The organism is Microbispora catharanthi, assembly GCF_006334915.2.
In the GTDB taxonomy this organism is placed as follows: domain Bacteria; phylum Actinomycetota; class Actinomycetes; order Streptosporangiales; family Streptosporangiaceae; genus Microbispora; species Microbispora catharanthi.
Genome location: NZ_VDMA02000028.1, coordinates 1 through 57671 on the forward strand (window position 1 = coordinate 1; position 57671 = coordinate 57671).

Genomic DNA, 57671 nt, shown 5'->3' on the forward strand with positions numbered 1-57671 from the left:
CTCTGCCCACGACGGTGCCGCGGGGATGAGTGCGACCGCCGTCACGCAGGCGGCCACTGCCGATGTGCGAAATCTTCTCCGCATGAGTGTCTTCTCTTTCTTGCCGCTATACGGGCGGGTTCGCTAGGTGCCGATGCCCGTGCCGACAAACTCGGGTTCGTCGGCACGGGCGGGTTCGCTAGCTGCCGATGCCTGTGCCGACGAACTCGGCCCAGTTGAGGTTGAACAGGTTGCCGCCCGTGGCGCCACCCGTGACCGAGCGGAACACCAGGAACAGCTCATGCGTCCCGGACATCGAGACTGGGAACGTCTGGCTTGTCCAGGTTCCCGTCCCGCCGGTGGACACGAGGTTGGCCGTCGTCAGGATCGGCCCGGTGATCGAGTCCTGACGGACCTCGATTGCCGCCAGCGGCGACCCGGGCGTGCGGCCGGTCGCCGCGTCCGCCACGCGGAACGTGATCGAATCGATGTTGGTCAGGTTGAATGGGCCGTTGAGCTGGAGCCAGTCGCCCGAGCCCAGGCTGCCGCGGTGCACGCCGGTGCCGCCGTCGGTGTTGGTCGCCGTGTTGGTGCCGGACTGGTTGACGACGAACTCCACCTCCTGGTGCTTCTGGCGGATCTGGTGCTGGCCGGTCGTGGTCAGCGGTGGGACGCCGCCCGGACCGCCGTGGTCGGTGTAGCGCGCCTGGACCACGCCGGAGACGGTGCCGCCGTGTGAGGCGTCGTCGGTCTCCGTGTGGAGCACGCCCGAGCAGCCGTTGACGGACTCCTCGGCGTGGCCGTGCGCGTCGTGGCCGAGCACGAACGTCACCTGCACCTCGGAGCAATTCACCGTCCCGTCCTCGGGGTCGGTGACCGTGACCGAGAACGGGATGGTGTCGCCGAACGCGAACGTCCCGCCCTCCACCGGCGTATTGACGACCACCGTCGGGCTCGTGTTGCCCACGGTGATCAGGGTGCTGGTCGAGGTTTTCTTGCCGGACGAGTCGAGCACGGTCAGCACGGCCGTGTAGCGGCCGGACTGCGTGTAGGTGTGTGTCGGGTTCGGGTCGGTCTCGATCGCCGAGCCGTCGCCGAAGTTCCACTCGTAGCGGATCGAGTCGCCGGGATCCTCATCCAGCGAGCCAGCGCTGGAGAAGTTCACGGTCAGCGGCGTTGAGCCGTCGGTGCGGTCCGTGGTGAGCACGGCCTTCGGCGCGCGCTTGCCCTTGACGTACTCCCACTTGTACATGCCCGCGTCGGGGCTGATGACGTTGAACCCGTTGCCGTAGGTCAGCAGGTAGAACGCGCCGTCAGAACCGAACTGCAAGTCCATCGGGTTGTCGCACTCGAACCGGAACCTGCCTGCCCCGGCGTTCGCACGGCTGCCGCAATCCAGGAAGTTGTTGATCTTCTGGATGTGGTTGTTCTGCTTGTCGAGCTTGACCTCGCGCAGCGTGTCCTGCGTCCACTCGCTGATGATCACCGAGTCGTCGTAGTACGGCGGGAACTTGTTAGGGTTCGGGTTCTCCGGGTCGTAGTGGTACTTCGTGACCCCGTGCGGACCGACGCCGCCGGTGTAGAGCTCGGGGAACAGCCGCGGGCATTCGGTCGTCGAGCCGGGCGCGATCGGGCCCGGGGTCGGCGCGTAGTAGGCCTCGCACGGGGTGCCGAGCGGCGCGTTCGGGTTGTTGTCGCGGTAGGAGTACCAGATGTCCGGGTCGGTGACCGGCGGGACGTCCCTCAGGCCCGGCTCGACCGTCGGACCGCCCTCAATGTTCCACAGCGAGTCGTTGCGCTGCGTCGGCCCGTCGCAGTCGAACTTCTGAGGCGGGTTGTTCAGCGGCGTGCCCGCGGTGGTGGTGCCGGGCGCGAACTCGTGGAAGTTCCACTGGTAGTGCGCGAGGTCGCGCTTGTAGCACGTCGGCCAGCCGTAGTTGGACGGCTTGCGCACGATCTCGTAGCGGCCGGTGCCCGCCGGGCCGTGCGAGCGCTGCGGTGTCTGGGCGTCGGGCGAGTAGTCGCCGACGTAGGCCACGTCGTTCTCGTCGACCTGGATCCGGAACGGGTTGCGGAAACCCATCGCGTAGACCTCCGGCCGCGTCTTGTCCTGCGGCGCGCCCGCGACCAGCGGGAACAGGTTGCCCGACGGGATCGAGTAGGCGCCCGTGCCGGAGCCGAAGTCGGCCTTGTTGGCGTCGGCGGCGGAGATGTTGCCGTCCTTGACCTTGATCCGCAGGATCTTGCCGCGCAGGTCGTTGGTGTTCAGCGCGCTGCGGCGCGAGTCACCGGTGAGCCGCTGATACCAGCCGCCCTCCTGCGCCGTGTTGGTGGCGATCGCCGGCGTGGCGGTGCCGGTCAGGCCGGCGCCGTTGGCGGTGATCTGCGGCTGATCGGACTGCTGCTTGCCGCGGCGGAAGAACACGTTGACGTTCGACGTGTTGACCGGGCCGCCGCTGGTCTGGATCTCATCCGCCTCGATGTTCGAGAGCGCCTCGAGCGCCGCGTCGATCGCATTGCGATCCGCGTTCCACGCGATCGGCTCCGTCGTCTGGCCCTCGAAGGTCAGCGTGAACGTGCCGCCCGTCGCGTCGGTGACGCGCACGGTCTGCTGCTCGTCGGTCTTCTGCGAGTTGTACGGCCCGTAGCCGCCGCCGTTGATGCCGCCCGCGGGCGTGTCATCGCCGGTGACCATCCAGAGGTTGCCGTGCTTGTCGAAGTCGATGTCGCCCCCGACGTGGCAGCACTCCTGGCGGTTGACCGGCACGCGCATGATCTGCTGCTCGGAGCCCATGTCGAGGTGCGCCGGCGTGCCGTCGGTGGCGTCGACGAACTTGAAGCGGCTGAGCTGGAAATAGCCCACGTACGGATCCCACGCGGTCTTGGACGCCGCCACGTTCGGCGGGGTGGTGTTCGGCGTGATCTGGGTGACGACCGATCCGTCGCTCAGCTTGACGTCGGTGACCTCCTTCGGCGAGTAGTAGAGGTAGACCCACTTGTTGGTCGCGAAGTTGGCGTCGACCGCCGGGCCGTAGAGCCCGTCCTCGCCCGCGGAGTAGATCTGCTGCGTCATCGGCAGGCTCGGATCGGCGAAGTTGGCGACGACCGTGGTGACGCCCGTGGTCGAGTCGTGCATGCGCAGCGAGCCGAGGCGGTCCGTCTGCAGAACGCGGCCGTCCGGCAGCTGGTCGAAGCCGATCGGCTCCTGCAGGTTCGGCGGCGAGCCGATCTTCGTCTGCTGGTAGTTGGCCAGCACGGTCGCGCCGCAATCGCTGTAGACCGGGTCGGCCTGGCCCGCGGCCCAGCCGATCGCGCCCTTGAGGTGCTTGGTGAGGCCGGCGTCGAAGCTCGCGGCCGTGTTGCCCAGGCCGGTGTAGAACGAGCGGCCGCCCTGGAAGTCCTTACACCACGAGACCGGGTGATCGGCGCCCATCGTGCCCCCGGCGATCCCGTCGAGGTTGTCGCCCTGCGGCTGCGGCCCGAACGGGTCCTCGACGACGGTGTCGAGGACGTGTGACACACCGCGGACGTTCTTTGTGAAGTTGTACCAGTTGTCGGTCCGCGACCAGATCTGCGGCAGATCCTTGGTCGCGTCGTGGACGCGGTCGGCGACCTTCACGTCACCCGATTGCACGTCGGTCCTGCCGGACGCACGCGTCCCCAGGAGGTCAGTCAGGAACGACCAGGACTCGTCGGTCTCGACCGCCGAGCCGACGCCGACGAAGCCGCCGCCGTCGCGGAAGTAGCTCTCGAAGTTCGCGCGTTGCGCGTCCGTGAGCGGGCTCGCCTGACCCGTGTCCAGGAACACGACCGCGCGGTACTGCTCCAGCTTCTTCTTTGTGAACTGGTCGCCCACGTCAGCGGGCTCGGGCGCCACGACCGTGAAATCACCGGTTTTGGCCGCATCCCGGATCGCGGCCAGGCCGGCCGACGACACCGCGTCCTGGGTGCTGCGCACCACGAGTACCTTGAAGCCGGCGTCTGGTGGTGCGGCCTTGGCGGCAGGCGCGGACGGCTGCAGCAGCGCCGCTGCAGCGCTGAAAGCGGGTGCAGCCGCCGTGGGGGCCTCGGCGCTCACCGGCGTCGCGAGGAGCGTGATGAAAGGGGCGATGAGGACTGGAGCCATCATCGTGGTCGCGGTGCGACGTCTCGGGCGTCGTCCGTTTTCTGGCAGGGCTGCGTCGAGCAGCCTGGCCCACGTTCGATGACGTGGTGACATGGGAAACCCTTTCCTGACCGGGGGGACGTCAGGCAAGGCGCGCGCCGCCGCGCTTGTTGCCGCTTGTTGGCGTTGGTTGCGGATACGGGGGGTTGCTGGAGAGGTGCCGCCTCCAGGTCTGTGGGGGCCGTCAGTAGGCTGTCGGCCGGGGTAGTGAATCCATGATCGTTCTCAGTTCGTCGATGATCCGGTTGACCACCATGCTCGCGGCGCCGCGGGAAGCGGCGCCGAAGCCGAGCGTGGAGGCGACGAATCGGCACTGGGCGGCGGGGGCGGCCACCACGAGCCGCTGCAGCTGATCCTGCGCGTGGGGCAGCAGCCACTCGGCCAGTGAGGCGAAGTAGCCCCCGATGACGATCAGTCGCGGGTTGAACAGGTTGGCCACGATCGAGCCGCCGAGCCCGAGCCATTGGCCGACCTGCGCCACCGCCTGCATCATGCGCCGGTCGCCAGCGCCTGTGCGGTCGTCGCCCAGGCGCCGGATCCGGTCGTGCCGGGTCCGGAGCGGTGCAGCATCAGCACCGCGGGCCCGGTGCCGCTCTCCAGGACGTGGACGGGGGAGCCGTCGACGGTGACGGTGCGAAGTGTCGTCACCGGGACAGGCCAGGTGTGCTCATGCCGATGCGGAGTTGACGGACTTCGAGAAGACCTCCATCATCACCCGGCCGAACTGCGGCATGTCGGGCCAGCCGCGGCAGGAGACGAGGTTTCCGTCCACGACGTCGGGAGCGTCGATGACCGTCGCGCCCGCGTTCTCCATGTCACCGGTGATGGGGGGGAAGCACGCCGTCTTCCGGCCCTTCAGCAGCCCGTACACCGCCGGCACCTGCGCGCCGTGGCACACCAGCGCGATCGGGAGGTTGCGCGCGAAGAAGTGCTCGGTGATGCGCCTGACGTCGCCGTCGACCCGGATCCACTCGGGGGCACGTCCCCCAGGGATGATGAGGGCGTCATAGCGCTCGACGTCGACCTCGGCCCAGGGCACGTCGACCGGCAGCTTTCGGCCGTTCTTCTCCACGTAGGCGTCGGAGTTGGGGTCGAATTCGTGGATGACCAGCTGAACGTCACGCATCGTCCGTGACGAGACGTCGACGTCCCAGCCGCCCTCCTGCACGCGATAGTAGGGATACATGGTGTCGAGCTCCTCGGCGGCATCGCCGGTAAGGAGCAGCGCTCTGGGCACCTACTTCTCCTCGCATCTGGGGCGGGCGAGATGGATCCAATCCGATCCGATCCGATTGCGTCAGCATTCCTCGGCCCGGCCCGCCCGTCAAGCCTTTACGCCATTCCGTCCGCGCCCTTGACTTCGTCGAACAATCGCCGGAACCGCTCACCGGACAGCAGGATGTGCCGGCGCATGGCGTAAGCGGCGGCCGCGAGATCTTCCCGGCGGCGTTCCGCCCGTCATGGCCTCACGGCCCCGCGCGATCGTCGCTTCGTCGTCCATCGTGACGTGAGGTCCCTTCTAGCGTCTTCGCGAACCTGTTGACATCGGTCGCAACGCTGCTGCATGCTGACGACGACTCGGATCGTATAGGAAAGGCGACGGATGCTAGCCATCCTGCACCATCGCGGAACCGCCGCCAGCGCCCTACTTCGACCACCTAAAGCTGCCCTGAGCATGCTCGACGTCCTGCTCGGTTCGCCACCGGGCCACACAAGGACCGAAGGACTTCTCGACTGACTGAAGACCCAGTACGTCGCGGCGTACTCGTGACGCCGGTCTGCGGGGCGGCGCCCGCGACAGCCTGGCAATTCGACCAAGGGTCACCGTCATCTTGAGCGGACCTTCGCCTTCGATGAGTTCGGCCCGCTGGGTATCCGCCCTGCCCACGGGTCCGGGTGGGCCAAGCAGGGCCGCCCCCGACCTACGCCTCCTGGGCCAATCCGATCGAGGCGCACTTAGGACCGCTGCGGCAGTTCACCATCGCCAACTCCGACCATGCCAACCACACGGTCCAGACCCGGGCTTTGCACGCCTACCTGCGCTGGCGCAACGCCAACGCCCGCCACCCCGACGTCCTTGCCGCCCAGCGCTGCGAACGCGCCCGAGTTCGCAGCGAGAAAGGAATCCGCTGGGGCGGGCGTCCTCTCCCAACCGCCGTGGCCTGACGACCACCCAACCCGGTGATCGTTTCCGGTCACAGCAGTAGCCGTGCTCTAGCCGAGGAAGGCCGCGACCTCGCGGACGAAGGCGTCGGGGGCGTTCTCGTGCACCAGGTGCCCGGCCGGGATCGTGACGTGCGCGGCGCCGGGGATGCGGCGGGCCATCTCGGCGACCCGGTCCTGGGGGATGTGGCTGTCCGGCCCGCCGCCGATCACAAGCGTGCGCGCGGTGATCCGGCCCAGCCGCCCCAGCCAGGCCGGGTCGGGGTGGTCGATCTGCGGCCTGACCGCCTCCACCATGGCCCAGTCGAACGACAGCGGTCCCTCCGGCCGTACGAGCGGGGGCGGGTCGCGCGGCACCGGGAGCGGCACGTCCTCCAGGACCAGCGTCCGCACCCGGCCCGGCCGCTCGGCGGCGAGCAGGTAGGCCACGACGCCGCCCATCGAATGCCCGATCACGTCCACCGCGTCGAGCGACAGCGCGTCGAGGAAGGCGAGGACGTCGTCGCGCATGAGTTCCAGGCTGTAGTCCCCCGGCCGGTCGCTGGCACCGTGGCCGCGCAGGTCCAGGGCGTACGCGTGCCGGTCGGCGGCCAGCGCCTCCGCCACGCCGTCCCAGCCGGCCATGCCCTCGCCCAGGCCGTGCAGCAGGATCAGCGGCGCGGCGTCGTCCGGGCCGTACGTCCGGTACGCGATCCCGACGCCGTTGGCCTGAACCACCACATGATCCGTCACATTGCGACGATATAACCCCGATAAACCTCTATGGGAGCAACAGGCACACCAAGTACCATGACGCCGGAAAACGGGATCACCGTTGATCACGGATACGGCCGATCCCGCATGCCGGGTGGCCGGAGGCTGCTCGTACCGCGGGAGGTCAGGTGTCCGCACTGCGGCGTGGACTGTGGGCGCCGGTCGCCCTCTCCTACGTCACCTTCATCCTCGTCGGCCTGAGCGCCGGCGTGGGCGGGGTGCTGCTGCCCGCGCAGATCGACGACTACGGCCTCGACAAGGCCACGATCGGCACGCAGTTCTTCACCTTCTCCGCCGGATTCATGCTGGCCGGATCGACCGCCGGCCTGCTGATCCACCGCTTCGGGATCCGGGCCTCGCTCATCGTCGGCGGCGGCACGTTCGTGCTGGCCGGCCTCTACTCGTCCATGCGCCCGCCGTTCCTGGCCTTCGTGGCGGTCCAGATCCTGGCCGGGTATGGCACGGGCATCCTCGAATCGGTGCTGAACGCCTACCTCACCGACCTGCCCGGGGCGACGACGCTGCTCAACCGCCTGCACGCGTTCTTCGGCGTCGGCGCACTGCTCGGGCCGCTGCTCGCCACCTGGATCCTGACCGCTCTGCCGTGGACGGCCGTGTGGCTGGTCCTGGCCCTGGTATGCCTGCCGCTGCTGGTCGGCTTCCACCTGACCCTGCCCGCCCGCGAGGCGCCGCCGCCCGCGTCGGCCGAGGAGCAGGCGGAGCGTCCGGGCCTGCTGGCCACCGCGTCGCGGCAGCCCGCCGTCCTGCTGGGCGCGGTGTTCCTGGCCGTGTACGTCGGCCTGGAGATCAGCGTGGGCAACTGGGGGTTCACCTTCCTGGTGGACGAGCACGGGCAGGGGAGCCTGCTGGCCGGATACACCGTCTCCGGCTACTGGCTCGGGCTCGCCCTCGGGCGCTTCCTGATCAGCCCGGCGGCCACCAGGCTCGGCATGACCGCGACCGGGATGACCTTCGTCTGCCTGGCCGGCATCACCGTCAGCTCGGTTCTGGCGTGGATCGCGCCCGGTGGCGTGGTGGCCAGCGTGAGCTTCGTGCTGCTCGGCTTCTGGCTTGGGCCGATCTTCCCCACGACGATGGCCGTCGCGCCGCGGCTCACCGTGACCCGGCTGGTGCCCACGGCGATCGGGCTGCTGAACGGGGTGTCGGTGGTCGGCGGGGCGGTGTTCCCATGGCTGGCCGGGGCGATCGCGCAGGGCGTCGGGGTCTGGACCCTGCCGCCCTTCGCCGTGGCGCTCGCCCTGCTGCAACTGCTCTTCTGGTGGCTCGTGGTGGGCCGCATGAACCCGGCCCCCCGCACCGCTTCCTAGCGGCGGGACCTGATCAGCTCGAACGCGGCGACCGTGGCGAGGCCATACCCGAGGTGAGGGACCAGGTCGGACATCCAGCCGCCGACGCCCCACTCACGCGGGTCGGTCAGCCCGAGCGCGGTCATCGGCGCGTTGCCCGCGACCGCCGCGGCCACGCCCACCCCGGTCGCCGCGGCCGGGAGGCTGACCCTCCGTCGTACGGCGTGGCGGAACAGGCCGTAGGCCAGGCCCACACCGACGCCGGTGAGGATGCCGAGCATCGGCCCGAGCCCCTGCTCCCGGTTGCTGCGGGCGTCCTCCTCCTCCCCGAGACCGATGTGGAGCCGCTCGCTGACCGCGCCGGCCGCCTGCTCCGGCAGCGAGCTCGCCGGCCGGCCGCGCACCGCCATGTCCAGATAGCCGATCGTGTTGAGCACGGTCGTCCCGGCCGCTCCCGCGACCGCCCCCGCCGCCATGTCGCGATAAATCCCCATAGCGGTCGCTTAACCGGGCGGGGCTCGGCTCAAACGACGGGCGCCCGCACGAGGATCAAGGGGAGATATAGGGTCGTCCAGGTGACGGTAAACGACACTCCGGGGGACGGAATGGACCGAGAGCTCACCTTGATGGCCGTGCACGCGCACCCCGACGACGAGGTGATCGGCACCGGCGGGATCCTGGCGAAATACACGGCCGAAGGGATCCGTACGGTCCTGGTGACGTGCACCAACGGCGAGCAGGGGGACGGCCCCGGCGGGGTGAAGCCGGGCGAGCCCGGCCACGACGACGCCGCGGTCGCCGAGCGGCGGCTGGCCGAGTTGCGCGAGTCGGTCGCCCACCTCGGCATCGATCACGTGGAACTGCTGGGCTACCGCGACTCCGGCATGGACGGCTGGGACGGCAACGGCCACGCCGACGCGTTCGCGAACGTCCCGGTCGAGACGGCCGCCGCCAGGCTCGCCGAGCTGATGGAGCGCTACCGCCCGCAGGTGATCGTCACCTACGACGAGAACGGCAACTACGGGCACCCCGACCACATCCAGGCCCACCGCATCGCGGTCGCGGCGGCCGAGAAGACCGGCATTCCGGACAAGTTCTACTACACCGCCGTGCCGCGTGAGGGCATCCGGCAGATGTTCGAGTTCATGCGGGCGAACGGCATGGCGCCGGACGACTTCGAGCTCCCCGACGACTTCGGCACGCCCGACGAGCTCATCAGCAGCGTCGTGGACGTCTCGCCGTACGTGGAGAACAAGCTGAAGGCCCTGCAGGCCCACGCGAGCCAGGGCGAGAACATCCCCTTCCTGAGGATGCCGCCGGAGGCCCAGCACCAGGCCTTCTCGCGCGAGTACTTCATCCGGACGACGTCCCGGGTCGCCACTCCCGACCAGGAAGACGACCTGTTCGCCGGCCTGCGCTGACGCCCGCCTCGGGCGGCAACCGGTGAAACGCCGCGCCCCGGCCGTCAGGTGCCGGGGCGCGGCCTGACGTTGGCCTCGCCGATGGACGCGCGGAGCTTGGTCAGCAGGCGGGCAAGCGCACGCGGACGGCCGCCGGCCCACGTCACAGGTTCGTCGGGTGCACCGGATTCGCCGGAGCCGGCAGCGTGCGCGCGAGCCAGCCGGTGACGAGTTCCTTGACCCGCGCGTCGATCGGCTCGCGCGCCTCACGCCGGTAGGCGCGCAGCGACGGAGGCCCGGGCTGCCTGCGCAGGATGTGGCTGAGATCGGGGATCACGTGGGTCTCGATCGGTCCCGGCACCAGCTCCGCCATGCGGGCCAGATCCTCCGGGTTCACCTGGAGATCCTTGTCTCCCGTGACGGCCAGCACCGGCGCGTTGATCCGGGCGAGATCGGCCGCGGGATCGTAGTCGAGGAACTCGCGGGTCCATCGGGCGTTCACCCGGACCCCGCCGATGCGGGCGACGTCGGTCGTCGTGCGGCGGATGCGCTCGTGGTTCTTCGTCACCTTGGCGACCAGGTCGGTGCGGGTGAGGCGCAGCACGGCGCGGACGAACGCCGGCAGGGTCGGCGCGAGACGCGCGGCCTGCCAGCGCAGCGTCTCCGCCCCGCTCCCGGCGGTGCCGGCCAGCAGCACGACCGCCGCCACCGCGGGGTCGTGGGCGGCGAGGTTCGCCGCGATCAGCGCGCCCTCGCTGTGCCCGGTCAACGCCACGCGGCCGGGGTGGATCTCCGGACGTTCGCGCAGCGCGGCCAGCGCGGCTCCGGCGTCGTCCATGTTGTCGCGGAACCCGGCCGCCAGGAAGCCACCGGTGCTGGCCCCCACTCCCCGCTTGTCGTATCGGAGGGACGCGATCCCGGCGGCCGCGAACGCCTCGGCCAGCTGACGGGTCACCCCGAGGGGGAGGCGCCGATGGTCGGAGTCACGGTCGACCGGTCCCGAGCCGGGGACCAGCAGCACCGCGGGGAAGGGCCCGTCGCCGTCGGGCAGGGTCAGCGTGCCGGCGAGCCGCTCACCGCCCGAGGCGAAGGCGAGGTCGATGTCGCGCATCGTGCCCTCCGTCTCAGGCGCCGGAGAGGGTGGCGACCACGGCGCGCGGGTCGTCCACGCCCAGCAGGAGGGAGGAGTAGCCGTGCCCGTCGAGGTGGATCCGCACTGCCGGCTGGCCGTGGCGCACGTCGACGAACTCCCTGCCCGACCGGCTGTGCCACGTGCCGAGCTTGCGCCGCCCGGGCACGCCGAGGCCGGTGCGCACGCCCCGGGCCGCGCCGAGCGCGTCGTCCACGATCTCGGCCGACCGGACCGCCGAGCGCGGGACGCGCAGGTCGGCACGCAGGGCGGCGGCCTTCTCCGCGGCGGTGAGGTGGACTTCGACGGCGTCGGCGGTGACGGTCACGGTGCTCATGGCATCCCTCGCAGGTTGTCGCTTCGGTGAGGCCGATTGTTCTCGATTGTGAGAATGATGTCAAATGTGAGAACGTAGGGCCTATGACGACGGCCGATTTGCTGCTGCACCCGATCCGGCTGCGCATCGTCCAGGCGCTCCTGGGCGAGCGGATGCTGACGACGGCCGACCTTCGCGCGGAGCTCCCCGACGTACCGCCCGCGACCCTCTACAGGCAGGTCGCGGCGCTGGTCGAAGGCGAGGTTCTCGAGATCGCGGCGGAGCGCAAGGTGCGGGGCACCTTCGAACGGACCTACCGGCTGCGTACGGCCAACGCGCACGTCAGCGCCGAGGAGGCCGCCGGGCTGAGCGCGGAGGAGCACCGTCAGGCGTTCATGACGTTCATCGCGTCGCTGCTGGCCGACTTCGACCGCTACCTCACCCGCGACGACATCGACCTCGGGCGCGACGGCGTGGGATTCCGGCAGGCGGCCATGTATCTCAGCGACGAGGAGTTCCAGGACTTCCTGCGGGACCTGCGAGAAGTGCTCGGCCCGAGGCTCGCCAACCAGCCCGCGCCGGGCCGCACCCGGCGCCTCCTGTCCACCATCGTCATGCCGACCTGAGACACCCGCCGCAAGCGCCCGTCGAGCGCTCCGCACGACACTGCGCAAGATCGCGGCAAGACCCTCTCTCCGGCGTCGTCGGCGCAAGGACAAGCCTGACGAACAAGGAGTGGCATACATGCGCAAGCTCACGCGAACGGGCGCGGCCCGACGTGATCCGAGAAACAGGACCCGGCGCTCTAGGTTCCGGCCTGGAGGAGGCGCCGTCCGAGGGCTTCGGCGGCCTCCCGCAGTTCGCGTGACCCGACGATGCGGAAGGGCGCCCGGATCGCCGTGAGCTGCCGGACGTACCAGTCCGGTTCGTCCGTGCTGCCCACCAGGCGCGTGGTGGTCGCGTCGATCGCCTCGCGGCGGCCCAGGCTGCGCGGGATCCACTCGGCCACGGCCTCGGCGGGCGCGTCGACGACGACCTCCACCTCGTGCCGCCACCCTGCCGACAGATGGTCCTCCAGCATCTCCGCCGGATCGAGATCGGCCGGAGGGACGGCCCGCACATCCAGCACCTCGACGCCCGCCACCTTGTCCACCCGCAGCACCCGGCGGGCGTTCTTCGTGTGCGACCAGCACAGCAGGTACCAGCGACCGCGGCGTACGACGACGGCCCACGGGTCGACCTCCATGACCCGCTCGTCCCCGGGGCGGATGCGATATCCGAGCCGCAGCCGGCGGTGCCCGGCGCAGGCCTGGACGAGGACGGCGGTGGTCTCGGGGCTGGGAGTCCTGGCCCCGGGCTCGGGGTGTCTCGTGCTCAGGCTCCGCACCGCCGCGGCCGGCCCGGCGACCGCCTCGGGAAGCACCCGCAAGATCTTGCCGAGCGCGCCGCCCACGGGATCGGCCGGGTCCGCCGAGTCGTGGTGGCCGTCCAGCACGGCCATCACCAGCCCGAGCGCCTCGGCCTGCGTGAACATCAGGGGAGGCAGCCGGAGCCCCCGGCCGATGCGGTAACCCCCGTAGGGGCCGCGAACGGACTCGACCGGTATGCCGGCCTCGCGCAGGATGCCGACGTAACGCCGGGCGGCCCGCTCGGAGACGCCGAGCCGGCCGGCCAGCCGTTCCGCCGTGATGCCGGGGCTGCTCTGGATCAGTTCGAGGAGCAGGAGCGCCCGCGCGGTCGGGCTCTCGTCGTGTGTCATTCGGCAAGCCGTCACATTCCGGAAGTGGATCGTCCGGAATGCACCGTAGCCTGTCCCCCATGACCGAAAACGTCCTTTATGAGCCGCCGGTCGCGGGCGACGAGATCGACACCTTGCTGGGCTCGCTGGACCGCCAGCGCCGGATTTTCGCGTGGAAGTGCGGCGGGCTCGACGCGGCCGGCCTGCGGGCGACCACCGCCGCGTCGTCCATGACCCTGGGAGGGCTGTTCAAGCACCTGGCCCTGGTCGAGGACGACATGTTCTCCCAGAAGCTGTTCGGGCGACCGCCGGCGCCGCCGTGGGACACGGTGGACTTCGACGCCGACCCCGACTGGGAGTGGCGCACGGCCGCCGACGACACTCCCGAGCAGTTGACGACCTTGTGGCAGGACGCGGTGGCCCGCTCCCGGGCCGGCGTACGGCAGGCGCTGGCCGAGGGCGGCCTCGAACGGCTCGCGGTGTACACCGGCTCCCGCGGCGAGTCGCCCAGCCTCCGCCGCCTGCTGATCGACATGATCGAGGAGTACGCCCGCCACGTCGGGCACGCCGACCTCATCCGCGAGTCCGTTGACGGCCTGGCCGGAGAGGACCAGCCGGCGGAATGAGGCAGGACGTCACCGAGCCGATTCCCGCCGATCGGCTTGTCATCGTTCCCGCCGACCGGGCGTCGTGGGACGACCTGCAGGCGATCTTCGGCACGACCGACTGCCATTGCCAGCGCTACAAGATCTTCACGTACCGGTGGGGCTCGGTCTCCGATGCCGAGCGTGCCGCGCGCCTGCGCGAGCAGACCGGCTGCGAAGCCCCCGGAGCCCGGTCGACCAGCGGTCTCGTGGCCTATCTGGACGGTGAGCCGGTCGCGTGGTGCGCGGTCGAGCCCCGGACGGCCTACCCCCAGCTGACCCGCACCCGCGTCCCCTGGAAGGGGCGGCAGGAGGACGAGACCGACGACAGCGTCTGGGCCGTGACCTGCTTCGTCACCCGCAAGGGCTTCCGCCGGCGTGGGGTGACGTACGTGCTCGCACATGCCACGATCGACTTCGCGCGAGAACGGGGAGCCCGGGCCCTGGAGGCATACCCGATGATCACCAGACCGGGCGTCGAGATCACCTGGGGCGAGCTCCACGTCGGCAGCCGTGACGTCTTCCTCGACGCGGGGTTCACCGAGGTGAGCAGGCCGACCCTCAGGCGAGCCGTCGTACGGATCGACTTCTGACCCTCCCGCCGGGGTTCGGCGCGGTCAGTCCGAGATCGCGATGCGGAGGCGGCGGAAGCCGCGGCCCTTGCTCTCGATCTTGGCGACCTTGATCCTGCCGATCTGCTTGGTCGAGGCGACGTGCGTGCCCCCGTCGGCCTGGGTGTCCAGGCCCACGATGTCGACGATCCGCACCTCGGGGATGCCCTCCGGCACGAGGTTCGTCGCGGTGCGGATGATGTCGGGGATCGCGAAGGCCTCCGCACGAGGCAGCACCCGTACGTCGATCCTGCGGTCGGCGGCGATCTCGGCGTTGCACGCGTCCTCGATCGCCTCCTTGAAGCCGGGTGGCACCTCGGGGAGGTTGAAGTCCATCCGCGCGGTCATCGGCTCCATGTTCCCGCCGGTGACCAGGGCCCCGTAGTCGCGGAACACGACGCCGCACAGCACGTGCAGGCCCGAGTGGGTGCGCATGAGCGCGGAGCGCCGCTCGTCGGCGACCGCCGCCCGCACGACCGTGCCGGCGGGCGGGATCGGGTCGTCCGCCGCCGGGACGAGATAGAGGTCGTCTCCCTTGCGCACGCCCTCGATGCGGGTCTCGACGCCCTGCCACAGCAGCACGCCGTGGTCCGGCGGCTGGCCTCCGCCGCCCGGATAGAAGGCCGATCGGTCCAGGACGATCCCGTCCGGCGTGGCCTCCAGCACGACGGCCTCGAAAGACCGCAGGCCCTGGTCGGTCAGCTCCAGCCGCCTCGTCCGCCCGTGAAGATCGAACGTCACCTCACCGAGTCTAGTCACGACCGCCGGGCCGAGGCCCAGCCCGGGCGCGGGCCGTACGGTCCGCGCCCGGGTGGTGTCATCGGTCAGGACCGGAATCGCCAGCCGGGCAGGCCGGGGACGGGTCCGGACGGCACGGGCCACGGGGCCCGGCGCAGCGTGGCCTCGGCGGGCGGCACCGCCGGGCAGCGGGTGCCCCGGGCTGGAAGCGCGCGCGAGACCAGGTAGCGGTCGAACGCTCCCGTCGTGCAGTCCCCGCGACCGTACATGCGGTGTCCCCAGCCCTCGTAGGTGAGCAGCACGCCGGCGCGGCCGATCTGCCTGGCGGTGCTCGCCGCCCAGACGTAGGGGGTGGCCGGATCGTGGACCGCGTTGCCCAGCAACACCTGCGCGTTCGGGGCGACCCGGAGCTGATGCTGCGGGTCGGGAATCGGCGTGGGCTGACCGAGGCAGGCGGCGACCATCGCGATCGCCAGCGGGCTGATCCGCATGTCCGGCGCGATCCTCGCCGCCCGGTTCACGTGAGCGGCGTACTCACGGAAGTCGCGCACGGGCAGGAAGTAGTCCTCGCAGAACACCTGCGCCGGATTCTCGACGACCTCGTCCTCCTGCCGGCGCGGCTCGGCCGACGGCGCGGGGGGCTCGACGCCGGTGTCCAGCGCGACGAGCACATCCGCGAGTTGCGACCAGGCCGGCCCGTAGAAGGCGCCGAAGACCAGGGAAAGCAGGGAGGTCCGGTTCAGGGAGACCGACGGGTCCCCGGGGAACGGCAGTTCGCCCCGGTCGGCGCGGTCGATCAGGCCGGCCCACAGTGCCCGCACGTCCTTCCCGTGCAGCGCGCAGGTCTCGGTGCGGTCGCACCAGGAGACGAACTCGTCGAACGAGTCCTGCACCGTCGCGGTCTCGGTGTCGAGGAACGCCTGAGTGCCCAGGCTGTGGTCCATGTTGCTGTCGAGCGCCAGGGCCCGTACGCGGCCGGGGAAGCGCTCCGCGTAGAGCTGCCCGATCAGCGTGCCGTACGAGACCCCGTAGTAGGTCAGCTTCTCGTCGCCGAGGGCGGCGCGGATGGCGTCGAGGTCGCGCACCACGCTGAGCGTGTCGACGTGGTCGAACAACGGCCCGGTGCGCGCCCGGCAGTCCTCGCGCAACCGCTGGTTGTAGGCGACGAGGGCGGTGAAGTCGGCCTGGCTTCGCAGCGCGAGCGGGTCGGGCGCCTGGTAGGCGAGGGCGGCCGAGCAGACGACGGGGTGACTGCGCGCGACGCCGCGCGGGTCGAAGCCGACGAGGTCGAAACGGCGGGTGATTTCCGCGCTGAAAGCAAGCCTTTGTTCGAGGACGGCGTCCACGCCCGACCCGCCGGGACCGCCCGGATTGATGACGAGCGAACCCACCCTCGCTGACGGGTCGGTCGCCTTGCGCCGGACGAGCGCGAGGTCGATGGTCGCGCCGCGGGGCCGGGCCCAGTCGATCGGCACGGCCAGCGTGCCGCAGTCGGCGGTGGGGTCGTCGGCGCAGGGCGTCCAGGTGACGGATGCGGCGGGCCCGCCTCCGCCCTGCTCGGCGGTGCCCGCGGCGACCGGCGAGAGGGGAAGCAGGGCGGCGATGAGGGATGAGACGACGACGGCTAATCGCGCTCGCACACGGCCTCCATTGTCGAGCGACAACATGGAGCACCAATTGTGGGCAATTCATGTCAATACGGGAATCCGACTGAAGACGGAGAAGCGCCTCATCCGTTGGGCGTATTCATGTCTGATTCGCCCGTTGTGTTGCGGCCGGAATTCCCGGTCAGGTGACAGGACGGAAACCCGCGCGTCCCACCGGTTGCCGCGAGCGCGGCGACGTCGGGCTCGGCCTCCACCGGGCATCTACTGCGCTTCTAGTCACCGTTGCCAGCGTCGCACCTGTCCGCCTGGTTCGACACGAAGGAGCGCTATGTCGGGAACCGATCGCGGGGTCAGCCGGGAACGGCTGCTGGCGATGATGACGGCGTTCAAATCCACCTACCTGCTGCGTGCCGCCATTGAGCTGCGGATTTTCGACGCGCTCGCCGACGGTCCCGCCGATCCTGACGATGTCGCGGCCATCTTGCGCACCAATCCCCGAGCCACTCGGATTCTGCTGCGCGCTCTGGCCGCCGCCGGATTGCTCGACATGGACGGCGAGCAGTTCCAGCTCGTCAGCGGCGCGCGAGAGCTGCTGGTGACCTCCAGCCCGCAGTACGGCGGCGGGGTGGTGCGGGTGGCGGCCAGCGACTGGGAATGGGACGCGATGAAAAACCTCGCGGACGTCGTACGGCATGGCGGCACCCTGCTCGACGTCAACGCCGAGACGCCGGGGTTCCCCTACTGGGTGGACTTCGCCACACACTTGACCTTCGCCACGAAACCCGGCGCCGAGTTCGTCGCCGACCTGCTCGTGCCCTGGGCCGAGGACCGGCCGTCGCTGGACGTGCTCGACGTCGGGTGCGGACACGGGCTCTTCGGTTTCTCCGTGGCCGCCCGGGACACCCGCGCCACGGTGACGTGCCTGGACTGGCCCGAGGTGCTGGACGTCGCCAGGACGTACGCCGAACGGCTTCACGTCGGCGACCGGGTGAGTTACCTTCCGGGAGACGCGTTCGAGGTCCCGCTGGACGGGCGGTATGACGCGATCATCCTGGGCAACTTCCTTTTCCAGTTCCCGCCCAGCCGCGGCATCGACCTGCTGCGCCGCCTGGCGTCCGCGCTCAAGCCGGGGGGCCAGGTGCTCATCGTCGGGTTCACCACCGGCGACCGGCCGCCCGCCCAGGACTACCACGCGCACATGCTGAGTCTGCTGATGCTGGCGTGGACCAGCCAGGGCGAGCTCCACTCGCCGCTGATGTACCAGAAGATGCTCGCCTCCGCCGGGCTGGTCGACCTCGACACGCACGAGAAGCCCGGCCTGCCGCTCCGCGTGGTCAGCGGCCGGCGCGCCTGACCTCGCTCGACCTCTTCCGGCCGGCCGGCGGCGGACTCAGGTCCGGGTGCTCCCGGCCGGGCGGCCACCCACTCAGGAGTCTGCCGGACGGCCTGCTCCCAGAACCGACAAGGAACCAGTGTGAACGTGGCAATTGCCGGCGGCGGCCCGGTGGGGCTCATGCTCGCCTGCGAACTCGGCCTGGCCGGTGTGCCGGCGACCGTGTTCGAGCGCACCGCACAGCGATCACCGCATGCCAGGGCGTGGGGACTGCACGCGCGAACCGTGGAAACACTCGATCGGCGCGGGCTGGTCGAGGCGTTGTGGCACGAGAGGGCCGCCTGGCCGAAGATGCCGTTCGCCGGCATGTGGCCGCTGCTCGACCTCAGCGCGTTGGCCTCCGACCATCCGTACATCCTCAACGTGCCGCAGACGCGGGTCGAGGAGGTCCTCGAGGCGCGAGCGCGGGAACTGGGCGTCACGATCGCGCGCGAGCACGACGTCACCGGGTTCGATCAGGACGCCGACGGCGTCGTGGTCGAGGTCAGGGACTCCCTCGGAGAGACCCGGCGGTTCGAAGCCTCCTACCTCGTGGGCTGCGACGGCGGTCGCAGTGTCGTACGCAAGCTGGCGGGCATCGAGTTCGCCGGAACGGAACCGACCGTCGGCGGGATGCTCTGCGACTGCACGCTGCCGACCATGGCACAGGAACGCCGCGGCATCACCAGGACTCCCCACGGAACGGTGAACATCAACCCGCGTCCGAACGGCGTGGTCCGGATCGTCACCACCGAGTTCGGCCGGCCGCATTCCGACCGGGACGCGCCCGTGACGATCGAGGAGTTCCGCGGGGCCGTCCGCCGGATCCTCGGCCGCGACCTGGACATCGTGGAGCCGACCTTCATGACCCGGTTCGGCGACTCCACCCGGCTCGCCGACGCCTATCGGGCGGGCCGGGTCCTGCTGGCCGGCGACGCGGCCCACGTGCACTTCCCCTATGGCGGCCTGGGGTTGAACCTCGGCCTCCAGGACGCGGTGAACCTCGGCTGGAAACTCGCCGCGCAGATCCAGGGGCGAGCCCCCGAAGGGCTGCTGGACTCCTACGAGGCCGAGCGGCGGCCCGCCGCCGACGCGGTGCTGGACTACAGCAGGACACAGCTGGCACTGCTGGATCCGCACCGCAACGTCACCGCGTTGCGCACACTGTTCGGCTCGCTGCTGGAGATCCCCGAGGTCAACCGTCACCTGGCCGAACAGGCGACGGGCACCGGCCTGCGCTACGAGTCGGGCGAAGGCGCGCACCCCCTGGTCGGTTCCTTCGCCGGGGACACGCGGCTGAAGACCGGCAACGGTGAACAGAGCCTGGTGGCGCTGCTGCGCTCGGGCCGTGGCGTGCTGCTCGACCTGGCCGGGGACGGCGACGTCGCCGACGCGGGCGAGGCGTGGTCGTCCCGGGTGGACACCGTGACCGCCACCTGCGACGAGCCGCCCGCCGCCGCGATTCTGGTGCGGCCGGACGGCTACGTCGCGTGGGCCGGCGACGGCGACACGGCAACCCTGCCGGACGCCCTGCGCACCTGGTTCGGCACGCCCTGACAGCACGCGGAGGACCCGGGGTGACCGGGCGAGCTCCGGCTCGCCCGGTCACTCTGACGTCAGCCGTCCTTGTCGACCCCGGCGGCACGGCGATGCGCGGGGTGCCGGGATCCGGCCACCCGGCCGGGCTGGAAGATCTCCTCGAGCAGGCGGATGTGTCGTTCGGTCAGCCGGATCTCGGCGGCCGCGACGTTGCTGTGCAGATGTCCGAGACTCCGGCTGCCCGGGATCGGCACGACGTCGTCACCGCGCGAGAGCAACCACGCCAGCGCGAGCCGGCTGAGGGGCACGCCCAGCTCCTGAGCGATCGGCCGGGCTTGCGCGACCATCCGCTGGTTGTGCCGGAAGTTGTCGCCCTGCAGGCGCGGATGGTTGCGCCGCTGGTCCCCGTCGCCGAAGTGCTCAGGCGACGGCAGGGTCCCGGTCAGGAAACCCTTGCCGAGCGGGCTGTGCGCGACCAGGCCGACACCGAGGTCGCGGGCTGCGGGCAGGATCTCCGCCTCGATGTGCCGCTCCCACAACGAGTACTCGCTCTCCAGCACGCTGATCGGCTGCACGGCGTGCGCCCGGCGAAGCACCTCGGCGGACACTTCCGAAAGTCCGATGTGCCGGATCTTGCCCGCCGTCCGCAGCTGCGCGAGGGCGCCGACGCTGTCCTCGATCGGCACCCGCGGATCGGCCCGCCCCAGGTAGTAGACGTCGACGTGGTCGACTCCCAGCCGGGCCAGTGAGGCGTCACACGCCTGCCGGAGATAGGTGGGACTGCCGTCCACGATGCGCGGCGGCCCACCGGGGACCTCCGACCGCACTCCTCCCCTGGTCGCGATCACCACATCGGCACGGCGACCGCGTACGGCCTCGCCGACCAGCCGTTCGTTCTCCCCGCCCCCGTAGAAGTCCGCCGTGTCGAGCAGGGTCACACCGAGATCCACGGCACGCCGGATGGTGGTGACGCAGTCGGCGCGATCGACCGCGCCATAACCACCGGACATGCCCATGCATCCGAGCCCGACGGCTGACACGGTCAGCCCGCCCGCTCCCAGCTTTCTGCGCTCCACGTGATCTCTCCGTCCGACGGCACCGGCTCTCCGCCACCATCGCCGCGGCGGCTAGACCGGGATTAGAACCGCGATCCAGCTGACGCGATCGATCGGGCATGTAGCGGGGTTCGAGCGCCCCTGGGGAGATTCGAATCGTCATTCTTCCAGCGCGAACGGTAACTCCAAGGAAGGAGCGGAGCCGTGCCGACCAGCACCAGGGACTCCGTCCAGGCCATCAGTGTGAACGCGCCCGCGGCCGTCGTCTTCGACCTGATCGCCGACGTGGACCAGCTCAAGCGCATCTTCACCCCAGTGATCCACACCGCCTATCTGGAGCGCGGCGAGTCGGCCGACCGGGTGGAACGGTGGTCGTGGGAGCGGCAGCTCGACGCGGTCCGCAGCTGGCGGGCCCGCCGGGAGCTCGACCGGGAGGCCGGCCGGATCCGGTTCCGGCACGAGAACCCCAACCCGCCGATGCTCGACGTCGCCGGCGAATGGTCGTTCACCCCGTCCGGCGACACGACCCAGATCGAGCTGCGGCACGAGTTCACCGTGGACCCGGCGCACCCGGACGCCGAACAGGCCGCCGCGATGCTCGACCGCGGCGCCGGCATGCAGCTGGGACGGCTCAAGCACGTCGCCGAGAGCCTGTCGTCCATCGCCGGGCTGGAGGTCTCCTACGAGGTGCAGCTGGTGATCGACGAACCGATCGAGGACGTCTACAACTACTTCTACGAGGCCGACAGGTGGCCGGAACGCATACCGCACTGCCTGAGCGCCAGCCGCAAGGAGGACGTTCCGCTACAGCAGGTCGTCGTGATGGACGTGCAGGTGCCGAGCGGCGCCATCCACACCACCAAGCAAGCCCGAGTGTGCTTCCCCAACGAGAAGATCATGTGGCGCCAGCTGGAGGGCCTGCCCCCGCTGGACGACATGCTGTACGGCTACATGACGTTCACGCAGACTCCCGAGGGCGTGCTCGTCAGGACCGGCCAGACAGAGCTGCTGAAGCCCACGGGGGTGGCCAAGCGGGGCTGGACGATGGACGAGGCCAAGGGGCACGTGGCCGAGGTGCGCGGCGGTCGCAATCTCGACGCGCTCAAGAGCGCCGCCGACTTCCTGCGGCGCCGGCGCGGATGAGCGGCGCCGCGATGAGCGCGACAAGGGTCGGGCTGTTCGGGCACGGCTGGTGGGCGCGCCGCTACCTCGCGCCCGCCCTGTCCGGCGCGGGTGCCGAGTTGGTGGCCCTCTGCGGCCGCGACGGCGCCCGCGCCGCCAAGGCGGCCGTCGAGTTCGGTGTGCCGCGGTCGTTCGACCGGATCGAGGCCATGCTCGAGTCGGTCGAGCTGGACGCCCTGGTGATCACTTCCCCGCCGTCATCGCACGCGGAGGCGGTACGAGCCGCGGCCGCCGCCCGCCTGCCGATCTTCTGTGAGAAGCCCCTGGGCCGCACCGCTCAGGAGACGGCGGGCATGGTGACGGCCTGCGCGGGTCTGCCCACGGTCGCCGGGTTCACGCAACGGTGGAACCCGGCGATCAGGACGGCCCGCAGGTTGCTCGCCGAGGGCGCGGTGGGGCGCCTCAGGCACGTGCGCTACAGCACGGCCAGCGCGCTGTCCTCGGACGCCACCGCCCCCTGGGACTGGCGCTACGACGCCGACGAGTACGCCTACGGCGTGCTCAGCGACCTCGGACCGCACGCGGTCGACGTGGTGCGGTGGCTGGGCGGCGAGATCACGGAGGTGACCGCCGCCGCGCACACGGTCTTCGCGGAGAGGTCCACTCCGGACGGGCAGGCCAAGAAGGTGGAGAACTGGGACGAGTGCTCGGTGACCGTCCGGCTCGCCGACGGAGTCCGGGCCTCGATGTTCGTGAGCAGGATGCTTCCGGTCAGCCCATACCGCCGTTTCCACCACCAGCTGGAAATCGTGGGCAGTGCCGGAACGCTGGCCTACGACTCGGATCGGCCGGTCGAGGTCACCCTGTCGCACCCCGGCGGCCGGCCTTCGGTGGTCCGCGCGGACGGCCTCGACACCGGCGACGCCGAACCCGGGTCGTTCGAGGAGCTGATGGCGGTCATGGACGCGGGCGCCGCCGCACAGGCACGCGACATGCTCGCGGTGTTCGGCGGGCAGACGCCCGGCGACGTGCCGACCTTGGCCGACGGGCACACCGGTCAGCTCGTTCTCGACGCGGCCGCGCGTTCGGCGACCGCCCAGGCCTGGATCCGCTGCTAGAAAAACGTGGGTGTTCCCGCGAGCCCTCTCGCGGGAACACCCACACAAGCACTCGGTCGACCGCCCAGTTGACGGCTCAGTCGACGGCTCAGTCCGCCGCTCACTCCACCAGGGCGACCGCACGGGCCCAGCCGGCGCCCGCGTTGACCAGCTTCACCGGGAAGCACATGACCTGGAAGCCGAACGGCCGCGGCAGCGCGTCGAGGTTGCCCAGGCGCTCGATCTGGCAGTACTCCCGCTCCCGTCCCACCATGTGCGCGGGCCACAGCACACCCGGGTCACCGGTGGCGTTGTACCGTTCGATGATGTTGCCGAACGGCGCGTCCAGGCTGAACGCGTCGGTCCCGATCACGCGGACGCCGAGGTCCAGCAGCAGGTGGACCGCGGAGGCGTCGAGGCCGACGAAGTCGGAGAAGTACTTCGGGGTTCCGAGGTGCCGCGTGGCGCCGGTGTTCAGCAGCACGATGTCCAGCGGCTCGGGCCGGTAGTCGATCTCGGCCAGCGCTCGCTCGATCACGTCAGCGCCCACGGCGCCGGTCTCCGCGTCCCGCAGGTCGAGCAGCACGCCCGGACGGTAGAACCAGTCGAGCGGCATCTGGTCGATGGTCCGAGGCGTGCCGTACGCCGCCTTGGACCCGTAGTGCGACGGCGCGTCGACGTGTGTGCCGGTGTGCGTCGTCAAGGTGAAGGTGTCATTGTTCAGGAACTCGCCGCCGGGCAGCACCGCGGGGTCGAACTCCAGCCCCAGGTGCTCGCGCATCTCGGCGCTCATGTGTCGTGCGCCCTCGGCGGGCGTCATGGCCTGATGCACGACCGGGTCGGGCTCCCAGAAGGTCGCGTCGACGGGCGACGACAAGTCGATCAGCGGCATGTGTGCTCCAGGTGCTGAGTGGGTCAGTCGGTCACGAACAGGTCCGCCGCGATCCGGATGTCCTTGTTGCCGTAGGCGAGCCGGTGCAGCACTTTGCGGAACACCGGGGTGCGGGACAGCGCCTTGGCCGCCCTCGGCCGGAGTGCGGCGGCCACCGGGCTCTGCGAGAGCATCGCCCTGCTCTGCATCACCTGCAGCCTCATGATCGCGGCGACGTCGCGCCGGCGCACTGCGACGTACGGCCCGAGCAGGTCCGCGCTCGGGTTCCCGGCGCGCAACGAGGCCATGAGCAGGGGATGCAGGGCCACCGCGTCCTGCACCGCGAGATTGATGCCCTGGGCGCCGATGGGACTGTGCGTGTGGGCGGCGTCGCCGATCAGGACCAGGCCGTCCGCCGCCCACCGGCGCGCGGTGCCGGAGAAGACGTCCAGCAACGTGAGGTCGCTCAGGCTGGTCAACGTGCTGTCGATCAGGCCGGCGTACGGCGGGAGCGCGTCGGCGATCCGTGCCTTCACGTGGTCGATGCCCTGCTCGGCCATGGCCCGGTAACCCTTGTGCGGCAACGTCCAGCCGACCTGCAGGCTGTCGGGAAACGAGCGATAGACCAGCACCGGGTTGCCCGCGGCCCGGAAGATCCGGACGTCCGGCGGATCGCCGGCCGGGCACGGGATCTTGAACCACAGCACGTCGTGATCGAAGACGTCGCGCCGATCGAATTCGATCCCGGCGAGTTGCCGGGTCTTGGAGTATCGGCCGTCCGCGGCCACCACGCAGTGGGCCCGCACCACCTGCCGCCTGTCCGGCCCTCCGGCGACGACGCCGCCGATCCTGCCGTCCTCGGTGATGAGCTCGCTCACCCTGTGGCCGGCCAGATAGGTCACGCCGAGCCGCTGGATCGCGGCGAGCAGTTCCTCGATCAGATGCCGTTGCGGAATGCTCAGAAGGTAGTTGAACGGCCCGGGTAGCCGGCGGTAGTCGATGTCCACCAGCGCCCTGGCCCGGTCGACGAAACGGAACCGGGAGTGCTCGTGGCACCCGCGCTCGCGGGCGCCGTCGAGCACTCCCAGCTCGGCGAGGAGTCGCAGACCACCCGGCTGGAGGATCTCGCCGCGGTATTCCCGCTCCATCGACGTGCTGCGCTCGACCACGACGACGGCGGCGCCCGACCGGGCGAGCAACAACGCGAGGGTCAGTCCGGCCGGACCGCCGCCCACGACACAGAAGTCGGCCTTGAGGTCCACTGTCACTCCGTTCACGCGCGGATGCTCAGGCCGCCGTCTGCGGTGATCACCTGCCCGTGGATCCAGGCCGCCTCGTCGGTGCACAGCAGCGCCACCACGTCGGCCACGTCCTCCGGCCTGGTCAAGCGACCGGCCGGGGTTCTGGCGGCCAGGGCCCTGACGGCGGGCGCATCAGGCCCGCCGGCGCCCTTGTCCAGCTTCCCTGTGGACACCGCGTTGACCGCGATCCCCTTCGGCGCCAGCTCCACGGCGAGATAGCGGACCAGGCTCTCCAGAGCGGCCTTGCCGACGCCCTGGCTGACGTAATCCGGCACCACGGACCTGGCGCCCATGCTGGAGATCGCGATGATCCGTCCGGTGCCGGGCGTCATCGTCTCGCCGAGCCTGGCCGCGGCCTGCACGAGCGGGCTCACCGCCAGCCGTACGTCGTCCCAGAAGTCGCCCACCTGTGGTTCGACCGCGGACATGGGGTGGAACGACGCCGCGTTGTGCACGAAGACATCCAGCTGCGGGTGCCGCTCGCGCACCGCTTCCAGCAGTTTCGGCGCGACATCCGGCTCCGCGGCGTCGAATTTCAGCGCGGTCGCCGTCCCCTTCGATCCGGACAGCAGCTCGACCGCGCGTTCGGCGTCGTCATCGGAATGGGCATAGTTCAGGTAGACGTGGCACCCGGAGGCGCAGAGCTTCCTGGCGATGGCCAGGCCGAGGCCTCTGGTCGCGCCGGTGACCAGGGCGACCCGTCCGTCCAGTCCCGGTGTCGCTGCGACGTCCACCTCGCATCAACCCCGCTTGCCCGCGGCCGCGGGCTCCTCGTCGGCGTCCAGCGCGCGGTTCCAGGCCACGTGGTTGACCTTCTCCACCGTCACGTCCGCGAGCTCACGCAGCCTGCGGAAGGTCTCGTGCTCCACCGTCCGGTCGTACGCGGCCGGATCCCACCAGTAACCGATTCCCGTGTAGCTGCCCCGGTCGGCCATGGACCGGTTGAGGTCGGCGTAGCCGAAGCCGTACGTCGACCGGATGTGCTTGGCGTAGTCGGTGAAGGCGGCTTCGAACTCCTCGGCGGAGCCGGTCAGCCGGTAGCGGGTGACGGTCATCAGCGGCGTGTCGAACTCGCCACGCGAGCCCGCTTCCTTCTCGGCGTTGACCCTGAAGATGTTCTTGCACAGGTCCAGCTCGGCGTCGGCGAGCATGGACCGCATCGTGGCCTGATGAGAGCGGAACTCGTCGGTCTGCACCACGCGCTGGAATGCCTCCTGGCTCAGCCACCATCCGAAGTTCACGTACACGGAGGGGTCGTCGGCCAAGGTCACGGCCTGGTGCGAGCCGAACCCCTCCTGCGCCCGCATGTACTCCACGTGTTCGAGGAAGAATCGCTCGAATGCCTTGGGGTCACCCTGGGTGGTGAACCTGGCGATCACGGCGATCAGGTTGCTGAGGTCCTTGCTCTCGCCCACGATGTCGAAGATCCTCTCTCGTTGCGTGCCATCGGGCCGTACGGTGAGCTCTCGCCGGGTGATGAGCTCCGCCCGCAGATCGCGGCGCTGCACCTTGCCGTTGGGCGAGCGCGGCACCGCGCCGACCACTTCGATGTGCTCCAAGCGCTGGTAGTAGGGCACCCGATCGGCTACGAACCGGGCGATCTCGTCTGCCACGGCGACGTGGTCCGGCACGGGCTCGCGCAGGGCGACGAAGGCGTTGGCCACCGCTCCGCTGATCTCGTCGGGGTAGCCGACCACGGCCGACTCGGCGACCAGCGGGTGTGCCTCCAGCACGCCCTCGATCTCCGACGGCGAGACCATGTAGTTGTCCCGTTTGAAGAAGTCCTTGATCCGATCCACGATGGTCAGCGCGCCGTCGGGGTCGAGATATCCGACGTCCCCGGTGTGCAGCCAGCCCTCGGCGTCGATGCCGGAGGGCCGGCCGGGATCGAGATATCCCTTCATCACCTGCGGTCCGCGAACCTGCACCTCGCCGCGCTCGCCGGCGGCCAGCACGGCCCCGGACTCCAGGTCCACGATGCGGCACTCGGTGTCCGCGACCACGCGGCCCACCGTGCCCGGCCGGGGATCGCCGGGGCCCGCGGAGTGGGTCAGCGGCGAGGTCTCGGCCAGGCCGTACCCCTGGAACACCGGCACCCCGAAATGCCCGGACAGCTTCCTCGCCACCCGCGGCGCCAGCGCCGTCCCACCAGAAGCGATCATGCGGACGGTCTCCAGCCGCATGTCCGGCAGGCCGGGGTCGGCGGCGAGCCGGTTGAGCTTCATCGGAATCGTGTAGAAGTGGGTCGCGCCGACCCGGTTGGCCAGCTCGATCGCGGCCGCGTTCTCGGGAGCGACGCAGGGAACCTGCCGTGCACCGGCGAACAGTCCCGAGTTCATGTGCATCAGGTGGTATTTCGGCAGGTGGTTGAGGACGATCGAGCCGGCGTCGAGCTGGTGTGCCTCGGCGACCTGCGCGGCGTTGACCGTCAGATTGCGGTGGGTCAGCAGCACCCCGCGCGGCAGGCCGGTGGTGCCGCTGGTGAACTGGATGCAGGCGACGTCGTCGGGCGCCATCTCCGGCGGCGCCGCCATCGCGTTTCCCCGCACCTCGTAGGCGGCGCTCAGGTCGTCGATCGTACGGATGTCGTTGGCGTCCTGGACGGGTCCCGGCCCGACCAGAACCGCTTCGCGCAGGCGCGGCAACCTGTGCCTGATCTTGCGGAGCCGGGCGAACAGCTCGGTGGTGACGAACACCAGCTTCGCCTCCGACGTGGACAGGAAGTGCTCCAGCGCGTGCTCGGGCAGCAACGGGTTGATCGGTGCCGCGATGTTGCCGCTGCGCACGATGCCGTGAAAGCCCACGACGAAATCGGGATGCGGCGGAGAGGCGATGGCGACCACGCAGCGTTCCTCGCCGAGCAGGCCGCGCAGGGCCGCCGCGCACATGGTCGCGGCGCGATCCACCTCGCCGAAGCTGATGTCCCCGTACTCCGCACGGATCGCGATGCCGTCCGGGTCACGGGCCGCCGCGGCGCCGAGCAGGCCGTCGGCCGTCCTGATCGTGTGTGTCGCGGCGCTCGCCGCGTTCTCGGCGATCATCCTCGGCCACGGCTCTCCGCGAACGCCTTCGCGTGCTCGAGGGTGGTCATGCTGTTCTTGCCCAGGGCCTGGCGCACGAAGTCGCGTGCTTTGCGGACCGTGGCGCCCTCACCGAGCACAGCGGTCACGGCATCGCGCCTAATCATGACCGTGTGCCGCGATGTCGCGGTGACCGCACCGCCCTCCGCGCGCAGCGACCACTCACCGACGTGGGCGGACATCAGCGCGGGCACCTCGGTCTGCTTGTACACGATCCGGTTCGGGAAGCACACCCGGACCGACTTGGTGGTGTGCACCGAGCCGTTCGCCGCCGTGGTGTCCATCTCCATGACCTGGATGCCGGGCGTGTCCTCGGCGAGCGCGAGCCGTGCGACGTGCGGCAGGCGCCGTGGCCATTCCCTCGCCTCGTAGAGGAACTCGTACACGTCGTCGATGCCGCCGTCGATCCGGATCGAGTCGTCGAAGCTCACGGTCAGCTCGGCGAGCTCGCCGGCGGCCTCGGCCGCGTGCCTCAGCCTGTCCAGTTCGGACAGGCTGTTGCGGTCGACCGCCTTCTTGATCCAGTCCACGCCCGCCGGATCGTCGTCGAGGGCCTGGAAGTCGTGCTTGAGCAGCACCCGCGTCTCGCCCTCCGAGACCGGTTCGAGCACCCATTCGCCGCCCATCGCCGCGACCGGCGGCTGCGAGACCTCCTGACGGAACCGCACGCGGCGGCCGGCCCGGTCGAGGACGCGCCTGGACGTCCACGTCTTGACCTCGTCGTTGGCCAGCGCCCACAGTCTGATCAGTTCCTCGTCACCGGTCTGCTCGAGCCGTTCGGCGTGGACGGTCGGCGTGAAGGTGAAGGGCCAGCGGGTGACGTCGGCGATCACCTCGTAGACGACCTCGGCCGGGGCCGGCACGGTGATCGCATGCTCGTCATGATGCGTCGCGAGCTGGGACACGGGTCAGTCCTTCCGGGACAGGGATCAGTAGTTGCCGAGGCCACCGCAGACGTTGAGCGCCTGAGCGGTGATCGGTGCGGCGTCGTCCGACAGCAGGTAGGCGACCAGGCCGGCGACCTCCTCCGGAGTGGAGTAGCGGCCGATCGGGATCTTGGCCTCGAACCGGTGCAGCACCTCGTCCTGCGTGATCCCCCAGTGCTCGGCGTATCCCTGCCGCACCTTCTCCGCCAGCGGTGTCTCCACATAGCCGGGGCAGACGGCGTTGACGGTGATCCCTGTCTTGGCCAGCTCCAGCCCGAGTGCCTTGGTCAGCCCGATCACGCCGTGCTTGGAGGCGGAGTAGGGCGCGCCGAACACCACACCCTGCTTACCGCCGGTGGACGCGATGTTGACGATCCGGCCCCGCTGCCGGTCGAGCATGCCGCCGGCGGTGAGCACCTTCCTGGTCATCAGGAAGACGCTGTTGAGATTGGTGTCGATGACGTCGTACCACAGCTCGTCGGTGATTTCGGCGGTCACCCCGCCGCCGCTGCGGCCGGCGTTGTTGACCAGCACGTCGACCGGGCCGTAGCGATCCACCGCCGCCCGGACGAACGCGTCGACGTCCGTGGCCGAGCGGACGTCACACGTCGTTCCGTCCACGTCGAGCTCGCGGTCGCGCAGCTGTTTCACGGTGATTTCCAGGTCGTCCGCACTGCGGGAACAGACGAACACCCGCATCCCGAGACGGGCGAGCCGCTCCGTCACCGCGAGGCCGATGCCTCGCGTCGCGCCGGTCACGACGGCGACCCTCTGCTCTCCCACGACTCCTCCTCCGCCGGTCGGCTTGCCGGCACCGAGCGTCATCCGCGCCACTCGAACCGGGCTCGACGGCCGGTGGACGCCGCCGCCTTCCATCGCGCGTCAAGCACCGCTTGAGAAGCGGTCGTCAGCCTCGGGGTTCGAATCCGTTCTGGCCGAAAGGGCATTCTCATGGCGCTGCCACCGCAGGCCCCGCAGTCCGCGGAGCTCTACCTCGCCGTCCAGCACTTCTACGCCCGCCAGATGCAGCTGCTCGACGACGGCAAGGCCGACGAGTGGGCCGCGACCTTCACCGAGGACGCGGTGTTCGCGGCGAACGCACGTCCCGAGCCGGTGCGCGGCCGCGCGGACATCGCCGCCGGCGCGCGGCAGGCGACCGAGCAGCTGGCGCTTGACGGTCTGGTCCGCCGGCACTGGCTGGGCATGCTCAGCGTCGACACGCGATCCGACGGGACGGTGCTGGCACGCAGCTACGCGTTGGTGATCTCCACGCCCAAGGGCGGGCAGGCGGCGATCCACGTGAGCACGGTGTGCGCGGATGTGCTCGTGCGGGACGGCGACGACCTGCTGGTCCGCAGCCGCCACGTCACCCGTGACGACCTGGTCTGAGGAGCTGCCGTGATCGGCGATGTGGATGTCCCGGTGATCCCGCTGGCGCAGAGCCCGGTGTGCGCGGCCGATCCCTATCCCGGCCTGGCCCGGTTGCGCGAGCTGGCGCCGATGGTCCGGGTGCAGACCACGTTCATGGGCGAGGTCTGGCTGGTCACCCGGTACGACCTGGCCAGGGAGCTGCTCGCCGACCTGAGGTTCAGCAGGCGGCGCCCGGACGACAGCCCGGTGGCCGCGGTGGACTCCGACCCTCCCGACCACACCCGTATCCGCCGGCTGGTCGGCAAGGCCTTCACCCGCAACCGGGTCGAGCGTCTGCGCACCTGGGTGCAGGGCCTGGTGGACGGCATGCTCGACGAGATCGCCGGGGCCGGCCCGGTCGACCTGCTCGACCGGTTCGCCTACCCGCTGCCGATCGCGGTGATCTGCGAGATGCTCGGCGCCGCCGAGACCGACCGGGCCGACGTACGCCGCAGGACCGAGAAGATCCTCGCCGGAGAGGTCGCGGAGAACCGCGAGGAGGTCTACGACCGCACCAAGGAGTACATCGTCGACCTGATCGCCGCCAAACGGCGGCAGCCGGGCGACGACCTGATGAGCGCGTTGATCGCGGCCCGCGACGGCGACAGCACGCTGACCGAGCCGGAGCTGATCGAGCTGGGCATCGCGCTCATCGCAGCCGGGTACGCGACCACGACCAACCTGATCGGCAACGGCATCCACGCGTTGCTGACCAACCCCGGCCAACTGGCGCTGCTGCACGCGCAACCCGATCTGATCGACTCGGCGGTCGAGGAGTTCCTCAGGTACGAGAGCTCGTTCAGCGCCGCCGGGCAGATCGCGAAGGAGGACGTCGACGTCGAGGGAATCGTGGTGCGAGCGGGCGAGGTCGTGCTGATCTCGTTCTGCGGCGCCAACCGGGACCCGGCCAGATTCGAGCACCCCGACCGGCTCGACATCACGCGCAGCCCCAACCCGCACCTGGCCTTCTCACACGGCATCCATCACTGCCTCGGGGCGCCGCTCGCCCGGATGGAGGCGCAGGTCGCGATCGGCACGCTGGTGCGCCGCTTCCCGCACGCCACGCTGGCCGGGCCGACCCGCTGGCGGGAGAACATCATGCGCGGGCTGCTCGAGCTACCGGTGGATCTGAAGGGCCGAGGTTTGGAGTGAAGCCATGAAAATCACCGAGATGGCGATTCCGGACGCCTACCGCATCCGGCCAGAACGGATACCGGACGTGCGGGGCAACTTCTACGAGGCGTGGCGGATGAGCGAGCTCGCCGAGGCGATCGGCCGCCCGTTTCCGGTCATGCAGGTGAACTACTCGGTCTCCAGGCGCAACACCCTGCGCGGCATCCACAGCACGGCCGTGCCTCCGGGGCAGGCCAAGCTCATCACGTGCGTACGCGGCCGGGTGCTGGACGTCGTGGTCGACCTGCGGGTCGGGTCGCCCACGTTCGGGATGTACGACACCACGATCCAGGACGAGGAGTCCGGCATCGCGGTCTACCTGGCCGACGGACTCGGTCACGCGTTCCTCGCCCTCACCGAGGGCGCGTGCATGAACTACGTGTGCGCGGAGGAGTACGTGCACGGCACCATGATCGACGTGCAGGCTCTCGACCCCGAGCTGGGAATCCCGTGGAAGCTGACCGAGCCGCCGATCATGTCGGAGAAGGACAGGGTGGCACCGACTCTGGACGAGGCGGTCGCGATGGGCTTGCTGCCCACCTACCAGCAGTGCCGTGACGTCCGCCCGTCGCTGGACGGCGGCAGGGTCCCATCGGAGTCGAAGTGAGCATCACAGGTCCTGTGCGGTTCGGCGTGCTCGGCTGCGCGGACATCGCGTGGCGGCGGATGCTTCCCGCGATGGCGGCCGAGCCCGATGTCCGGCTGGTGGCCGTCGCCAGCCGCGACGAGGCCAAGGCGCGGAAGTTCGCCGCGCGGTTCGGCTGCGACGCGGTCACCGGATATCGGAACCTGCTGCTCCGATCCGACGTGGATGCCGTGTACGTGCCGCTGCCCGCGATGCTGCACGCCGAATGGGTCGAGCAGGCCCTGCTGGCGGGCAAGCACGTCTTGGCGGAGAAGCCGCTGACGTCCAGTCACCGGCAGGCGAGCAGGCTGGTCGAGCTGGCGGCGTCGCGGGGCCTGCTGCTGTTCGAGAACTTCATGTTCCTCCACCATTCGCAGCACGCCACCGTGCGGCGGCTCCTGGCGGACGGCGCGATCGGCGAGCTGCGGGCGTTCGCCGCGGCTTTCACGATCCCTCCGAAGCCCGCGGGCGACATCCGTTATCAGGCCGATGTGGGTGGTGGCGCGCTGCTGGACGTCGGCGTCTACCCGATCCGCGCCGCGCTGCACTTCCTCGGCCCGGAACTCGGCTTCGCCGGCGGAGTGCTGCGGTGGGACACGCGCAGGAACGTGGTGAGCTCCGGCAGCATCCTGCTGACCACGCCGGAGGGAGTCGCCGCGCAGCTAACCTTCGGCATGGAGCATTCCTACCGTTCGACCTATGAACTGTCCGGGAGCACCGGCAGGATCCTGTTGGACCGGGTGTTCACACCGCCGGAGAGCTACCAGCCGGTGGTCCACATCGAACGCCAGGACCACAGGGAGGAACGCGTCCTGCCGGCCGACCACCAGTTCGCCAACGTCGTGCGCCACTTCACGCAGGCCCTGCGGCACGGCCGCGACCTGGCCCTCGACGCGGAGAACACACTGCGCCAGGCCCGCCTCGTCGACGAGGTGCTGGCCTGGTCACGGATGATCCGGGTCGGCGAGGACGCCTTGACGGAGTGAGCACTCACTTCGTACAGTTGGGGCATGACGAAACCAAAGCCGAATGACACTGACGTAGCCCCCTCCGCACAGCCGACCAGGCGCCGGGCCCCGAGCATGAGCCCCGAGGAACGCCGCGCCATGATCGTGCACGTGACCCTGCCGCTGGTGGCCGAGTACGGCGCCGCGGTGAAGACCAGCCAGATCGCCGCGGCGGCCGGGATCGGCGAAGCCACGATCTTCCGGGCGTTCAAGGACAAGGACGAGCTTCTCGAGGCGTGCATCGCCGAGGCGCTGCGGCCGGACAACGTGGTCGAGGCCATCCGCGCCATCCCGTTGGAGATCTCGCTGCACGAAAGGCTGCTCGAGGCCGCCTCCGCGATGGAGGCGCACATGGACAGGATGGGCCGCGTGCTCGGCGCGGTGGCCGCCTCCGGCTTCCGCAGCGGCCCCCGCAATCGCGGCGACGCGTCCGCGCAACCACGGGAGCGGGGCGAGGCGTCCGCGCAACCACGCGAGCGGGGCAGCCGCGTCGCCGGCATCGCCGCGACCAGAGCGGCGCTCGCCGAACTGTTCGCGCCCGAGCAGCCCGCGCTGCGCCTGCCCGCCGACCAGCTCGCGGGCGTCCTGCTGGATCTGCTGTTCGCCCGGTCTCACCGGCCCGACGCCGACAGCGAACCGATCTGCTTGGCCTCGCTGATCAGGCTGTTCCTGCACGGCGCGTTCGACGCCACCAAACTGCCGGCCGAGTTTCGGGGCGGTGCTTAGTGGATCAAGGTGGGGGCGGTATCGAATCGGCGATGCGCCGCCTTCCACTCGGGTTGGACGACCCGACCAGCGTCGCCGACAGCGGCCTGACCGGCCCCATCGACATCCCGGACCCCAAACCGCGAAAACAGCCCAGGGACCTGAGGTCACGGTGGCGACGGTTTCGGCAGACCTCCGTCGGCACCGTGCGCGGCCTGCCGCGCGTGATCGGGCTGACGTGGCAGGCCAGTCCGGTGCTGACCGTGGTGATCGGCGTGGTCACCGTCGTGAGCGGCCTGCTGCCCACCGCCTCGGCGTACATGACGAAGCTGCTGATGGACTCGGTGGTCGAGGGCATCCAGGTGCACACCCAGCACCGTCCGGACGTCGTCATGCTGACGGTGCCGCTGTTCCCCGGCATCGCCATGACGTCGATCACCAAGATCATCACAGTGGCCGCGCTGCAGTTTCTCCTCTTCACGCTGACCACGGTCATCACGTCGCTGACGAACATCGCCCAGCAACTGCTGCAAGAGAAGATGGTGCTCACCATCCGGCACAAGGTGATGGACCACGCCAGTAACCTGCATCTCGCCTTCTTCGAAGGCTCCCAGTCCTACGATCTGCTGCGACAGGCCGACCAGGAGGCGCCCAGCCGCCCGCTGTCGATGATGAACTCCGCGTTCGGCCTGGTGAAGACCGTGATCACGTTCTGCACGATGATCGCCCTGCTGATCGCGATCAGCCCGCTGCTCGCGGTCGTGGCGCTCGTCACCCCGATCCCCGCGTTCGTCTCGCAAACCCGGTACTCCGCCCGGAGCTTCGCGTTCAACTTCCTCGGTTCCCCGATCCGCCGCCGGATGGAATACCTGGCAGGACTCGTCACCACCGACACGTACGCCAAGGAGATCAAGCACTTCGGGCTCGGCGGCTATCTCGTCGACCGGTTCCGCCGGCTCGGCCAGGTCTACTACGAACGGCAGCGCAAGCTGATCGGCACCCGCAACATGGCCGCCGCCGCCTGGAGCATGCTGACGACCCTCACCAGCTCCGCGATCTACCTCTACATCGCGCTGCAGGCCGTCTCCGGCAGGCTCACCCTGGGTGATCTCGCGCTGTACACCGGTGCCGCGGCCGCCGTGCAGAGTTCCGTCCAGGGCCTGTTCCTCGGCGTCAGCGGGATGTACGAGAACAACCTGTTCCTGGACCTGCTGTACCGCTTTCTCGGCACCCGCCCGGCGATCCGCAGGCCGGAGCAGCCCCGCCCGATGCCGGCGGACGTGCGCGGTCACGTGCGGTTCGAGGAGGTCTCGTTCAGCTACTCGGGATCCGACATCAAGGCACTCGACCGGGTCAGCTTCGAGATCCGTCCGGGCGAGACCGTCGCGGTGGTCGGCCGCAACGGCGCGGGCAAGTCCACCCTGATCAAGCTGCTGTGCCGGCTGTACGACCCGACAGAAGGCCGGATCCTGCTGGACGGCACCGACATCAGGGAGTACGACCCGGAGGAGTACCGGGCCAGGATCAGCGCGATGTTCCAGGACTTCGTGACCTATCAGGCCACCGCGAGCGAGAACATCGGCCTCGGCAACCTGCCGCAACTCGACGACAGGGAGGCGATCGTGGACTCGGCCGAGCGGGCCGGGATAGCCGAGCGCATCGAGCGGCTGCCCCGGGGCTTCGACAGCCCGCTCGGCCGGTGGTTCGACCAGGGCGTCAGCCTGTCCGGCGGTGAATGGCAGAAGATCGCGCTGGCCAGAGCGTTCATGCGCAAGTCCGCGATCCTCGTGCTCGACGAGCCGACCTCCGCGCTCGACGCGCAGGCCGAGCACGATCTGTTCACCCGGCTGCGCGCCCTGGCCGCGGGGCAGACCACGCTCTACATCTCGCACCGTTTCTCCACCGTCCGCCAATCCGACCGGATCATGTTCCTGGAGGACGGCAAGCTCGTGGAGGACGGCACCCACACCGAACTGATGCGGCTCGAGGGCAGATACGCCGAACTGTTCACCCTGCAGGCGTCGGCGTACCTCGATGACGAGAAAGCCGTCGGGTCGTGAACGAAGGCGCCCCTGGCCGGTGGTCGTTCGCTCACCACCGTCCAGGGGCGCCGTGCCATCAGCCCAGCCGTGCCATCAGCCCAGCCGTGTCATCAGCCCAGGAGCGCCGTGCCATCCGCCCAGCACCTGACGCATGACCGCGTCGAGCGAGGCGGCCTCGTCACCGGACGGCGCGCGCCAGGCCACATATCCGTCGGGCCGGACGAGCAGGGCGCCGTCCGGTTTGATGCCGGCGACGGCAGGCCAGCGCCGCTCCTCGTCGACCAGGTCACCCTCCTCCGCCAGCCGGTAGACCGCCAGCGGCAGGCCGGCCCAGGGCTCGGCCGCCTCCTGCCATACCTGGCCGGCCGGTCCGCACAGCAGGGCGAAACCGGACTCGACCAGGTCCAGCGTGGACATCCGCGCGCCGGAAGGCCCGCCGAGCCACAGATGTGGCACCCGGCTGCCCGCGTGCCCGTCCAGGTTGAGCCCAGGATCGCTGATCGAGGGCAGGCCTGGCCGAGGCGAGACGATCACCGGGGAGTCGTACTGCGGACACAGCGACACGACCACCGGATGCGCCATGCCCAACCGCTCCCGCTCGGCGAGCGAGGACTTCAGATCCCAGTGCAGCCGCGGGTTGCGCTGCACGAGCATGGCCTGCTCGACGGTGAACCGGCCGACCGGCAGGCGCTCCCGCTCGTAACTGTCCACAAGCCCGGCCCCCGCCTTCCCCCGCAGGGCGAAGGCGAGCTTCCACGCCAGGTTGTGCGCGTCGGCGATACCGGTGTTCAGCCCGTACGCGCCGCTGGGCGGCATCACGTGCGCGGAATCGCCGACGAGGAACACCCGGCCCTGCTGGAAGCGGTCCGCCACGAACGCCGCAGCCTGCCACGGCATCACCGCGAGCAGTTCGATGTCCAGGTCCGGCAGGCCGATGGCCTGACGGACGACCTGAAGGCAGCGCTCCGGCGGGAAGTCCTCGGGAGTCAGTCCGCTGTCCGGGGGACAGGAGATGTAGAACACCCAGCGGTCGGTGTTGTTGATCGCCAGCAGCAGCCCCTCGGCGCCCGGGCAGCGAATCTCACACACCACGAACTCGTGACCGCGCACGAGATCGGTGAGATCGGCCCGGAACAGCACAGTGATCATCGGCGCGCCCAGCGGACCCGGCCCGGTCGTGCCGATGCCCAGCCGCTCCCGGATCGAGCTGTTCGCACCGTCCGCCGCGATCACGTAGTCGGCGGTGATCACCGATGTCCGTCCGGTCGCCCGGTCGGCCACGGTGACCGTGACCGAGTCCTCGCCCTGCCGCAGATCGACCACTTCGCTGTCGAAGCGCACCTCGGCGCCGTGCTCCCTGGCCGAGGCGAGCAGGATCGGTTCGAGCTCGTCCTGCGGGCAGATGCCGTTGGTGCTGGTGATCGGGCTGACCGAGCCGACCACGTCGACGGCGTCGGCGTCGTCGTCGGCGACGGGGGAGATGCGCGTAGCCGTGCCGAGGTCACTGCCGGCCAGCCGCTCCACCACCACCTTCCCGCCGTTGCGTGCCATCACGCTGCCGGCGGCGAGCACGACCTCGTCCAGCCCGGCCGTACGCAGCAGTTCCCTGGTTCGCGGCGCGAGCCCGGTCGCCCTCGGGTAGATCGACGTGCGCGCGTGCCGCTCCACGAGTAGCGGCCGGACACCCTGGCGGGCGAGAAACAGCGCCGCGGCCAGGCCTGCCCCGCCACCACCGACGATCAGTACGGAAACGTGCTCGTCCGCCACCGGACCCTCCCCTTCGCCCGTCACGCCTGTGCCGGTTGCTGCTGGCGCTCGACGACGAGGGCGACCAGCTCGGCGGGCGTCCTGGCCTCGGACACGGACTCCTCGGGCAGCGACACCCGGTATTCCTGGGAGATCCGGCTCACGGTCTCCATGACCGCCAGCGAGTCGTAGCCGAGGTCCTCGAATTCCATGCCCGCGACGTCGCCGTCCAGGTCCACCGCGTCGTCCTCGCCCGCGCACTCGCGCATGATCCGCACCAGGTTCTCGAGGGTGAACGTCGTCATTGAGATCCTCCTGATCTGTCAACCAGCTGAGCGAACGACCATTGCCGCGTTGAAACCGCCGTATCCCCGGGCCAGCACGAGTGCCGCCGTCCCCCTGGCCGGGCGCGGCTCCCCGATCACCAGGTCGATGTCGTAGCCGGGCGCGGGGCACCGGACGTTCACGGTCGGTGGCACGACGCCGTCTCGCAGCGCCATCAACGCGTCGACGAGGTCGAGTGCGGCGGCACCCGAGGACAGCCGCCCGATCATGCTCTTCGGGGCGGTGACGGGAACACCGTGCGGACCGAACAGCTTGACGATCGCGTCCGACTCGACCCGGTCGAGTTCGGGAACCGCCGCGGCGTCGGCGAAGACCATCGCGATGTCCTCGGTCCGCACGCCGGCGTCGGCGAGGGCGATCTCGGCGGCACGCCGCAGCGTCGGCTCCCGGCCGGACCCGGGCGCGGGGTCGAAGGTCGCGCCGTAGCCGGCGATCTCGCCGTAGATCTCGGCCCCACGCCGCCGCGCCGCGTCCGCGTCCTCCAGGACGAGGATGGCTCCGCCCTCGCCGGGCACGCTTCCGGTCGCCTCCTGCGCGAACGGCAGGTAGGCCGCGTCCGGGTCGTCCCCGAGGCTGACCCGGCCGCTCGCCAGGTAGGCCGCCAGCCCGTACGGGCACAGGGAAGCGTCGATCCCGCCGGTGAGCATGAGCCGATGACCGCCGCGGATCTTGCGGCGAGCCTGCGCCACCGCGTCCAGACCGCCTGCCTGCTCGGTGACGAACACCCCGGTCGGACCGCGCATGCCGTGCCGGATCGACAGCTGCCCGGTGTTGACGGCGTAGAACCATGCGAACGACATGTAGGCGCTGACGTGGTTCGGCCCCTTGCTGTACAGCTTTTCCAGTTCGTGCTGGCCGAACTCGAACCCGCCGGCGGAGCTGGACGTGATCACCCCGGCGTCCAGAGAAGGCATGCCGGCCAGGTCGGCCCCGGCGTCGGCCAGCGCCCAGTCCGAGGCGACCAGCGCCAGTTGGGTCATCCGGTCGGTCTGCGGGATCAGCCGGCTCGGCAGCCGGCCGCCGACCTCGAAGTCGATCTCGCCGGCCAGCCGGATCGGATACGGGCTCGGGTCGAAGCGGGTGATCCGCCGGATCGCGTTCTCCCCGCGCAGAGTCGACGACCAGTGCGTGTCGAGGCCGACTCCGTTGGGTGCGGCGACCCCGATTCCCGTGACGACCGTCCTGGTCATGCCGCCGCCTCCGCAGGACGCGCCAGCACCATCGCACTCTGGAACCCACCGAATCCACTGCCGACCGTGAGTGCCACGTCCACCTGCCGCTCGCGGGCGACCAGCGGCACGTAGTCCAAGCCCAGTTCCGGGTCCGGCGAGTGCAGATTCGCGGTGGGCGGCACCACACCGTGCTCGATGGCCAGCGCGCACGCGGCGACCTCGATCGAGCCGATCGCCCCAAGAGAGTGGCCGATCATCGACTTGATCGAGCTGATCGGCACCTGGTAGGCGTGATCACCGAGACTGCGCTTGAACGCGGCTGTCTCGTGGCGGTCGTTCTGCTTGGTCGCCGTGCCGTGTGCGTTGACGTAGTCGACCGACTCCGGGTTCAGCCGCGCCTCGTCCAGTGCCGCGGTGATCGCGGCTGCCAGCTCCTCGCCGTCCGGGCGGAGACCGGTCATGTGATAGGCGTTGCTGCGGCCGGCGAATCCGCCGATCTCCGCGTAGATGTGCGCGCCCCGGGCCACGGCCGCGGTCAGTTCCTCCAGCACCAGCACGGCGCTTCCCTCGCCGAGGACGAAGCCGTTGCGGGTGACGTCGAACGGCCTGGACGCCCCGGCCGGGTCGTCGTTGTGCCGCGAGGTCGCTCTGATCGCATCGAAGCAGGCGACGGTGATGGGCGCGATGGGCGCGTCCGCACCCCCCGCGATCATGATGTCCGCGGTGCCTTCGCGGATCAGCTCACACGCGTATCCGATGGCGTCGATCCCCGACGTACAGCCCGCGGAGACGACGGTCGACGGCCCTTCGGCCCCGGCGAGCCACGACAGCTCCGCGGCCATCGAGCTGGGCACGAAGTAGTCGTAGAGATGCGGCACGCCATAGGTGTGATTCACCAGCCAATGACGGCCGCCGTCACTCATGGTGACGTACTCCTCCTCGAGTCTCTGCGTGCAGCCGACCGCGCACCCGATGCTCACCCCGGCCCGGTGTGCCTGACCGGAGGTGATGTCCAAACCGCTGTCGGCGATCGCCTCCTTGGCGGCGACGACCGCGAACTGCGTGACCCGGTCCATTCGCCGGATCTCCTGTGGGCGAAGGCCTTCCTGCCTCGGGTCGAAATCACACTCGGCGGCCATCCGGGATCGGTAAGGCGAGGGATCGAAAGAAGTGATGGGGCGGGTCGCACTGATTCCCGATGTGATCCGCTCCCAGAACGCCTTCTTACCGATTCCGCCCGGCGCCACAACGCCGATCCCTGTTATCACGACGCGACATTGGCTCACCACGGCCTCCTAGCGGGGGAAAGTAGGGATACCAACTGTGGTCGGTGTAAGGCTGAAGGAAGCGCCTAGAGCGGGACTCGAAGCCCACCGAATTCGCCCCGCAGGACGACAAGCGGCACGTCGCCCGATGAGTGGGTGACGTGCCGCTTGTGGCCGTGCCGTTCGTCAGACGTCAGCGGGCTCCCGGAGCGGGCTGGTGCTCGGCCCGACGGGTCTGGCCGGCGGCGCGTCCCAGGGATCCACGAGCTGCCGGACCGCGGCCTGGAACAGCGCGGGAACCCGGTAGCCGGACTCGTGGCCCTCCCGCGTGGACGTCTGTTCCTCGATGAGGCTGGCGTCCACCAACTGCTCCAGCAAGGTCTCCGCCGCGGCCACCCGGACGTCGAGCAGGTCGGCCACGACGGCCGGGGTCACGGTTTGCCCGCACAGCCCGGCTACCAGGTCGAGCGCGTCGCGGGTGATCCCGCTCAGCTGGCGGCGGCTGGCCTCGACGCTGGCCAGCAGTTCGTCCCCGTACTCCCCCAGCTCCACCAGGAGGTTGTCGGACCGGCTCAACCGGCCGATCATCCGGTCGAGGCTCCAGTGCGGCCGTGCGGCGATTCGGCCGGCCACCGCACGCAGGGCCAGCGGCAACCGGTCACAGGTCCGGATGAGCGTCCGCGCGGCCTCGGGCTCGGTCTCGACCCGCTCGGGACCGATCAGCCGGCCCAGCAGTTCCAGCGCCGAGTCCTCGGGCAGCGGCCCCAGGCTGATGTTGACCATGCCGGGCACCGCGGTCGGCCGGGTCCGGCTCACAACGAGCATCGCGCATGACGAACCCCCGGGGGTGAGCTCCCGGATGTGCCGGGCGGCGAGGACCTCGTCGAGTACGACCAGAACCTTGCGGTCCGCGGTCCAGGTGCGGAACATGTTGCTCAGTTCCCGCAGCCCGGGGGGCAACCGGTCCGGTGGTATCCCGCAGCTACGGAGGAAGCCCGCCAGGATGTCCGCCAGCCCACGGCCACTGTCACCCAAGTCGCCCACGTTCGCGTAGAACTGGCCGTCGGGGAACAACGACCGGAGCTCGTGTGCCGCCTGGAGCGCGAACGCCGTCTTGCCGACGCCGGGCGGACCGAGGACCTGCACGATGCTCAGCCCACGGTCACCGGCCACGGCCGACCGGAGTCTCCTCGTCTCCCCCGTACGGCCGACGAAATCGGTGATCGCGGGCGGCAGTTGTGCGGGCGAGGTGGGCGCCATGGCCGACACCTGGTGGCCGACCTCCCCGTCGCCCTTGAGGATCGAGTGGTGCAGCCGCTGGATCTCGGTGGACGGCTCGAGGCCGAGCCCGGCGACCAGCTCGGTCCTGGTCCGCTGGTAGACGTCCAGCGCCTCGGCCCGGCGTCCGCAGCGCACCAACGCGAGCATCAGCTTGGCCACGAAACCCTCGTGTGCCGGATTCGCGCTGACCAGCGAGAGCAGCTCGCTGACGACCTCGTGATGCCGGCCGAGCTGCAGGTCGAGCTCCAACCGCAGCTCCAGGACCTCCTTGCGGATCTCCTCCAGCCGAGTCGCCTCGGCGTCGAGCAGGGGCCCTCTCTCCACATCCGTCAGCGCCGCCCCCGACCAGAGACCGAGCGCCTCGTTTAACGCTGCGACCGCGTCCTCGATGAGCCCTTCGTGGCGGCATGCCTTCGCGCGATTGACCAGCGCCTCGAACTCGTACACGTCGACCTGGTCGTCCTCGCCCAACTGCAGCTCGTAGCCGGGCGGCTTGGTCAGCAGGACCAGTGAGCCGCCGGCGTCCTGGCCTGCCTCGAAACTGCCGAACAGCTTGCGCAACTGGTATATGTACGTCTGCAGCGTCGTTCTGGCGCTCCTCGGAGGCCGGTCACCCCATAGCTCTTCGACCAACGCGCCGCTGCGTACGACCGTGTCGGCGCGTAAGAGCAACAGGGCGAGGACGCGCCGGAGCATAGGCGCCGAGGGAGTCAGCGAGCCCTCCGATGTCACGATCTCCAGCGGACCGAGCAATGTGAACCGCATAAGTTGACCTCGCAGCGATGATCGACAAAGTGGCTCGGGCACGCGGCACCCCACCACGTGGACACGGGCAAGCCGCCGGAGGGCGCGCGGCTGTACACCCACGCCGATGCCGGCTTACCGGAGACAAGGGAGTTGGATGACCGCTCGTCGCAGCGGTCCCCAGTCAAGAGCCGAAGATCACCTGATGATGTGACTCACATTGATCCCCCGTTTCTCGCATCGCCGGAAGATGAGATCACCGAGCCGGCAGGACACACCACCGCACATGCGATCTCAAACTTCGCCCAGAAGCCTTCTCCCGGCGTGCGCAAGTCAGTAGAGAAAGTCTTTGATCCGGACAGGCGCTACAGGCGTGTTCCGAGTGAGCCGTCGCCGTCGGCAAGAATCCCGTTCCAGGCTTTCGACATATCCCTCACGCCTTTCATGCCTCCGATCTCACTGATCAGGTCATGGTCGCGCCGATACCTCGCCCAGGAGGAACCAACGGGCTAAACGGCCGGGTGTCACCTGCTCCGCGCGACATTAAGGCCCACGGAAAAAGCGCCCAAGATCCTGCCCGCAGCCATCGAACACTGCTTTGCGAAATGGCTTCACAAGCAAACCGCACAAACATCGCCCCGTGCGGAACTTATTCTGGCAAATTTTCCAGAGGGGATCAAGAGGTCACCTGAGGGCAAAACCACCGCTGCACGCAATCCCGGCCGGACCGAAAGAAGGACACAGGCACTACCTGCGGAAACGGTCCGGCATCGACGATCGCCCTTCTCCTGTCAGCAGTCGGTCGAGGCACACCTTGACCACTTGTAGTTAGCCACAGTCACACATAGTGTCGATCACAGTGACTGTTCGTGCCCGTGATCGCGAATACGCGTTCATCCGCAGTGGATCAATAATTCACCGAGATGGCCTTGATATATCGATTTCCGGCGGAGGTTCGTTTACAGCGGAATGTTTCCGTGCCGTCCTGCCGAATTCCCGCCGCGTGTGGCGATCGCGGCCGCCAGCGCGGCGGCGAGCCGGCGCTGGGTCGACGCCGGGTCGATCACCTCGTCCACCACGCCGATCGCCACCGCCCGGTCCACGCCCCCGACGGCACGCGCATGTTCCGCCGCCAGCCGATCGTGCAAGGCTTCCCGCTCGTCCTCGGCGGCGGCGGCGAGCTGCCGACGATGCAGGATCCCGACCGCGGCCTGAGCGGACATGACGGCGACCTCTGCCTGCGGCCAGGCGAACACGGCGGTGGCGCCGAGAGCCCGCGAGTTCATCGCGACGTACGCGCCGCCGTACGCCTTGCGTAGCACCAGGGTGACCCGTGGCACGGTGGCTTCGGCGAACGCGTGCAGCAGCTTCGCGCCCCGCCGCACCACACCGCCGCGTTCCTGTCCGAGCCCGGGCAGATATCCGGGTACGTCGACGAGAACCACGAGTGGAATGCCGAAGGAATCACACATTCGGATGAAGCGTGCGGCCTTCTCGGCACTGACCGAGTCGAGACAACCGGCGAGCCGGAGTGGATTGTTGGCCACCACCCCCACCGTGCCGCCGGCCAACCGGCCGAGCCCGACCACCATGCTCGGTCCCCATCTGGGCTGAAGTTCCTCGAAGCTGCTGCGCAGCTCGGCGTCCGGGGAGATCGTCGGGTCGAGCATCTCGTGGACGACCGAACGTATGTCGTAGGCGCGTCTGGCCTCGTCAGGAAGCAGTGCACGCAGGTCGGGGCCGTGCTCGGGGAGCAGGTCGAGATCGATGTCACCGGCGCCGGCCAGCAGCCCGGTCAGCCGGCGTGTCCTGAGATAGGCGTCCGCCTCGTCGTCGGCGGCGACGTGCATCACGCCCGAGTCCTTGCCGTGCAGTTCGGGGCCGCCGAGCGTGACCATGTCCACCGCCTGCCCGGTCACGCTGCGTACGACGTCAGGACCGGTCACGAAGACCCGCGCCTCGGGCGCCATGACGACGATGTCGGTCAGCGCGGGGCCGTAGGCGGCGCCGCCTGCGGCGGGGCCCAGCACCACCGAGATCTGCGGCACCTTGCCCGACGCCCGGACCATGGCCGCGAAGACCCTGCCGACTCCGTCGAGCGCCTGCACCCCCTCGCCGAGCCTGGCGCCGCCGGAGTGCCACAGGCCGATCACCGGGCACCGTTCCCGTACGGCGGTGTCGATCGCCGCGACGATGTGGTCGCAGCCCGCCGTGCCCATCGCGCCACCCATCGTCGTGGCGTCGCTGCAGTAAACGACCACCGGCAGGCCCGTGATCTGCCCGCGGACAGCATAGGCGCCGCTGTCGTCGGCCGGCCGTAACTCCTCCACGGAATCCTGGTCGAGCAGTTTCCTCACTCGGACACGCGGGTCCCGGGTGTTCTCGCTGCCGGTTTCCGATCGTGGGATTGTCGTCGTCATACGCGGGCTCCTGTGGTCATCCGTCCGATCGAAAGCAAGGAGAACGGGGTCTCCAGCGCACGGCGGATGCCGGACCGGCTCGCGGAAGCCGGGCCGGTACGGCACCGCCGCGAAAGGCGACAGGTCAGCGGCGGACCGCCTCGATGATCGTGGTCGACTGCACGCCGGTCCACGCGGGACGCACCGGGATGAGTCTGGACAGTTCGAACCCGGCGCGCTCCAGCAGCTTCTGGAAATCCGCCTCGGTCCGCTCCCTGCCGCCGGGGCTGCTCAGCAACATCATCACGTCACTGCGAGCAGCGATCTTCGATGCCACCGAGTCGTCGAACCGCTCCGGGCACACGGTCTCGACGAGCAGGAGCCGGCCACCCGGCTTCATCGCCCTGTGGCAGTTGGCCAGGATCTGAACGCTGCGCTCGTCGTCCCAGTCGTGGACGACGCTCTTGAGGATGTAGAGGTCGCCGCCGGCGGGCACCGACTCGAAGAAGTCACCCGCGACGATCTCGATGTCCTTGCCGCCCTCCGTCGTGGCCAGGTGCGACCTCGCCGCCTCCAGCAGGAACGGCTGGTCGAGGAGAATCCCCCGCAGCCCGGGGTTGGCCGCCACCACCGCGGCGAGCAGCGAACCCAGGCCGCCGCCCACGTCGACCACGGTGGAACATCCGCTGAAGTCGTAGGCGTCGACCACCGAGCCGACCGTGTAGGTGGAGAAGAAGGTCATCGACTGGCTCAGCAGGGCGATGACCTCGGGCGGCGGTTCGGAGAACACCGCCGACCCCTTCTCGAACAGGGCCGTCTTGCCGGTCTGCAGCACGTCGGCCAGACCTGCCCAGCGCTCCAGGTGTTCCGGGCTGGCCAGCGTCATCGCCACGGCGTAGAGCGAATCCCGCACATCGCTGCGCAGGTGATAACCGACATCGGTCAATCCGAACACCCCGGACCGGGGCTCCTCCAGCACCCCCGAGCTGACCAGCAGCCGCAGGAATCTGAGCAACGACGCCGCGTCCGTCGCCGACGCGGCCGCGAGTTCGTCCACCGGCCGCGGGCCGTCGGCCAGCAGATCCGCGATCTTCAGCTGTGCGGCCACGTGCACCGCGCTCGACTCGTGGTGGCCCGTGATCAGCTGGAACAGCTCGACCGCCGACGTCGGCGCATCGGTTCCGCCCGCGACCTCTATCTCGACCATGCGTACTCCTCTGCTGTGGAAGTCCTCGCCGACGGTCACACGTCTCTCGCGTTCATCGGCCCGAACCGGTCACCGTCGATCCCCCACGCCACCAGCCGGTGCGGGGTGACCCGGATCAGCGGCGTGTCGGAGTCGGCGCCGATGGCCTCGGCCTTGCCCCTGATCTCGATGCCGCGCGGCCGCCACGGGTCGACCGACTCCAATTCGTCGACCACCAGCGCGGCCTGCCCCGTCTCCTGCACGTCCCGGAACTTCCTGCTGCGCCGCATCACCTCCGCGTAGCCGTGGATGTCGATCGTGCCCAGGTCGGCGTTGTAGTCGAACCCCACGGGGACGACGTGTGGCGCGCCGCTCGCGTTCACGGTGGCCAGCCGGCACAGCCGCTGCGCCCCGAGGAAGGCGAGCTCGTTTTCTGTGAACACTTCGCTTCTCCTTTCTCCTTTCACGCCGATGCCGCGGCACCGGCGTCGGAGCGGTCCAGCAGACCGTTGAGAACGCCGGCGAGCCGCTCGCCCGCGTCCTGCTGCGCTCCGGTGCTGCGCCAGGCGACGAAATTGTCCGGCCGGACGAGCACCGCACCTTCGGCGGTGATGCCGACCTGCTCGATCACCTTGTCGTCGGCGTCCTTGACGTCGCCGTCGGGCCCCAGCCGGTACACCGTCACGGGCAGCTCGCTGTTCAGCCTGTCCGCGGCCTGCCGCCACCCGGCCGCGTTCGGCCCCAGGAGCAGGGCGAAACCGGCGCCGGCCAGGTCCAGGGTGGAGACCTTCTCCCCCTTGCGCTCGACCCACACGTGCGGCAACCTGCTGCCGGGCGAGCCGTCCAGGTTCTGCTCGACGTCCTCAAGGGAGGGCAGCTCCTCGCGGGCATCGATCACGGCGCCCCGCGTGTACTGGAAACCGAAGCCGGTGACCAGCGGGTCGGCGATCCGCAGCTTCGCCTTCTCCGCCTCGCCCTCAGGGCTGTTGTCCCAGTGCAACTCCATGAACCGGAAGCGCAGCCTGGCCTGCTCGCAGGTGAACTGCGCGATCGGCAGGCGCTCCTGGTCGTAGGTGTCCAGCAGCCCCGGCCCGGCCTCGCCGTTGATCACCATGGCCAGCTTCCAGCTCAGGTTGTAGGCGTCGCCGATTCCGGTGCTCATGCCGAAGGCGCCGACGGGTGGAATGGTGTGCGCGGCGTCGCCGGCCATCAGGACCCTGCCGACCCGCAGCTTGTCGACCACGCGTGCCGACATCTGCCATGCGAGCCGGGCCAGGACCTCCACCTCGAGGTCAGGCCTGCCGACGACCTTGCGCACGATCTCCGCGCAGCGCTCCGGCGGGTAGTCCTCCAGCGACTCCTTGTCCGCGTCGTACGTGAAGTGGAAGACCCAGCGGTCCTTGTTGTTGATCGTCAGGAGGATGCCCTCGATCTCCCCGGTGCGAATCTCGGCGAACGCGAACTCGTTGCCGGCGACCAGGTCGCTCAGGTCCGCGCGGAACATCATGTTGATCATCGGCTCGCCGAGCTTGTCCAAGCCGCTCATGGTGAGCCCCAGCGAGCGCCGGGTGCGGCTGGACGCGCCGTCCGCGCCGACGACGTAGCCGGCCCGCACGTCGCGGCGCTCGCCGGTCTCGTTGTTCAACAGCGTCACGGTGACTCCGGAGTCGTCCTGCGTCAGCGACTCCAGCTCGGTGGAGAACTGGACCTCCACCCCGCGGTCCGCCGCCGCGGCCACGAGCATGCGGTCGATCTGGTCCTGTGAGCATGGGCCGATGTCGGTCGGGCTGATCCGCCTGGTCACCTCCAGCACGTCCAGCGGAGGCGTGGGGAACCGCGGTGCCGCGGCCAGGTCACTGTCGGCCAGCGACGGCGACACATTGATCTTGCTCATGCTCGGCGCCAGCTCGGCGCTGGCCTCGCGCATCCGCTCCTCCAGCCCCATGGCGCGGAAGAACTCACGCGCCGGCGGCTGCACACCGGTGGCCCGCGGATGGATGGACGTGGTGGCGCGGCGCTCGACCACCAGTGATCGAACCCCGTGGCGGGCCAGCGCGACAGCCGTCGACAATCCGACGGTGCCCCCGCCCACGATCAGCACCGGAACGTGTTCGTACGCCATGACAAGGCCTTTCTGGTGAGGAGGACAGCTAGGAGGGGGCCGGGTCAGGGGCGGACGGCCTCGACGATCATGCTGGAGCGCACGCCGGTCCAGGCGGGCCTGATCTCGATGATCCGCCCGGGCCGGAATCCGGCCGCCGACACCAGCGCCTGGAACTCGGCGGCCGACCGCTCCTTGGCGTTGGCGTTGACCATCATGTTGACGTCGCTGCGGGCGGCGATCCTGGACGCGATCGAGTCGTCGAACCTCTCGGGATACTGCGTCTCGACCACGAGCAGCCTGCCGCCGGGCTTGAGCTGGTTGTAGCAGTTGGTCATGATCTCGACGCTGCGCTCGTCGTCCCAGTCGTGGATCACGTTGTTGAGCAGGTACGCGTCACCGCCGGCCGGCACCGCGTCGAAGAAGTCCCCGCCGACGATCTCGCACCGGTCGGCCACGGGGTTGCCCGCCATCCGCCGCTTGGCGTTCTCCGCCATGTACGGCAGGTCGAACATGATCCCGCGCAGGCCGGGGTTGGCGGCCAGGATGGCCGAGATCAGGATGCCCTCGCCCGCGCCGAGCTCGACCAGGGTGCCGAATCGACCGAAGTCGTAGGCCTGCACCACGGCCTGAGCGGTGTGCGAGACGAAGAAGGTCATCGTCTTGCCCAGCAGTTCGAGGATGTGCGGCGGCATCTGCTTGAACGGATCACCCTTGTGCTCCTCGGGCACCCGGGACGCGCCGGTGCGCACGCAGTCCGCGAGTTCGCCCCAGCGCTGCTGGTTGCGCGGGTTCGCCATCATCAGCGCGAACGAGTGCAGCGAGTCGGCGCGGTCGGTCCGCAGGTGCTCGCCCACCCTGGTCAGCCCGTACAGGCCCGGCTCGGGCTCGGTGAACACACCCGAGCTGACCAGCAGCCGCAGCAGTCTGCGCAGCGCGAACGCGTCGGTCTTGGTGGCGGTCGCGAGCTGCTCGAAGCCGACCGGCCCGGCGGCGACCAGGTCGGCCAGGCCGAGTCTGGCGGCCACGTGCACCGCGCTGGACACATGGTGCGCCGTGATCGACTGGAACAACTTGACGGCGGTAGTCGGTGAATCGCTCGTGCCGGTCAACTCTGCCAGCGCCATGAACACGTCCTTCCACGTCGGGTCGTCGACAGGCACTGTCGCCATCCTCGGTGGACCGCCTCTCGAAGCCCGCTCGATCCGCCGCCGGGGCGAGCCCTTCGAGCCGGGATGGATCGCAGGTCAAGGCGGCGCCACCACAGTGACCTGACCCAGCACAACTCTCCGCGACGTCCACAAGCGAGGAAGAGGGTTCACTCATGCCGGTCGAGCACGTTCCCGTTCTGATCACCGGCGGCAGCACCGTCGGACTGTCCACCGCCGTCGCCCTTGCCCAGCACGGACTACGTCCGATGCTCGTGGAGCGCCGGGACGGAACGCTGATCCACCCGCGGGCGACCGGGCTGCACCCGCCGGCCCGGGAGTTCTTCCGCAGCACCGGTCTCGACGCCCAGATGCGAGAGGCCAGCGCGGTGCTGGCCAGCAGCCTGACCAAGTTCAGCGTGACGACGCTCGCGGGCGACGACCTGTCGAAAGTGGAGCGGATCCCGACTCCGCCGGAGGACGTGGTCGCGGCGACCCTGCGGATAAGTCCCACGGACGTCAACCCCTGTGCGCAGGACCAGATCGACCGGGTGCTGCTGGCCGCCGCCGCCGAGCGGGGAGTGGATGTCCGGTTCTCCACGGAACTGGTGTCGATGACCCAGGACGAGTCCGGGGTGACCGCGACGCTGCTCAACCGGGCGACCGACGAGCGCTACACCGTACGGGCCGACTATCTGGTCGGCGCCGACGGCTCCTCCAGCCGGGTGCGGGAGCTGCTGGGCATCCCCATGGAGATCGAGGATCGGCTCGGCAACCCGATGATCCACATCCTGTTCGACGCGGACCTCGGCGAGCTCATCCGGGGCAACGAGTTCAACTTCTGCGAGATCAGGCACCCGGACTACGAGGGATTGCTGCTGTCGATCAACAACAGGGACCGCTGGGTGTTCCACCGCAGCTACGACGAGACCAAGGAGTCCGTGGCGGACTATCCGGAGGAGCGCTGCCTTGAGCTGATCAAGGGCGCGATCGGGCTGCCCGACCTGCCGGTGAAGATCCTGGCCATGCTGCCGTGGCGGATCTCGGCCGGAGTGGCCGACGCGGTGAGGGACGGCCGGGTCTTCCTGGCCGGGGACGCCATTCATGTCATCCCGCCCATCGGTGGTTTCGGCATGAGCACGGGCATCGCCGACGCCTACAACCTGAGCTGGAAGCTGGCCATGGTGCTGCGCGGCCACGCGGGGCCGGGGCTGCTGGACACCTACTCCCAGGAGCGGCTGCCGATCGCGGAGTTCACCAGAGACCAGGCCGTGCTGCGGTTGCGGTACATGGCCCTGCACTGGGATCCCCGTCCGGAGGCCGAGCAGGAGCGCAACATGCTGCGCATCGCCGATCCGCTCGTCACCAGTTCGGGCTACCAGTACACCGAGGGCGCCGTCCTCGGCGCCCGGGAGGAGCTTCCCTCCCTTGAGGACGTCGAGCAGAACCTGGACGGCTCGCCCGGCAGCCGGGTGCCGCACGTGTGGGTCGAGCGCAAGGGGGAGAAGGTCTCCACCCTCGACCTGGCCGGCACCGGCTTCGCCCTGCTGACCGGTCCGGACGCCACGGGCTGGCAGCAGGCCGGGCAGGCCGTCGCCGAGCACACCGGCCTGCCGTTGGGCGTGTACCGCATCGGGCCGGGCGCCGAGATCGACGACCCCGGCAGCCGTTTCGCCACCGTCGCCGGCATCGGCGAGGAGGGCGCGCTGCTGGTCCGGCCGGACAACTTCGTCGCCTGGCGTGCCACGGGAGCCCACCCCGAGCCGCGCGAGCAGCTCACCGGGATCCTCGACGCCCTCCTGCACCGGACCGCCTGACCGTTCCCCACAGACTCCAGGACAGGAAAGGCGGTCGATGTTGGACATCAGCCTCGTTCAGCAGGGCGCATGGGACATGCCGCTCGACTCGATGCCGCTCGCCGCGGGGTACCTCAAGGCGGTGGTCGACGCCGATCCGGATCTGTCGGCGGAGGCGACCGTGCGGATCCGCAACTTCCGGGGCGGCCGGACGCTGACGCAGATGGCCCGCCGGTTGTTCCTCGACGGGACTCCCGACGTGCTGGCGTTCTCCGTGCTCGGCTGGAACTACCGCAACTTCGGCGCACTGGCCGAGATGTTCAAGCAGCTCAACCCGCACGGCACCGTGATCTTCGGCGGCAACCACGTCGCATACCAGTCCGAGCGGGTGTTCCGCGAGTTCCCGCACGTCGACGTCGTGGTCAACGGCGAGGGCGAGCACACCTTCCGCGAGCTGGTGGCATACCTGCTCGGCCGCCGCGGCGACCTGGACCCGGTCGGCGTGGCCGGCTGCTCCTTCCGCCGCCCCGACGGCTCGGCGCACACCACGCCGGAGCGGGAGCGGATCTCCGACCTGGACACCATTCCCTCGCCTTTCCTCACGGGGGCCATCCCGATGACCGACTCGGCCGGGAACTTCCGTTATGACGTGGCGTTGATGGAGACCAACCGAGGCTGCCCGTACAAGTGCTCGTTCTGCTACTGGGGCGGCGCGGTCGGGCAGAAGATGCGATCGTTCTCCGCCGAACGACTGGCCGAGGAGCTCGACGTGTTCGGCTTCCACCAGGCTCCCTCGATCGTGCTGTGCGATTCCAATTTCGGGCTGCTGGAGTCCGACGAGCAGTTCGTCGAGATGCTGATCAAGACCAGGGAGCGGCACGGCTACCCGCGTGCGCTGGAGACCAGCTGGGCCAAGAACAAGTCGGCCCGGTTCTACAAGATCGTCAAGGAGCTGCAGCGACACGGTTTCCAGAGTTCGTTCACGCTGGCCCTGCAGACTCTCTCCGATGAGGCGCTGACCGGCATGCTGCGCAAGAACATGAAGGTCAACCAGTGGGAGAGCCTGGTCGACTGGCTCAACGAGGAAGGACTGGACTGCTACGCCGAGCTGATCTGGGGCGCTCCGGGCGAGACGCCCACGTCATTCCTCGCCGGCTACGACAGACTGGCCGCCAAACTGTCGCGCATCGCGGTCTACCCGATGTTGTTGCTGCCCAACACGTCCTACAGCGAGCACAGGGAAGTGCACGGGTTCGTGACCATCCGCGGTGAGGACGACGACTTCGAGTACGTGCTCGCCAACCGCAGTTTCACTCTCACCGAGAACCTGGAGATGCAGCGGTTCATCTTCTGGGCCCGGATACTGGGCGAGAACCAGTACCTGCGGCACGTCTGGCAGGCGGCCCGGGAGCTGGCCGGGCTGACGCAGTCGCAGGTGATCAGCAGCCTCAAGCAGTATTTCGAAGAGTCCGACCACCCCTCGGCGATCGCGTTGCTCAACGCCGTTCCCGTGCTCGCCGAGTCACCGGCGATCGCCGGCGCCCTGCGTTCCCTGTACGGCCGGCCCGAACTGGAGGCGGTCGTACACCGGTGGTGGCGGGAGGTGATGGTGCCGCGGTTCCCGCCTCGGTGGCGGCGGTTCGCCGAAGCCCTCTACGAGTACGAGCGCTGGTCCCGCCCGGTGTACGTGGTGCCGGGCGAGGATCCGCCGGCCGGCTGGCGTCTCGCCGGTGACGACGGGTACGAGAGCGAGACCGTGTGCCTGCCGTACGACGTGGCGCAGGCCCTCGCGAACTGGGCGGAAACCGTGGCGTCCGGCCCCACGGAGCGGCCGACGGCGTTCGCGTTCACCGCTCGTCGCGGTTTCCACGACCACCTGGACAACCACGAGACGGCGGCGCACTACATGGCTCAGCCGAGGCGCGTCCCTCAGCCCGCCACGGTCTGAACGGCGAGACCCGTGGGCGGCCACCGGCGGCCCACGGGTCTCGCACTCGGGTCAGGCGTTCTTGATGCCGAGCTTGCCGGCCGCGGCCCGGATCACCTCGTGAGTGGGCGGCAGGTCGTCGACCAACCGGACGTAACGCGACTGCGCTTCGGCCAGCCGCTCACGGACCGCGGGTTCGTACAGGATGCCCCGCATCCCTTCCACCACGGCCCTCTCATCGAACAGCTGCTCGTGGGCCATCGCCGTCAGGTACTCGTTGCCCTGCACCAGCGGCTCGACGAAGTGATACAGCCCCTTCGGCCAGTGCCGGAACGGGTCGATCGGCACGACCTCGCCCAGCCACGAGCGCACGGTGTCCGACAGACCGCCGAGCTCCTGTTCCATGCCGGCGACGCTCTGCTCGTCGGTCAACGTGAACCGGTTGGTGAGCAGCATGCCGGGCGTGCCCATCAGCACGGCGCGAGCGAGCGTCACCGCGTTCATGCTCAGCGACAGCAGCAGGTCCGCGGAGCTGAGCAGCGCGTGATAGCGGTCGGGTGTGGTGGGCGCGAGCACGTGCAGCCGCTCCGCGGGCAGGGTGGTGAAGGGCTCCAGCATGGGACCGACCACCACGACGTGGGTGCTGTCCGGCAACTGGCGCAGATAGTGGGCGAGCAGCTCGGGCACCCGCTCCCCCAGGCGGACCATCATGTCCGTGGTCTGCCGGGTGACCTCCTTGGGCTGCTGCCAGCTCGACACCGGAATCAGCACCAACCGGTCGTTCGGCGACAGGCCGAGCTCGGCGAACACCTTCGCCCGGGTGCGCTCGTCGCGGCCTGGCTCCGGGGCGATGATCCGGTAGGGGTAGCCGCGGCCGGACGGCCCCGGGTCCAGGTGCGCGATCGGAACCGGCCGGAGGTGCACGTCCATGTCCAGGATGTGCCTGTCGTACTCCCGCCCCCAGCCCCGGCCGCAGAAGTCGTAGGCGAAGACGGTGTTCTCCCATTCCCACATGTCGATGGGGAGCAACGGAACGCCGTGCTTCTCGATGAACCATGGGTCGTCCACGCCGCTGCGGACCATGTGGCCCCAGAAGTTGGTGTAGTCGGCCAGCACTATGGCGTCCGGGCGGACATCCCTGATCACCTCGTCGACGAACCGCTCGACCGGCCGGGCGTCGCCGTCGATGATGTGGAACGGATACCTGCCCGCGCGAAACAGCGGCTCCACGGCTTTCGTGGTGACGAAGTGGTTCTGGACCCCGCCGTCGGCCAGTTGGTCGGCGAGGGACAGGCCGACGAAGGTCTCGCCGTACCCACCCAGCACCGGCAGGCTGAAGTGCAACAGTTTCATCCGAACTCCCCTTGGTGGACTCTCCGTCGACGATGGCGAGCGCGCCTCGAGACCCGCTCAAGCCCGGGTGGTCGCCCGGATGCGATGCATGGCCGCCCGCACCACGTCCCGGTCGGCCCGCGGGTCGCCGGCCCGCGCCGGCGACATGGCCACGACCTCGCTGCCGCCCGGCCGCACCGCGGGGTGACGCCGGGCCAGGCTGGCCAGGCCCTGCCCCGGCCCGGCCTCCACGAGCAGGAAGTCCCCGCTCGCCAGCAGGGCGTCCAGCGCGGGCCGGAACAACACCGGAGCGACCGGATGACTCGCCCAGAAGGCCGGGGCGGCCACCTGCTCCGCGGTCAGCACCGCGGCGGTGTAGCCGGAGTAGATGGGGATGCTCGGCGGCCGGGCCGGCACCGCCGCGAAGGCGCGCTCCGCCCCGGCGACCGAGAACGCCAGCAGCGGACTGTGGAACGGGCAGGTCGCGGGCACGCGGCGGCAGGTGAACGCGTCGTCGCGCAACGCCTCCTCCACCGCGAGCAGGGGCGCCTCGGCGCCCGCGAGCACGGTCTGGCGAGGCGCGTTGATCGCCCCGACCACCACGTCGGAGCGCAGGAACGGCTCCACCTCCCGCACCGAGGCCGCGACCACCAGCATCCCGCCGGGCACCGCCCCCGACAGGCTGCGCACCCTCTCACGCAGCAGCCGCACGGCGTCGGCCAGGTCGAAGACACCGCCCAGGACCGCCGCCGCCATCTCGCCGATGCTGTGTCCCAGCAGCGCCGCGGGGCGCTCCCAGCTCCCCGCCAGCCGGCCGAGGGCGTAGTCGACCGCGAACAGCAACGGCTGGGACCGGGTCATGTGATCGATGGACACCTGAGGACGTGCGGCAAGCCAGTCGTCCCGCAACCGCGGGCCCTGGTCTTCGAAGGCCGCGAACACCTCGTCCATCGCCTCGGTGAACACCTCCTCGTGCCCGTACAGGCCGGCTGCCATCAACGCCTGCTGCGAGCCTTGTCCCGGCAACAGCAGGGCCAGCGGTTTGGGCGCCGTCATCGCGAACCTCCTCAGTGCGTGCCTGACCGACTGAGTAAGCACCGATGGTCGAGGACGGTTCGAACCCGCCTCGAGCAGGCGTCGGCAGTCTCGGCAGCCGGTAGCAGCGACACGACGGGAGTTCCCATGAGATTGCTGTACTTCAGCCTCTCCGCGGCCGCGTTCGGCGAGACGTTCATCGGCCTGTCACTGGCCGAACAGCTGCGCCGGGCGGGCATGGACAACCATTTCGTGGTGCCGCCGGTCACCGCCCCCGCCGTACGGCACTTCGGCTTCGAGCACACCGTGGTGGACTACGCGACCTGTCCGAAGGGACCTGCCGCCCGGGCGTTCATCGACGACCTGGTGAAAACCGTGGAACCGGATGCGATCGTGCTGTCGGACTACGGCTCGTACTCCCGCAGCGTGGAGTTCCACCTGCGGCTCGACCCGTGGTTCATCGAGGAGTACGGCCTGCCGATCCTGCCGATCGACCTGGGCGAATGGGAGAACACCACCTTCGAGATCGACCTGGTCGGCCGCGATCCCGTACCGGTCAGCAAGAAGATCCTGGACTGGCCGGCTCACCTGCGCCCCGTCCCGACCGCCCACCTGGACGCGGGAGCGGGCGGCAGCGGCTGTCCCTACCGGGTCGTCGCACCGGAGCCACCCGTGACCGACCTGGCCAGGGCGGGAGTGTTCAACGAGTTCGGCCTGCGCCGCGACGACCGGCTGGTGCTGATCCCGGTCTCGTCGTGGCAGCAGCCCGGCGGCCGGATGTCCGGTGAGATGAGCGCCAGACTGGCCGAGCGCGTCCCCGAATTGCTGGTCCACTATCTCGGCCGGCTGCCCGCCGCCACCCATTTCCTGGTGATCGGCGAGCCGCCGCCCGCCCTGCTCGGCCTGCCCGCCGAGCGTCTGCACGTCATCCCGCCCTGCTCGATCGAGCGGTTCACCACGCTGCTCGGCACGTCGGACCTGACCATCGTGTTCAGCCCGACGAGCGCGACCAGTGCCCGGTCGGTCCTGATGAACCGCACCGCGATGGTCGTGCAGAACCGGTTCCGGGTGCACAACGACGCGGACGTGGCGCTTGTCGACGCCGAGGTGAAGCTGACCGGCACGGTGCGCGACTGGCTGGGCCGAGCGGCGCCCATCGACCCGTTCCGCCTGTGGCCGAAGGGCGCCTACTTCGTCCAGGAGCCGATGTTCACCGACAACCCGTACATGGACGCGCTGATCACCGCGGAGATCCTGGACGAGACCGGCACCGTCGCCGCCATGGAAGGGGCGCTGTACGACCCCGAGATCCGCGATCGGCACGCGTCGGCCCGGGCGGACTATCTGCGGGCGGTGAACGCCCTGCCGGACACCGCGGACGTGGTCCTCGCCGCCGTCCAGCGCGCCACCGCCGCGCTCTCCGGCCATTGACGGAGTAAGTGCTCACTCCGTATCGTGGAATGGCGACGCCGGCCGTGCCACGCACGCGAAGCAGTTCAGGGACGCCACCTCGCAGCCGGGTATCCCGCTCGGCCCGGCAGCGCACGTCCTCACCGGTCATTCCCGCACAGGAAGGAGCACACTGTGGCGGAATTCGGCAACCCCGCCGCCTCTACGGGCAGCGAGCGGCCGACCATACGCGACGTGTTCGGGCGGATGGACCCGCGGGCCCAGCGGATCGTGCTCATCTGCACGTTCGCCGCCGCGTTCCTGAGCCTGCTCGACGCGACGATCATCGGTACGGCCCTCCCCAAGATCGTTGAACAGCTCAACGGCGACCAGACGCTCTACACCTGGACCGTAACCGGATATCTGCTGACGTCCACGGTGACCGCGCCGTTGTACGGCAGATACTCCGACCTTCATGGCCGCCGGCCGGCCCTGCTGATCTCGCTGGGACTCTTCCTCCTCGGATCGGTCCTCTGCGGGCTCGCCCAGTCGCTCCCCTTCCTGATCGTCTTCCGGACGCTGCAAGGCGTCGGGGCCGGCGGCCTGCTCCCTGTGGCCATGGCGTTCGCCCGTGAGGCGTTCCCGATGGAGGCGATCGGCAAGCTGCAGTCGGCGATGGGCACGATGATCGCGGTCAGCCTGATGGGCGGGCCGTACGTCGGTGGTCTGCTGACCGACTTCGCCGGCTGGCGCTCGGTGTTCTTCATCAACCTGCTGCTGGTGCCGCCGATCATCGCGGTCGTCGCGCTGCTGATGCCGCGCTTCCGCGCCGCCGACGTCCCGTCGGGGAAGGCGGACGTGCGCGGCGCCCTGTTGTTCATGAGCGGCCTGTCGCTGATCCTTTTCGGGTTGACCCAGAAGGGCAGGACG

At 69.7% G+C, this 57671-nt stretch carries 48 protein-coding genes and 2 pseudogenes (1 of these 50 running past the window's edge); 20 read left to right on the forward strand and 30 right to left on the reverse strand.

Annotated features, from left to right (window positions below):
- Nucleotides 1-178: 178 nt before the first annotated feature.
- The 4 genes from FH610_RS36390 to FH610_RS36405 all read right to left on the reverse strand — a co-directional run bounded on the left by FH610_RS36390 (nucleotide 179) and on the right by FH610_RS36405 (nucleotide 5381).
- Nucleotides 179-4108: a ThuA domain-containing protein gene (locus FH610_RS36390; RefSeq protein ID WP_161628170.1), complete on the reverse strand. Its 3930-nt coding sequence runs from the start codon at nucleotides 4106-4108 to the stop codon at nucleotides 179-181.
- 220 nt (nucleotides 4109-4328) lie between these two features.
- Nucleotides 4329-4625, reverse strand: a complete 297-nt coding sequence (locus FH610_RS36395) for an ROK family protein (protein ID WP_240809405.1) — start codon at nucleotides 4623-4625, stop codon at nucleotides 4329-4331.
- Between the two features lie 8 nt (nucleotides 4626-4633).
- Nucleotides 4634-4792 carry an alpha/beta fold hydrolase gene (locus FH610_RS36400; RefSeq protein WP_205826329.1) on the reverse strand — a complete coding sequence of 53 codons (159 nt, stop codon included), beginning with the start codon at nucleotides 4790-4792 and terminating at the stop codon, nucleotides 4634-4636.
- 19 nt (nucleotides 4793-4811) lie between these two features.
- Entirely contained in the window at nucleotides 4812-5381 is a 570-nt protein-coding gene (locus FH610_RS36405; protein WP_139579790.1) for a DJ-1/PfpI family protein, read from the reverse strand.
- A 597-nt stretch (nucleotides 5382-5978) separates the two neighbouring features.
- Between FH610_RS36405 and FH610_RS45535 the strand changes: the two are divergent.
- A pseudogene (locus tag FH610_RS45535) lies at nucleotides 5979-6310 on the forward strand (IS630 family transposase); the annotation flags it as partial.
- A gap of 48 nt (nucleotides 6311-6358) precedes the next feature.
- Here FH610_RS45535 and FH610_RS36420 read toward each other — a convergent pair.
- On the reverse strand, nucleotides 6359-7039 hold the full coding sequence (locus FH610_RS36420) for an alpha/beta fold hydrolase (protein ID WP_205826330.1): 681 nt from the start codon (nucleotides 7037-7039) through the stop codon (nucleotides 6359-6361).
- A gap of 149 nt (nucleotides 7040-7188) precedes the next feature.
- On the opposite strand from FH610_RS36420, the gene FH610_RS36425 reads away from it, so the two are divergent.
- On the forward strand, nucleotides 7189-8388 hold the full coding sequence (locus tag FH610_RS36425; RefSeq protein ID WP_205826331.1) for an MFS transporter: 1200 nt from the start codon (nucleotides 7189-7191) through the stop codon (nucleotides 8386-8388).
- Here FH610_RS36425 and FH610_RS36430 read toward each other — a convergent pair.
- Nucleotides 8385-8861: a hypothetical protein gene (locus tag FH610_RS36430; protein WP_240809406.1), complete on the reverse strand. Its 477-nt coding sequence runs from the start codon at nucleotides 8859-8861 to the stop codon at nucleotides 8385-8387. The two genes, FH610_RS36425 and FH610_RS36430, sit on opposite strands and share 4 nt — an antisense overlap.
- A gap of 81 nt (nucleotides 8862-8942) precedes the next feature.
- On the opposite strand from FH610_RS36430, the gene FH610_RS36435 reads away from it, so the two are divergent.
- The gene (locus tag FH610_RS36435; protein ID WP_240809407.1) at nucleotides 8943-9788 is read left to right on the forward strand and encodes a PIG-L family deacetylase; all 846 of its coding nucleotides are present in this window, start codon (nucleotides 8943-8945) and stop codon (nucleotides 9786-9788) included.
- Between the two features lie 142 nt (nucleotides 9789-9930).
- On the opposite strand, the pseudogene FH610_RS36440 reads toward FH610_RS36435, so the two are convergent.
- Together FH610_RS36440 and FH610_RS36445 are read right to left on the reverse strand one after the other, a co-directional pair.
- A pseudogene (locus FH610_RS36440) lies at nucleotides 9931-10881 on the reverse strand (alpha/beta hydrolase family protein); the annotation flags it as partial.
- A gap of 10 nt (nucleotides 10882-10891) precedes the next feature.
- The gene (locus FH610_RS36445; RefSeq protein ID WP_139579792.1) at nucleotides 10892-11233 is read right to left on the reverse strand and encodes a hypothetical protein; all 342 of its coding nucleotides are present in this window, start codon (nucleotides 11231-11233) and stop codon (nucleotides 10892-10894) included.
- Nucleotides 11234-11316: 83 nt separating this feature from the next.
- Here FH610_RS36445 and FH610_RS36450 point away from each other — a divergent pair, with 83 nt between their 5' ends.
- Nucleotides 11317-11838 carry a helix-turn-helix domain-containing protein gene (locus FH610_RS36450; protein WP_139579793.1) on the forward strand — a complete coding sequence of 174 codons (522 nt, stop codon included), beginning with the start codon at nucleotides 11317-11319 and terminating at the stop codon, nucleotides 11836-11838.
- Between the two features lie 179 nt (nucleotides 11839-12017).
- On the opposite strand, the gene FH610_RS36455 is transcribed toward FH610_RS36450, so the two are convergent.
- Nucleotides 12018-12971, reverse strand: coding sequence for a helix-turn-helix transcriptional regulator (locus FH610_RS36455; protein ID WP_139579794.1), 954 nt, complete (start codon nucleotides 12969-12971; stop codon nucleotides 12018-12020).
- Between the two features lie 59 nt (nucleotides 12972-13030).
- On the opposite strand from FH610_RS36455, the gene FH610_RS36460 reads away from it, so the two are divergent.
- A complete protein-coding gene (locus tag FH610_RS36460; RefSeq protein ID WP_139579795.1) occupies nucleotides 13031-13576 on the forward strand; it encodes a DinB family protein in 546 nt (181 codons plus the stop codon).
- Nucleotides 13573-14187: a GNAT family N-acetyltransferase gene (locus FH610_RS36465; RefSeq protein ID WP_139579796.1), complete on the forward strand. Its 615-nt coding sequence runs from the start codon at nucleotides 13573-13575 to the stop codon at nucleotides 14185-14187. The genes FH610_RS36460 and FH610_RS36465 overlap by 4 nt, the downstream gene beginning before the upstream one ends.
- A gap of 24 nt (nucleotides 14188-14211) precedes the next feature.
- On the opposite strand, the gene FH610_RS36470 is transcribed toward FH610_RS36465, so the two are convergent.
- Together FH610_RS36470 and FH610_RS36475 are read right to left on the reverse strand one after the other, a co-directional pair.
- On the reverse strand, nucleotides 14212-14946 hold the full coding sequence (locus FH610_RS36470; RefSeq protein ID WP_041952995.1) for an alanyl-tRNA editing protein: 735 nt from the start codon (nucleotides 14944-14946) through the stop codon (nucleotides 14212-14214).
- Nucleotides 14947-15029: 83 nt separating this feature from the next.
- The gene (locus tag FH610_RS36475; protein ID WP_205826332.1) at nucleotides 15030-16583 is read right to left on the reverse strand and encodes an alpha/beta hydrolase; all 1554 of its coding nucleotides are present in this window, start codon (nucleotides 16581-16583) and stop codon (nucleotides 15030-15032) included.
- Between the two features lie 295 nt (nucleotides 16584-16878).
- Between FH610_RS36475 and FH610_RS36480 the strand changes: the two genes are divergently transcribed.
- Both FH610_RS36480 and FH610_RS36485 read left to right on the forward strand, forming a co-directional pair.
- Nucleotides 16879-17904 (forward strand): class I SAM-dependent methyltransferase, encoded by a 1026-nt coding sequence (locus FH610_RS36480; RefSeq protein WP_139579798.1) that lies wholly within the window; start codon nucleotides 16879-16881, stop codon nucleotides 17902-17904.
- Between the two features lie 120 nt (nucleotides 17905-18024).
- Nucleotides 18025-19479, forward strand: a complete 1455-nt coding sequence (locus tag FH610_RS36485) for an FAD-dependent oxidoreductase (protein ID WP_240809408.1) — start codon at nucleotides 18025-18027, stop codon at nucleotides 19477-19479.
- 59 nt (nucleotides 19480-19538) lie between these two features.
- On the opposite strand, the gene FH610_RS36490 is transcribed toward FH610_RS36485, so the two are convergent.
- Nucleotides 19539-20537 carry an aldo/keto reductase gene (locus FH610_RS36490; protein WP_139579799.1) on the reverse strand — a complete coding sequence of 333 codons (999 nt, stop codon included), beginning with the start codon at nucleotides 20535-20537 and terminating at the stop codon, nucleotides 19539-19541.
- 183 nt (nucleotides 20538-20720) lie between these two features.
- Between FH610_RS36490 and FH610_RS36495 the strand changes: the two genes are divergently transcribed.
- Nucleotides 20721-21659 (forward strand): aromatase/cyclase, encoded by a 939-nt coding sequence (locus FH610_RS36495; protein ID WP_041952827.1) that lies wholly within the window; start codon nucleotides 20721-20723, stop codon nucleotides 21657-21659.
- A gap of 11 nt (nucleotides 21660-21670) precedes the next feature.
- Nucleotides 21671-22756 (forward strand): Gfo/Idh/MocA family protein, encoded by a 1086-nt coding sequence (locus tag FH610_RS36500; RefSeq protein WP_161628171.1) that lies wholly within the window; start codon nucleotides 21671-21673, stop codon nucleotides 22754-22756.
- A 100-nt stretch (nucleotides 22757-22856) separates the two neighbouring features.
- Here FH610_RS36500 and FH610_RS36505 read toward each other — a convergent pair whose 3' ends face one another.
- Genes FH610_RS36505 through fabG form a run of 6 tightly spaced genes read right to left on the reverse strand, consistent with a single transcriptional unit; the run spans nucleotide 22857 to nucleotide 29696 of the window.
- Nucleotides 22857-23627, reverse strand: coding sequence for a cyclase family protein (locus FH610_RS36505; RefSeq protein ID WP_139579801.1), 771 nt, complete (start codon nucleotides 23625-23627; stop codon nucleotides 22857-22859).
- Nucleotides 23628-23650: 23 nt separating this feature from the next.
- On the reverse strand, nucleotides 23651-24883 hold the full coding sequence (locus tag FH610_RS36510) for an FAD-dependent monooxygenase (RefSeq protein ID WP_240809409.1): 1233 nt from the start codon (nucleotides 24881-24883) through the stop codon (nucleotides 23651-23653).
- Nucleotides 24880-25641 carry an SDR family oxidoreductase gene (locus FH610_RS36515; RefSeq protein WP_139579802.1) on the reverse strand — a complete coding sequence of 254 codons (762 nt, stop codon included), beginning with the start codon at nucleotides 25639-25641 and terminating at the stop codon, nucleotides 24880-24882. Before FH610_RS36515 ends, FH610_RS36510 begins: the two co-directional genes overlap by 4 nt.
- A gap of 6 nt (nucleotides 25642-25647) precedes the next feature.
- Entirely contained in the window at nucleotides 25648-27948 is a 2301-nt protein-coding gene (locus tag FH610_RS36525) for an AMP-binding protein (RefSeq protein WP_139579803.1), read from the reverse strand.
- Entirely contained in the window at nucleotides 27945-28892 is a 948-nt protein-coding gene (locus FH610_RS36530; protein WP_139579804.1) for an aromatase/cyclase, read from the reverse strand. Before FH610_RS36530 ends, FH610_RS36525 begins: the two co-directional genes overlap by 4 nt.
- A 24-nt stretch (nucleotides 28893-28916) precedes the next feature.
- The gene (gene fabG / locus FH610_RS36535) at nucleotides 28917-29696 is read right to left on the reverse strand and encodes a 3-oxoacyl-ACP reductase FabG (RefSeq protein ID WP_139579805.1); all 780 of its coding nucleotides are present in this window, start codon (nucleotides 29694-29696) and stop codon (nucleotides 28917-28919) included.
- Nucleotides 29697-29864: 168 nt separating this feature from the next.
- On the opposite strand from fabG, the gene FH610_RS36540 reads away from it, so the two are divergent.
- The 6 genes from FH610_RS36540 to FH610_RS36565 all read left to right on the forward strand — a co-directional run bounded on the left by FH610_RS36540 (nucleotide 29865) and on the right by FH610_RS36565 (nucleotide 35893).
- Entirely contained in the window at nucleotides 29865-30302 is a 438-nt protein-coding gene (locus FH610_RS36540) for a nuclear transport factor 2 family protein (protein WP_041952833.1), read from the forward strand.
- A gap of 9 nt (nucleotides 30303-30311) precedes the next feature.
- Nucleotides 30312-31475: a cytochrome P450 family protein gene (locus tag FH610_RS36545; RefSeq protein ID WP_139579806.1), complete on the forward strand. Its 1164-nt coding sequence runs from the start codon at nucleotides 30312-30314 to the stop codon at nucleotides 31473-31475.
- A gap of 4 nt (nucleotides 31476-31479) precedes the next feature.
- Nucleotides 31480-32103, forward strand: coding sequence for a dTDP-4-dehydrorhamnose 3,5-epimerase family protein (locus tag FH610_RS36550; protein ID WP_041952834.1), 624 nt, complete (start codon nucleotides 31480-31482; stop codon nucleotides 32101-32103).
- On the forward strand, nucleotides 32100-33107 hold the full coding sequence (locus FH610_RS36555) for a Gfo/Idh/MocA family protein (protein WP_139579807.1): 1008 nt from the start codon (nucleotides 32100-32102) through the stop codon (nucleotides 33105-33107). Before FH610_RS36550 ends, FH610_RS36555 begins: the two co-directional genes overlap by 4 nt.
- 120 nt (nucleotides 33108-33227) lie before the next feature.
- The gene (locus FH610_RS36560; RefSeq protein ID WP_205826334.1) at nucleotides 33228-33854 is read left to right on the forward strand and encodes a TetR family transcriptional regulator; all 627 of its coding nucleotides are present in this window, start codon (nucleotides 33228-33230) and stop codon (nucleotides 33852-33854) included.
- Nucleotides 33855-33886: 32 nt separating this feature from the next.
- Nucleotides 33887-35893, forward strand: a complete 2007-nt coding sequence (locus tag FH610_RS36565) for an ABC transporter ATP-binding protein (RefSeq protein WP_139579809.1) — start codon at nucleotides 33887-33889, stop codon at nucleotides 35891-35893.
- Nucleotides 35894-35968: 75 nt separating this feature from the next.
- Here the strand turns inward: FH610_RS36565 and FH610_RS36570 are convergent, their stop codons facing one another.
- From FH610_RS36570 to FH610_RS36610, 10 genes are all read right to left on the reverse strand, one after another.
- The gene (locus FH610_RS36570) at nucleotides 35969-37642 is read right to left on the reverse strand and encodes an FAD-dependent monooxygenase (protein WP_161628172.1); all 1674 of its coding nucleotides are present in this window, start codon (nucleotides 37640-37642) and stop codon (nucleotides 35969-35971) included.
- A gap of 20 nt (nucleotides 37643-37662) precedes the next feature.
- Entirely contained in the window at nucleotides 37663-37926 is a 264-nt protein-coding gene (locus FH610_RS43100) for an acyl carrier protein (RefSeq protein ID WP_161628173.1), read from the reverse strand.
- A gap of 18 nt (nucleotides 37927-37944) precedes the next feature.
- Nucleotides 37945-39156 (reverse strand): ketosynthase chain-length factor, encoded by a 1212-nt coding sequence (locus FH610_RS36575; protein ID WP_139579811.1) that lies wholly within the window; start codon nucleotides 39154-39156, stop codon nucleotides 37945-37947.
- Nucleotides 39153-40424, reverse strand: coding sequence for a beta-ketoacyl-[acyl-carrier-protein] synthase family protein (locus tag FH610_RS36580; protein WP_139579812.1), 1272 nt, complete (start codon nucleotides 40422-40424; stop codon nucleotides 39153-39155). Before FH610_RS36580 ends, FH610_RS36575 begins: the two co-directional genes overlap by 4 nt.
- A 165-nt stretch (nucleotides 40425-40589) precedes the next feature.
- Nucleotides 40590-42449, reverse strand: coding sequence for an AfsR/SARP family transcriptional regulator (locus FH610_RS36585; protein WP_139579813.1), 1860 nt, complete (start codon nucleotides 42447-42449; stop codon nucleotides 40590-40592).
- A gap of 938 nt (nucleotides 42450-43387) precedes the next feature.
- A complete protein-coding gene (locus tag FH610_RS36590) occupies nucleotides 43388-44848 on the reverse strand; it encodes an acyl-CoA carboxylase subunit beta (protein WP_139579814.1) in 1461 nt (486 codons plus the stop codon).
- Nucleotides 44849-44972: 124 nt separating this feature from the next.
- A complete protein-coding gene (locus tag FH610_RS36595) occupies nucleotides 44973-46034 on the reverse strand; it encodes a methyltransferase (RefSeq protein ID WP_041952843.1) in 1062 nt (353 codons plus the stop codon).
- 35 nt (nucleotides 46035-46069) lie between these two features.
- Complete coding sequence (locus FH610_RS36600) at nucleotides 46070-46456, reverse strand: PPOX class F420-dependent oxidoreductase (RefSeq protein ID WP_041952844.1); 387 nt, start codon at nucleotides 46454-46456, stop codon at nucleotides 46070-46072.
- 20 nt (nucleotides 46457-46476) lie between these two features.
- The gene (locus tag FH610_RS36605) at nucleotides 46477-48135 is read right to left on the reverse strand and encodes an FAD-dependent monooxygenase (RefSeq protein WP_139579815.1); all 1659 of its coding nucleotides are present in this window, start codon (nucleotides 48133-48135) and stop codon (nucleotides 46477-46479) included.
- A 44-nt stretch (nucleotides 48136-48179) separates the two neighbouring features.
- Nucleotides 48180-49277 carry a methyltransferase gene (locus tag FH610_RS36610; protein WP_161628174.1) on the reverse strand — a complete coding sequence of 366 codons (1098 nt, stop codon included), beginning with the start codon at nucleotides 49275-49277 and terminating at the stop codon, nucleotides 48180-48182.
- Nucleotides 49278-49438: 161 nt separating this feature from the next.
- On the opposite strand from FH610_RS36610, the gene FH610_RS36615 reads away from it, so the two are divergent.
- Nucleotides 49439-51079 carry an FAD-dependent monooxygenase gene (locus tag FH610_RS36615; RefSeq protein ID WP_139579817.1) on the forward strand — a complete coding sequence of 547 codons (1641 nt, stop codon included), beginning with the start codon at nucleotides 49439-49441 and terminating at the stop codon, nucleotides 51077-51079.
- Nucleotides 51080-51116: 37 nt separating this feature from the next.
- Nucleotides 51117-53006: a KedN5 family methylcobalamin-dependent radical SAM C-methyltransferase gene (locus FH610_RS36620; RefSeq protein ID WP_139579818.1), complete on the forward strand. Its 1890-nt coding sequence runs from the start codon at nucleotides 51117-51119 to the stop codon at nucleotides 53004-53006.
- Between the two features lie 51 nt (nucleotides 53007-53057).
- Here the strand turns inward: FH610_RS36620 and FH610_RS36625 are convergent, their stop codons facing one another.
- Together FH610_RS36625 and FH610_RS36630 are read right to left on the reverse strand one after the other, a co-directional pair.
- On the reverse strand, nucleotides 53058-54338 hold the full coding sequence (locus tag FH610_RS36625; RefSeq protein ID WP_139579819.1) for a DUF6365 family protein: 1281 nt from the start codon (nucleotides 54336-54338) through the stop codon (nucleotides 53058-53060).
- 57 nt (nucleotides 54339-54395) lie between these two features.
- Nucleotides 54396-55373 carry an acyltransferase domain-containing protein gene (locus tag FH610_RS36630; protein WP_139579820.1) on the reverse strand — a complete coding sequence of 326 codons (978 nt, stop codon included), beginning with the start codon at nucleotides 55371-55373 and terminating at the stop codon, nucleotides 54396-54398.
- A 126-nt stretch (nucleotides 55374-55499) separates the two neighbouring features.
- Between FH610_RS36630 and FH610_RS44025 the strand changes: the two genes are divergently transcribed.
- Nucleotides 55500-56783 (forward strand): DUF6365 family protein, encoded by a 1284-nt coding sequence (locus FH610_RS44025; protein WP_205826335.1) that lies wholly within the window; start codon nucleotides 55500-55502, stop codon nucleotides 56781-56783.
- 153 nt (nucleotides 56784-56936) lie between these two features.
- Nucleotides 56937-57671, forward strand: partial view of an MFS transporter gene (locus FH610_RS36640; protein WP_139579821.1) — the 5' end (the start) only. 807 nt of this gene lie beyond the right edge of the window; the window shows 735 of its 1542 coding nt (coding positions 1-735); the start codon lies at nucleotides 56937-56939; its stop codon lies beyond the right edge, outside the window.

Excerpts from the sequence above, each read along its gene's own strand:
- FH610_RS36390 (WP_161628170.1), bottom strand. The coding sequence starts at position 4,108 with ATGATGGCTCCAGTCCTCATCGCCCCTTTCATCACGCTCCTCGCGACG.
- FH610_RS36430 (WP_240809406.1), bottom strand. The coding sequence starts at position 8,861 with ATGGGGATTTATCGCGACATGGCGGCGGGGGCGGTCGCGGGAGCGGCC.
- FH610_RS36445 (WP_139579792.1), bottom strand. The coding sequence starts at position 11,233 with ATGAGCACCGTGACCGTCACCGCCGACGCCGTCGAAGTCCACCTCACC.
- FH610_RS36450 (WP_139579793.1), top strand. The coding sequence starts at position 11,317 with ATGACGACGGCCGATTTGCTGCTGCACCCGATCCGGCTGCGCATCGTC.
- FH610_RS36455 (WP_139579794.1), bottom strand. The coding sequence starts at position 12,971 with ATGACACACGACGAGAGCCCGACCGCGCGGGCGCTCCTGCTCCTCGAA.
- FH610_RS36460 (WP_139579795.1), top strand. The coding sequence starts at position 13,031 with ATGACCGAAAACGTCCTTTATGAGCCGCCGGTCGCGGGCGACGAGATC.
- FH610_RS36465 (WP_139579796.1), top strand. The coding sequence starts at position 13,573 with ATGAGGCAGGACGTCACCGAGCCGATTCCCGCCGATCGGCTTGTCATC.
- FH610_RS36480 (WP_139579798.1), top strand. The coding sequence starts at position 16,879 with ATGTCGGGAACCGATCGCGGGGTCAGCCGGGAACGGCTGCTGGCGATG.
- FH610_RS36500 (WP_161628171.1), top strand. The coding sequence starts at position 21,671 with ATGAGCGCGACAAGGGTCGGGCTGTTCGGGCACGGCTGGTGGGCGCGC.
- FH610_RS36505 (WP_139579801.1), bottom strand. The coding sequence starts at position 23,627 with ATGCCGCTGATCGACTTGTCGTCGCCCGTCGACGCGACCTTCTGGGAG.
- FH610_RS36525 (WP_139579803.1), bottom strand. The coding sequence starts at position 27,948 with ATGATCGCCGAGAACGCGGCGAGCGCCGCGACACACACGATCAGGACG.
- FH610_RS36540 (WP_041952833.1), top strand. The coding sequence starts at position 29,865 with ATGGCGCTGCCACCGCAGGCCCCGCAGTCCGCGGAGCTCTACCTCGCC.
- FH610_RS36550 (WP_041952834.1), top strand. The coding sequence starts at position 31,480 with ATGAAAATCACCGAGATGGCGATTCCGGACGCCTACCGCATCCGGCCA.
- FH610_RS36560 (WP_205826334.1), top strand. The coding sequence starts at position 33,228 with ATGATCGTGCACGTGACCCTGCCGCTGGTGGCCGAGTACGGCGCCGCG.
- FH610_RS36565 (WP_139579809.1), top strand. The coding sequence starts at position 33,887 with ATGCGCCGCCTTCCACTCGGGTTGGACGACCCGACCAGCGTCGCCGAC.
- FH610_RS43100 (WP_161628173.1), bottom strand. The coding sequence starts at position 37,926 with ATGACGACGTTCACCCTCGAGAACCTGGTGCGGATCATGCGCGAGTGC.
- FH610_RS36575 (WP_139579811.1), bottom strand. The coding sequence starts at position 39,156 with ATGACCAGGACGGTCGTCACGGGAATCGGGGTCGCCGCACCCAACGGA.
- FH610_RS36585 (WP_139579813.1), bottom strand. The coding sequence starts at position 42,449 with ATGCGGTTCACATTGCTCGGTCCGCTGGAGATCGTGACATCGGAGGGC.
- FH610_RS36590 (WP_139579814.1), bottom strand. The coding sequence starts at position 44,848 with ATGACGACGACAATCCCACGATCGGAAACCGGCAGCGAGAACACCCGG.
- FH610_RS36595 (WP_041952843.1), bottom strand. The coding sequence starts at position 46,034 with ATGGTCGAGATAGAGGTCGCGGGCGGAACCGATGCGCCGACGTCGGCG.
- FH610_RS36605 (WP_139579815.1), bottom strand. The coding sequence starts at position 48,135 with ATGGCGTACGAACACGTTCCGGTGCTGATCGTGGGCGGGGGCACCGTC.
- FH610_RS36615 (WP_139579817.1), top strand. The coding sequence starts at position 49,439 with ATGCCGGTCGAGCACGTTCCCGTTCTGATCACCGGCGGCAGCACCGTC.
- FH610_RS36620 (WP_139579818.1), top strand. The coding sequence starts at position 51,117 with ATGTTGGACATCAGCCTCGTTCAGCAGGGCGCATGGGACATGCCGCTC.
- FH610_RS36625 (WP_139579819.1), bottom strand. The coding sequence starts at position 54,338 with ATGAAACTGTTGCACTTCAGCCTGCCGGTGCTGGGTGGGTACGGCGAG.
- FH610_RS36630 (WP_139579820.1), bottom strand. The coding sequence starts at position 55,373 with ATGACGGCGCCCAAACCGCTGGCCCTGCTGTTGCCGGGACAAGGCTCG.
- FH610_RS44025 (WP_205826335.1), top strand. The coding sequence starts at position 55,500 with ATGAGATTGCTGTACTTCAGCCTCTCCGCGGCCGCGTTCGGCGAGACG.